The organism is Bradyrhizobium sp. Rc2d (assembly GCF_900099855.1).
Lineage (GTDB): Bacteria > Pseudomonadota > Alphaproteobacteria > Rhizobiales > Xanthobacteraceae > Bradyrhizobium.
In genome coordinates this window covers 1-50557 of the sequence record NZ_FNCU01000060.1, presented here as the reverse complement: position 1 = coordinate 50557, position 50557 = coordinate 1, and the positions used below count along the sequence as shown (strand labels likewise).

Here is a 50557-nt window from a genome sequence, read left to right as displayed (position 1 = left end):
CCGCGAGGGCGTCGAACCCTCTGGGTCACGTTGAAAGGTTTCAGATCACATTCTTCCTCCTTTCCAGGACTTGTCCTGACGCAAGCTGGGTGCACGGCAGGCGCAAGTTCTTTGAACTGGCACGGCTCAGCAGGGCGCCGATCGCGGCCAAGGCAGTCAAGCGCATCGATGTTCTGTTCGCCATCGAGCGCGAGATCAACGGTCTTACTGCGCAGGAGCGTTTGCGTGTGCGCCAGGAGCGCGGCGGCCCTCTCATCGTCGAGCTGGAGGCGTGGTTGCGCGAGCAGCGCGCCAAGCTCTCCAGGAACAACGACACGACCAAAGCGATCAATTACTGCCTCAGCCGCTGGGATGCATTTAGCCGCGTCCTTGATGACGGACGGCTTTGCATGTCGAACAATGCTGCTGAGCGTGAGCTACGGGCGTCGCGGTGGGGCGAAAAAATTGGACCTTTGCCGGGTCCGACGAGGGCGGCCGGCGTGCGGCCGCCATCTACAGCCTCATAGCCTCCGCCAAACTCAATGACATCGACCCGCAGGCTTGGCTTGCCGACGTGTTGGCGCGCCTACCGGATCATCCTGCCAAGCGCATTGACGAACTGCTGCCTTGGAATTGGCAGCCCCAAAGCGTCGCTCACGCCGCTTAAGCTTGATCAGCCTTCCACCAAAACGGCCCAGCCGGGGACTTCGCCGGATGCGTACAGATGGTCGTTGATCCACTCCTTTGTTTCTCGGGAACGCAGATTAGATTAATAAGCAGCATGGCGGGGCCGCTTGCTGCGTGTGCCCGCACAAGCCACGAATTTCCTCCGTCTGCGTAAGCTCAGCGTCGCTCGCGCACCGAGCCCTCCTGGGCGACGGAAGCCACAAGCGTGCCGTCTCGCCTAAAGATCAGCCCACGGGCGAGACCACGTCCGCTCTGCGCGCTTGGCGAATCCTTGGCGTAGAGCAGCCAATCGTCGGCACGGAAAGAACGATGAAACCACATCGCATGATCAAGACTTCCGGACAAGATGTGTCCATCAAACAGTGTGCGCCCGTAGCGTGTCATCACGGCATCCAGCAGCGACAAATCCGAGGCATAGGCTAGTGCGCATATGTGCAGCACTGGATCGTCGGGAAGCTTTTTCGCCGCCTTCATCCACATATGCAGCCTTCCGTTCTCGATTCTTTGGCCGACATATCTGCCGATCTCAACGGGACGAAGCTCGACCGGACGATCGGGTTCATAGTAGCAGCGGACAATTTCGGGCAGATCGGCATATAGGGGCAGCTTCGACAACCTTTCGGCTGCGAAATGTTCGGGCGCTAACACCGCAGGCATTTTATCCTGGTGTTCGAACGCCCCTTCCTCGCCCTTGTGGAAGGAGACCATGATCGAAAAAATTGCGCTACCGTGCTGCGTCGCCGTGACGCGCCGTGTCGAATAGCTTTTGCCATCGCGTAGGCGCTCGACCGTGTAGATCAAGGGTACCTGAGGATCCCCGGTGTGGAGGAAGTAGCAATGCAACGAATTCGGCAGCCTGGCTTCGACTGTGCGACATGCTGCAAATATCGCCTGACCAATGATTAGGCCGCCGAATACCCGTTGCTCGCCCACGTTTGGGCTCTTGCCGAGAAATAAGTCAACCCCGATCGATTCAAGGTCGAGAATAGCTGCAAGACCGATCCGACTTTTTTGCATTCAAGAACTCTTAGCGTGTCCAGCGTCGTCGCCGGAGCGGTACGATCATGGGCACCAGTTTCGGGGGCCTTCGAGAGATGAAGCATCCCTGCACCCCGCGTTTCGGAGTCCGGTATTCTGACTGCTTCTCCGCCGACAGCACACCGTACGAGCGACAATTCACATGACGGAACTTTCGACAGCCCCACCGCTTATGACGATCATTAAGGCTTGTGCAATCGGCGTGCCGCTCCGCGCATCCCGTGACGAGATGCACAATGAGGAAGTTCTTGTCGCGTCAACATTGGTAGCGCTGTGAGCGTTTGGTTTCGGACACGTCGTGAAGCAAACAGCTGAATGCGATTGGCTTACGTAAATACGATGCGAAACCCGATTGAGCTGCTTCCTAGACGCGCCCGTTGTCGCCGCAACGGCTCAAGGACGTCCTGATCTTCTAAAAGAAGCGGACGGCGGTTCAAGCCGACTTTAGCTCCATCTCGACCGGGCTGATATGGAAGATGGCTGATTGTCTGCGGTGATGATTAAGCCCTCGATGTACGTGAAGATGCCGCGCTCTGCATCGTTACGGATTGCATATTGGCGATGACGACCAGTTCGGTCTTCAGCCTGTGGAAGAAGCTTTCCACCGGGGCACTGCCGTAGCAGTCGGCTCTACGGCTCGTCTGAGGCCGGAAGCCCGCGGTCTGCAGCGTTTGGCGGTGAAGCTTGAAGTGTCTTGGATCCGCGCTCGGAGCGACCGACCGGGTCGACACCGGACTTTTGCCCCTTGATCGCCATCCTCAATGCGGCGAGCGGCAATTCGGCGCGCATATGCTGCGGATCTGCAAGCCTGCCCCACTTCTTTAGAGAGTTCAAAGCGCGCTTCGGCGTCGCCGCACGCGTCTGCCTCGCTCCGAGAACGGCGAAACGGCCCTCCGCGCTCTCTGGTGAAGCCCAAGCGGGCGATCAGCCGGGATGGTCCGCGCGTGAAGGCCGCAATTGGAGTGCTCCCCACATCTCAGGTTAGGCAAATTAGCGCTGCGCGGCGCATCCATGCGGACGTTCCCTCGGGCCTTTGCATGTCGGCAAGAACCGCTAAAAGCGCGGCAAACTGGCAGCCGTTTAGGTCCCAGGAACGGTCCGCCTCCTGCTCAGTGCAGCACTGTCAACCCATTCTTGACGACCGTAACCCGACGCTCTCGCACGCAAGCTTCGAATGAGATCGAATTACTGTCCTTCCAAAGATTGACGGTAACAACTTCTCCCGGGAACACCGGCGCCGAAAAGCGAGCGCGGTGACGACTAAAGGCAGACGGATCGTAGTCGGCATAGCTCTGCAGGACGGCTCTGCAGGTCAGCCCATACGTGCACATTCCGTGCAGAATGGGTCTTGGAAAACCGGCTCGACAGGCGAACTCCGGATCACTGTGCAAAGGGTTTCGGTCGCCAGAAAGACGATAGATCAGGGCTTGGTCAGGTCGGGTCGGGATATCGAGTGATCTATCTGGTGGTCGGCGGGGCACTTGGTGCGGCTCGGGCATCCCCTCCGATGGCCCGCCAAAGCCACCGTCCCCCCTCGCGAAGGTCGACGAAACGATTGTGACGATCTTGTCGCCGCCCCCCTCTCTGACCACCACCTCGTTCTGAATGATCGCACCTTTCTCCTTACCCTTGTCATAAATTCCCCTCACACGCGCGTCCGCCGTCACGTTCGCTGCGACGGGCATTGGCTTGTGAAACGTAATGTCGCGTTCGCCGTCAACCACCATGACGCGATTGAGGTCAATGACTCCGGGACGTGCGCCCCAAACGCAGACGGAAGCAAACGTCGGGATCACCTTTAATGGCTTCGAAGTTGCAAATGCTTCGTTGACAAATTGTAGCTCCTCCTCCTTCAAAGGATCTGAGCCCATGCCCACTCCAAGCGCATAGAGCATTACCTCCTTGTCAGTCCAGGAATAGCGAACTCCAGAGGTCCTTAAGTTCAGTGCAGCGGGATAGTCGATCGGCATCTGAGCCTTTCTACCGTTGAGACCATGGCGTGCGGCCGCTCGACTTCAATACGCTTCGTGGGGCGGCGGGCGTACCGCACTCGCTCCGAGTTCGTGCGCTGGAGCGCGTGCGGTAGACCTCATTGTTCCGGCAGATCGTCTAACCAGCAGGCGGCCGCGACCTGCGGTCGGGAAAAGATCTTACCGATCTTCTCGGGAACTTTGTTCTGGTGGTATCGCATATACACGCGGCCATCCTGTCCTAAGTCCAATATCTCTATTTTTCCTGTGTAATGGGACATGATGTATTTAAATGTCTTCTCGATCCCGCTCAGACGCTGGTTGACGCCGCGCGCAATCTCTATTCCCCGTCGCAGTGCGACCTGAAAATGGGATGCGCCCTTCACCGGCCTCGCTTGAAAGAGGTAGTAAGGACGTACTCCGATGTCGTGGCATTTGGCGAACGTCGCTGCCAAGATCTCGGGATCATCGTTGACTTTGGCGAGAAGCACGGACTGATTAAGGAATTGCACGCCCTGTGCTCGCAAAGCGCGAACTTGGTGCTCTGCGTCGCATGAGATCTCACCTACGTGATCGAAATGCGTGACGATGATTGGGGTTTTACCCGCCCTGTGGATGCGCTGGAATAACGCCGGTAGAGCGGAATCTTTAAACCGCCTTGGCTCGTAGGCGAGCATTTTTGTTCCAAATCTAATCGAATTCAAATGATTTATTGGCAGCAGGTGGTCAACGATCTTGTTCAGATTGGCGGTGCTAAGCACGAACGGGTCACCTCCGGAAAGGAGTACGTTCGTCATCTCAGGATGGCGCACAATGTACTGCGCGGCCTGATCGAAATCCGGTGCGATTTCATCGGAAGCTTTGCCCACTATACGCTTGCGAAAACAATAACGACAATATGAACCGCAGCGTTCTGTCACCAATAATAAGCCGGTCTGTGCGTACTTGTGCTGCAGTCCCGGCACGACCGTGTTGTCGTGCTCGCCGCTCGTATCCAAGGTGCCAGAGCTCTCGAACTCCTGGACTGAGGGCTCTACAATGTACTTCAGCTGTTCGTAGTAAGCACTTTTGGTGATCTGTTCGCGATAGTACTTTGTGACATGATAAGGCGTGATGTTGTTGACGCGCAGTTCACTCTCGCTAACGACGCGAGTTTCTTCAATGAACTTCAACACGTGTGCTCTGCAATCCAGCGGATTAGCTGTGATTTCCATTGCGCACCTCGTCTGCCCTTATCAGCGCGTTTGATTCAATGCGATCTTCCCCGTCTACATACAGCATCAACAGTGGATCGATACCTACCTATTGTGGTGAGGACTATCGGACTCGAGAGTTGAGAAAGGCGCACAGGTACTCGCCAGACGGCGGCGCGCCGAGGATAGCGGCGCGATGGCGAACCTAAGTCGGAGCCATGAGAGCGTGTTGAGATCGAATTGAAGCAAGGGATTCCCAAACAGGCGACGCGTGATTCATCCTCAAGGCAGGGAGGAGGGCTGGCGGGGATGGCGCATGGGGAGGCTCTTCCGATTTGGGTGATCAAGGCCGTGGTTGAGGCCGGTCTTACGCGGAACGAGGCGGCACGGATTTCCGGGTCGGGGTCGGGATCGCGAGCGCGATCCATTGGGTGAGGGGTTCGAGAAAATGCGCCGCACAGCAGTTTTGCCGACCGGGCGCGGAGCGACGTTCCGCGTTGAAGCGGCACTGGGATTGGCTCCTGGACGATCTGACGCTCGATGCGATCGCCGAGCGTCTGCTTCGCGCGCAACGGACGTAAGCCGACAAGTCGATGCTGACGCGGTTTTTCGCCGCCGAGGAGATCAGCTTCAAATAAAGCCGTGCAGGCCATCGAACAGGATCGCCCCGAAGTCGCTGAGCGCCGGGAAGCGTGGCGGCGTGAAGGACTTTGGTCGCCCTTGATTTTGATGAGACTTGACGACAACCGTGATGGCGCGTCGTTACGCCTGGGCCGATGTCAGCGCACGCGCGATCGGCGATGCGCCGAACGGCCATTGGAACACGACGACGTTCCTTGCGGGCCTCACCTGCGAGGGATGATTGCATCTTTCGTGCTCGACGGGCCGATCAACGCCGAGTGCTTCCTAGCCCATGTCGAGCAAATCCTCCTCCCCGTGCTGCGCGAGGGCGAGACGGTGATCCTCACAATGTGTCGAGCCAGGAGAACGAAGAGGCCGCGTGCCTTATCGCGGGCGCCGGCGCGCGCCTACTATTTCTGCCGCCCTACAGCCCCGATCTCAGTACGATTGAGATGGCATTCGCCATACTCAAAGAACTGTTGCGGCAAGCCCAAGCCAGAACCGCCGATGCCCCCTGGGATCTCATCGGACGCACCCTGAACATGGTTACTTCTGAAGAATGTGCCAACTACGTCCGTCATTGCGGATACAATCGCTTTGCTCGCGACAGGCTCCAGCGAACCGCGCAGCATGCCTAAGATGTGCGACAAGCGCGCCCACGCCTTTCTGTCCGTACAAACACGCGACCGCCGCCTCCTCAAAATCGAGCTGAGCGCCATCCCAATTGCGAAGGACACCCTTGAAAGGCCTTCATCGGAATCAGGACCTGGTGTGCCTGGGCCCACATTCATGAGTTATTTCAGTGAGCGAAGCCGCTTTAGGTTGAATAGCGCCTCGACCATCGCCAAGCTCGATCCGCTCCAGCTTTTCAATGCCCAGCACCGATAGGCAAGAGCCGGCTCGCATTGTACCCGGCTCTCACACGAGAATGGCACCGCCTGCTCGCGCCTTTTCAGCAAGTCTTATGGACAAGAAAAAGAAGCAGATTGCCCGCGCTGGTTAGCCGGTCCTGGCGGGATAAGCTCGAAGGCCCGGCTCCGCTCGACATTGCAGGGCGCAACTTAGTCTTGGACCGCCAATGTCTTACGAAAACTGGACGTGCGGACACTGCTAGGCAGCCTCAGCGGCCCGTGATTTCAGCCTCTTGATGTACGGTACGCCGGCGTCAATCGCAAGCTGGTCCGTGGCCCAATGAGGACTGCCGATTTTGTTGACGGGGTACGGCTCAGTCGCGCGATTGTCCCAGATTGCCACGTCGCCTGATTCCCAGTTCCAGCACAGCGTGTTCTGCGGGGCGGTGACATAGGATTGCAGCAGTTCGAACAGTCTTTGGCTGGGATAGCGCTGCAGGCCGACAAAGTTCTGGACGGAACGACCGAGCGAGAGCATGCGTTCGCCGGTCTCGGGATGAACACGAACAATCGGATGTGTCGTTTCGTAGATCGTTCCGGTGGATAAGCCGCACCAAGGCCTCTTGTTGGCTTCGGTGGCCCCCTCTGTCGCAGTGAGATCGGATGCGACGAAGCTTACAGCCCAGAGGTTATCTGCGAGCATCCGCAGGGAATCGGGAAGATCAAGATAAGCGGCCGCCCTGCTCGACCAAGCAATGTCGCCGCCAAAAGGCGGGATCGCTGCGCGCCGCAGCACCGAAATGGCTGTGCGGACGCGCTCATCGTTCATCGCGGGTTGAGATGACTGCAGGCGCGATCAGGCAGCTCCTGCCGGATCGTTAAACCGCCCATTGTGTCCGCCATTGTGGGATTCGGTATCAGCGAGCCGAGCCGGAGCACAAAACGCTGTTGCTGGGCATCATCGAGATGTCCCTGATCACGGAAGAAGATGACCTTATGCTCTAGCAGCAGCCGGTTGAACGCTACGATGACATCGTCAGGCAAATCATCCGACAGCGTAATGTTCTTGATTTCGGCACCAAGCCGGTCCGCATGCTTGACGATGTCTGCTCGCGGAATGACGTTATCAACAGCCATTGTTTCACTCATGACGGCGCCTTTCTCTGTGGATGTCTAAACAAGCTCCGTGGTGGTCGTGTCTGGCGACAAACGCGGCAAAACAATCTTGATGATACACACCCGAATTGTCTGAGGGTCGGTCACCACGCCGCTCAATGGCGACCAATTTTGATACACACCACCAGCATCTTAGAATCCGACTCCCTCTGCGTGTCGACACGGCTAGTGCCGTTCTCATCGATGGACACTCGCATATGAGGCCAGAAGATCGATTTGCAGCCTGATCAACAGTGCAGATCATAGACGCAACACATGTCCAGTCCATGAAACGAAACCAGCTTTCTTTTCGAGCTCGCGCAACGTTCTCCTCTCTCAGAACTCATGCCTGGAAAATCCTCGAACCACGACTGCGCCGCACCTCATTCAACCCGCACGACCTCGTCCGCACGATGAAGATTGGACTGGTTTGTGGCATGCGCTCGCGAAGCGGATAGCACCCACCGCATCGAAAGCTTTCTCTACTTTTAGATGTATATCGTCACTCCGACTATTTCAACGGGTTCACAATCATTTGTTTGCGACTTCGAGTTGTTCAATGCGAGGCTTGTTTGATCAGCTGATCTATTGATTTGCTGTCATCCTTGGGCTAGCGCCGCGCAAAACAAGAAGGCTGCAACTTCCGATACAGCTTAACAACGGACTCAATCCCTCGATTTTCTCGAAATTTGCACTCGGCACGAATGCAGGTGTCCCGGCGGTGAGCCGCAGTATAAGATCACAGAGGTACTGGAGTTCACACCTGCCGAACAGCAGATCAATATGAAGCTTCGAATTGCGAATAAAAAGCCCGCTAAGAAGCGCGCGGGGAAATGAACGCCCCCACTTTCAGAGTAGAGCCGAAGCCCAAGGGCGTCTATTGGAGGAGATCAGTGCATACCAGACCAACGACTTATACAATCAGCCGTGATGTCGAAGATGAGATCGTATACCTGCGTTGGCAGATGCAGCAATTCGATAAGCTAAGCCGCTACAACCCCAGGGTCCCGCCCATGTTGGCTGACCGCGTCAACGCGGGACATCGGTTCTTCAGTGACGAAGAACTGAGGGAGGCAATTGTAACCGACACGAACCCGGTAGCGCAATCCACAAGCTACACCAGGAATGGATTCAGAAGCCAAGGAACTATTCGGTGCCTTCTTTGCAAGAATGCAGCGACGTCCACCACAGTTTCTCAAAGTATACATCACAAAGTATGGCCCGGGCGGTTCGTATCATCCCAACGGTCTTCCGGGACATCAGGGGCGGTTCATATCAATCAAAGACCCGAAAATCGCGCGGTTACGCGTAACCTTCAATCAGGTGATTGTGCACGAGACGATTGAGCTACTTATTCACGATGAGGTTCAAAGGAGGCGGACACCACACGACGCGAAGGAGGCTATCATAGATAGGTTCTGCGGCTGCAACGAACTCGAGGCTGTCCATGGACCATATCCAAAAGCGGATTTGCCGCAGCGTTGCCCGGCGACTGGCAGACATACATCGATTGGCAGCCAGGTAAGGCACCGAATTGTGGAATGAGCGAACGGCGGGACGGCGACGATCGTTCTCTTTCGCTTATGCACCCGCCTCCCGGGAGGAGCTGGACGATTGCCTAGGAGCCTGAAACCTTGATACTGCGACGCACATTCCACACGCCCTCAAAATGAGCGGAGGCTCTGAACGCATCAGCTGAGATGCCTCCCGAAACGGCGCGCCCCTACACGACGTGCTATACTGTTCATATTATTAACTAGATCACGTTCGCGGGGATGAAGCGCGGAATTGCACGCGATGCCAATGACTTCGTGACTCCCGGATCAGGACCATTCCCGGCCTGACTTTCTGGGTTCTGACGAACCCCAGAAATCCTTCCGTCCGGCGCAGCCGTCCGACAGTCAGGCCGCTCCTAACGGTGCTCGAAGACATTGATGAATATGCCTAAGAGTAGAGGCCAGAAACAACCAACGCGATCCCTTTGCGAACCGTGGGTTTGCAGATACTGTACTTAGCTTGACCTTTCTGCTCGCGTCCAAGGATTCACAGATGTGGTTCGAGCGTGAAATGAAAGACGCGCGGGAGCTGGTGGAGCAGCGCGTCCGCAAGGTTCTGGGTACTCGTCTGATAACAATTTTCGCGGTGTTTGTTGCGCTCGCGAGCGCAGCCGCGCTGGCGCGCCCGACGGTGCAAGCCGCTGCTTCTTGGTTTGATCATTTGCGGTACTACAAACTAGCTCAGTCCGCCGCGTACATTGAGAGAGTTGGTACGAATGAATTCTTCTCGCACAAGCTAGAGAACCGATATTCAACGCCGGGAGATCCGCTGCATGGAGTTGTAACGTTTCAGCAAAAACTCACCTTTGACCGCGCCGCGTGTACGTTAACGATTCACACGAGACAACGGTCATCTCTCGTACACTTCGATGACAAAACGACAAAAAATGTCGAGGACTTGGTTCAAGACTATACTAGAGAGGAAGAGATTCATCTCGGTTCACTTGATGCCCTGGAAATCAGCATGGGAGTCAAAGTCGACAATGTGTTCACCGATATGGAGCGATTTAAGATGACGTCGGGGACGTGGCACGTCTTCGCCAGCAATCGGAGCGAGGACAGCGTTCATAGCAAAACAACAGGAGGAGGAACGAACGTCTTTCCGGGAGACGCGGTTAGTAATATCGCTACTTTTCACGTGATTTCATTTAAGCAAATATCGGAGTTTACCGATCGCTTTCTTTATCTGGATCATTGGTGCGGTAACTCAAAAAAAGTCGAGCCATACGTTGAGGAAGCGACAAGTCAATAGTCCTCACTGCTCCTAACATCCCGAACGGCAGGGCGAGAGCGACACGGTACGCTTGACACGCAGCTTTGACGTTTGGTCTGGTTTGTGGGCTCGGTGTGATTTGGCGTAGCCTCCCCTAAAGGATTGTGACGGCGTGCAGCGTGAGGATTGAGCATGAAAAAGAGCGACGTAACGTGTTCCGAGTGCGGCGCTGGCTTCCGCCGTCTTGAACTATGGTCAGAGCCTGGAGAAAAGGGTGAATACCGCTGCCCCGTCTGCCATAGCCCACTCGAGGTTTTCGACGGTAGCAAGCTGATCGCCTACCGCCTTACCATTGAGCCCTCGGTTAGAGCCATGCGCGATTGAGTCCGCTTCAGTTGACGGCTCTTGCCGGAGCGAAAAGATCAAGTCGAGGGAAACAGTGAACCCATCGCGACGAGTCAGGATTGGACTCGGCGGCGTGCCGTCGGGGAATTTTCACGCGTAACGAACACGCATTCAAGCCACCGCCCTCGATGCTCTCGCCTCAAAGCGACGCAACAGCTGCTCCACCTCAGCGGCCTGCTTGGCGCCGCTGAACAGGAATCCTTGCACCTCATCGCAACCCTCGTCGCGAAGCCGATCGAGCTGGTCGACCGTTTCCACCCCTTCCGCTACCGTGGTTATGTTGAGGCTCCGCCCGAGCCCCGAGATTGCGCGCACGATGGCGATGCAGTCGGAACGTTTCGTGAGATCCTTGATGAAAGAACGGTCGATCTTGATCTTGTCGAACGGGAAGCTGCGCAAATAGCTCAAGCTTGAATAGCCCGTGCCGAAGTCGTCCATGGAGATGGAGATTCCGAGCTGGCGCAGCTGATGGAGGATCGCGAGGTTGGCGTCGCTCTCCTCCAGAAAAACCGATTCGGTGATTTCGAGCTCGAGCCGATTGGGCGACAAGCCAGAACTAGCGAGCGCCGAAATGACCACCTGCACCAGATTACGGCTGCGGAATTGAACCGGTGACAGGTTGACTGCGAGCTTGATCTCCCGCGGCCATTTCGCTGCTTCGTTGCAGCCTTCGCGCAGCACCCATTCGCCGATCAAGGTGATCAGCCCGAGGTCTTCGGCCACTGGGATGAACTCGGCCGGCGAGATCATACCCTTCTCCGGATGGCGCCAACGCAGCAGCGCCTCGAAACCCGAGATCTTATCGCACGCTATATCGATGAGCGGTTGATAGTGCAGCTCGAACTCGCCATTGGCAAAAGCGCGACGCAAATCGAGCTCCATCTCCCTGCGCTTCTGTGCCTGGTGATCCATTTCCCGCTCGAAGAACCGGTGAACGCCGCGCCCGTCCTGTTTGGCGCGATAGAGCGCCATATCGGCATTCCGCATCAGCTCTTCACTGGTGGCGCCGTCGCCCGGCGACAGTGCAATGCCGATAGAAGCTCCGATCACCACCTCCTTGTCGTCGATCTCGTAAGGCGCGCTCAAGTTGCGGATCACTTCGGCAGCGAAGTCGGACACTTCGTTCGGCGAGGCGGCGGCCATGATAATTGCGAATTCGTCGCCGCCGAGCCGCGCGGCCAAGTTGTTGCCGGCTACCCGCGAGCGGAGCCGGTCAGCCACTTGCTTGAGCAGGCGGTCGCCTGTGGGATGGCCGAAGGAGTCGTTGACGTTCTTGAATCGATCGAGATCGATACACAGAACCGCAACGCGTTGGCCGGCTGCATAGCCGTATTCGAGTGCCTTCCCCAAGCGCTCCTGGTAGAGCGCGCGGTTGGCCAGGTCGGTCAATCCATCATGGTGCGCCATATGGGCGATGCGAGCCTCGGCCTCGCGCCGCTCGGTGATGTCGACGACCGCGACCAGATAGCCATCACGTTCCTCGATCGTGAGGCGTCGCGCGAAAGTAAGCACGCAAATTTGGCTGCCATCCGCTTTCAGATGGTACCGTTGGGGTTGGTGGGTCTCGCCGATATCCTGCAGCGCCTGGAGGTCGCCGCCTGATTCGTCCTTTGCCAGGATCTCGTGGACTTTCATCTTCAGGAAAGTCTCGCGGGCATAACCATAGTGCTCCACCGCTGCATCGTTGACGTTCAGAAAGGCCATGGTCTCGGGATCGAACACCCACATCGGCACCGGATTGCTGTCGAACAGCAGCCGGAACGAGGCGTCCCGCCGCTTCAAGGACGTGACATCGGAAATAATCAGGGAAAGGACATCGCCGAAGACCGTAATTCCCAAGCGCAGGCTGCGATCATCATTTTCGATCTCGAACTGGTCACCCTGGTCAGTCGTGACTGCAGCCCGCAATCGCCCCACGACCGCTTGCGAACAGAGCAGATGGGCTCCATTGCCCAGACGCTGCCACAGCAGGCTTGGTTCTGCCACGTTGAGGAGTCTCGCCGCTGCTTGATTATGGTGCACAACCTGAAAATCAACGGGTCGGCCCGTCGCATCGCGAACGGGCGAGAGCGAGATGACACCGTCATCGGTCGTGGAAACGATCGCATCGAGCAGATTGTATTCCGTGCCGCGCTCGTTGACGTAGGCGCCAACCAGCAAGCCGCCCCATCGTGAGAAGGTCGGCAGCGCCAGCACGTCATAGGTCCGCACCATGCCGTTGCTTATGCAATGAGCCGCCGCAAGATAGGGTCGGTTGTTTGCAATCGCATTCGAGGCTGCCTCGCTGAGGACGGTCGCGCAATCCGCGCGCAGCGCATCCATCGGAATGTCCCAGCGCTCATCGCCAAGCCACTTCTGCGCATGGCGACCGGTGCGCGAAACGACGAACGCGTCGCTATCACACTTCAGCAGCACCATGTGATCGGCGAGTTGCCCCAGGCTGCCCAGCAGCACATCTTCATAGCGGGGAAGATTTTCGCCGGGCTTGAGTGCAGCCTGCCACTTGCGCCGCAGAACCGGCACGTCCCCGAACATCCGCGCATTCAGTTCCACGGCTTGTTTCTTGGCACCCATCAGACGTCCCCGATATCCACGCTTCCTGCCCGGGCGGCATCAAATCCTGCCCGGATTAATTCGCTGTAAAGGACTGACGCGGGCTGCAGCGACCAGTCGATTCCGACAGCTTTAAATCAGTTAATGGTTAGCGCGCGTATGACTGACGGGCGATAAAAGTTGGATGCACGCGAGACTTTCGCGCGTCTCTTGGTAAGAGCAACATTGTCCTCACTCGTCTTGCGAAGCCTTCTGATTTGCTAAGGAAGATCGGTGGACAGCGCAATCGATGCGGCTGCGTATGCAGGAAATCCTCGGCAGGGCGGAGTTTCATCCGTGTGTGTCTGCAACGGCTGATGTTTGTCCGTTTCGTACCAATCATGATCTGCGGAACGGAGGAACAGGTGCTCTCGAGTTGAGGCGCTCTCAGCCGCTGGTATTGACCTCGCCTTTGGATGCGATCAACGCTGGTCCGTGCTCAGTGGCGCGCCCCCGATTGAAACCGGCCCTTCTGGTTTAAGCGGCGCGACGACCCTCTTGGCCGGCTTCGGAACGGTGTGGGCTGGCGCCGGAAGAGGAGTCAAAGGGAGAGACGCAGGAAGAATGCAGGAGAGTCAATTTTGGAGGTCAGTGCTGCGACTTCATCCGAATTCCGTTTTAGATCGGCCTGCTGCGCACCGATGTTCCGATTGAGCTCCGCGATCTCATCGTTTGCCTTCTGTTGCCCCGACTGAATCTCCGAAAGGACGGCCCTATCCTCTGGTGAAAAGCGAGCGACCTCACGGACAGCCGACGTGTCGGCGAGCTTTTCGATATTGGTCCAAAAATAGGCCGCCGCAGCGCACAGCCCGACGAAGACGGTCACCAGTGCAAAAACCCACGAAACGCGTTTTGGCGACCTGTGTAAGACGGGCGGCAAATCCGAAGCGGCCGCTTGATCAATCATATTCATCATCCCAGTCCGCATTCCATTTTCTCGTTGACGCGATCACAGACGATGGTCAAGAGCCGCGGCAAGTCCACGACCGTCGACAGCAGCGTTATCCGCAACGTTGTCCCCATCGTTTGGTGATCAGCTTCCCATGAGGTGCCGTTGATGAGCGGCGCGATGCGATCCGGCGTCGCATTGGAACCGCAGCGAGACTAGGCCAGGTTCACCCAGGGGTCGCGATCTCGCTCTGCTAAACATTGATGAATGGGGCATCCGGCAACGAAAGATCGAAAAGGTCGTCACGGAGACGATGATCCGCTTCCTCGAGATCTCCGTGCTCTGCAAGGGCGAGCTCTACATCGCGAGTGACAATGTGATCCAAGCTCATGCGTGAGGGTTAGATCGCGCGTCTGGTTCAAATCCCCGCACGGGCCGGAAATGCTTCCCGCTCGAAACGCTGGAACGCGCGAGTTCTGCTCAAGCGCGATCACGACCTGATCCCGGCGAGAAAGTCATCGGCTTCGGCTTTGAGGCGATGGCTGGTTTGGGTCAGAACATTGGCAGATGTCAGCACCTGCGAGGATGATGCGCCGGTTATGGACGCTTTCTGGGCAACCTTGCGGATGTTGCCCGCGACTGCTGTCGACATTGCGGCCGCACGCTGGATATTCACGGCAATATCTTTGGTTGCGGCGCCCTGCTGATCGATCGCAACGGCAATTGCCGACGCGATTTGTGAGATCTTGCTAATACTATTGCCGATGGTCGTGATGACGCTGACCGATTCCTGTGTCGCTGTTTGAATATCTGCAATCCGTTCGCCAATTTCGGAGGTAGCGTTCGCCGTCTGGGTTGCTAACGACTTCACCTCGTGCGCCACAACGGCAAAGCCGCGGCCGGCATTGCCCGCACGCGCGGCTTCGATTGTTGCGTTAAGCGCCAAGAGGTTGGTTTGCCTGGCGATCGCCGCGACCAACTCAACAACACGACCGACTTTTACTGCCGCAGCCGACAGGTCCTTCATGCGCCGGTCCGTTTCTTCGGCTTGGCGCACGGCTCCCTTTGCGATCTCTGCAGATTGCTCGACCTGCCGGCCGATCTCGGCTGCGGACGCCATCATCTCTTCCGTTGCAGCAGCAACTAGCTGAACATTGGCTGAGGCTTCCTCAGAGTCCGACGCGACGTTGTCAGAGATCTCCCGGGTAACGTGAGCGGCATCCGTCAGCCTGCTAGCGGAAGCCTCCAGCTCGGTTGAAGCGGACGACATCGTATCGATGACGCCGCTTACGGCGTGTTCAAACGTGAGGGCAAGCCCTCCAAGCTCCGCCTTGCGTCGTATCCCGGCCAAGCGATCCTGCTCCTGATTCGCTGCAAGCTCGGCTAGCGCCTTCTCCCTTGACCCGACCTTAAATGTTTCCATGGCCTGCGCCATATCGCCGATCTCGTCTGAACGGCCAAGGCCAGGCAGCGTGACGTCGAATTGCCCAGCCGCCAGTTGGCGCATTGCTGCGCTCATGCGAGTAATCAGCTTGGTCAGCCGCTGACCAATAAGCACGGCCACGAGGCCGATTGCGAGAGTGGCCAAACCAATTCCCCAGCCCAATATCGCTCTGAGGCGTGACGCATGCTCTTCGGCAGATGCAGCGCGGGCGTCCGCGGCTGCGATCGCCTTCAACAAGAGAGGACGATTCCGGCCGTAGATCTGAACGAGATCGTCAACCTGGTCATCCAGCGCCTGTTGCGATACAAGGAAGGCCACAAAGCTCGCTCGATAAGAATCAATAAGCTTCTTCAATTCGGCCTTGGCGTCCAGAGAAAACTCTGAGACAGCAAGCGCAGCCTCGAATTCGGCAACCCGCTTTTCCAGCTCATCGCCGTATTTCTCCTCGTGGCGCAACATAAAATCCTTTTCGTGCCGTCGCATCATCAACACCGTCAAGCGTGGCTCGTTGAAATGCGCAAGCCGACCTTCCGCTTGATGCACGGCCTCGCGGAGTTTACCTTGGAGTCCATCATTCTCTGTAAGCCCGAGCACACGCTGGGCGGAAACAACGTTGTTGAAACGAGTTGCGTAAAGGTTGATTCCGGCGCGAAGAAACGTCACGTCTTTCAGGAGATCGCCGTCCGGCAAGAGAGCGGCTTGCTTCTCGATCTGCTCGAAGTCCGCGAGCTCGTTCTTGATGCCTTGGACGTGTTGCGCGATCAGAGCTTCATCGTGCTTGCGCAGAAACTCCAGCGCAAGCTGTTGCGTTTCGAGAAAGGCTTCTGAAAGGGACGCCAAGTGAGCGCGAAGATTGACGCTCTCGGTTACCTCGTTCTGCCCCTTCGCAAGATAGTTCAGTCAGGCAATGGAAGTCGCGCCTGTGACAAGCACGCCCATTATTCCCAGCAACGCAATCTGGGTACGCAGGGTTGGCCGAAGCCGACGAAGAGCTGCTGATACGAGCTGTTTTGCGGTTCTAGGGGCGAGCATTAGATTTCCAATCAGTGCGTGCGCGAACAAACGTCACACGGATTTTGATCAGCGCTCAACAGCGGACTGGCGAAATTGCTGATCGTTCGCGAAACCCCTAGTTTCGATTGGTTACATAAGGCTGAACTCTACTGTCATCTGAATCTTACATGGGGCAGAGCGACGAGGAGATTGCGTCGACAACACCATCGAGCACTAGCGCCGGGCTCTCGTAGCACCACCTGCAAACGTACTAGCGTATCATCGTCTTCCAGCTCTGCGCTGCGAAGCAGGTGCCCGAGCGACGCAGAAATTCTGCATTTTCGGCTCAGGCCCGCAGGATTTGTCAAACGCCATCCGGAACTGCCCCCTTTGCGTCATGAAGAACTGCCCCCACCCTCGGGTTCATGATGTCGGTTGAAGGTCGGCTCCGCCGCTGACGGGACGGAGGGAGGCGGAGCCGACCGGAGGGCCGTCAGCGGCGGGCGCCTTGATGAGGCCGCTCTTTCGCTTGGCGCGGAGCCGGTAGCTGTCGCCGCGGATGGTCAGCACGTGGCTGTGGTGCAAGAGCCGGTCGAGGATCGCAGTGGCGACCACGGGATCGGCGAACACGGTGCCGCATTCGGCAACGCTGCGGTTCGACGTGATCAGCATGGCGCCGGTTTCGTAGCGGCGGCTGACCAACTGGAAGAACAGATGCGCCGCGTCGGGCTCCAGCGGCAGGTAGCCGAGTTCATCGATGATCAGCAGCTTTGGCTTCGCCAGCGCGAGCAGTTTCTCGTCCAGGCGCCGCTCGCCGTGCGCCTTGGCTAGGCCAGCGACCAGAGTCGTCGCCGTGGTGAACTGCACCGTGTAACCGGCCAGGATCGCCTCTCGCCCGAGCGCGATCGACAAGTCGTCTTGCCAACGCCCGGCGGGCCGAGCAGCAGCACGTTCTCGCCGTTGGCGATCCATCGTGACGCGGCCAGGTCGCGGATCTGCTTCGGATCGATCGACGGCTGCGCCTCGAAGTCGAAGCCCGCAAGCTCCTTCACGGCCGGGAAGTGTGCGAGTTTCAGCGCCATCTCGATGCGGCGATGATCCTTGCGCGCGATCTCGCGCTCGCACAGCAGGATCAGCGTCTCTCGCGCCGACAGGTTCGCGCGCGCCGCCTCGTCGAGCAGGTTGTCGAGCTGGTCGCGGATGCCGGAGAGCTGCAATCGCGCCAGCATGGCCTCGAGCCGATCGATTGGTGCTTCGGTAGCCTTCTTTGTGCGCGCCATCAGAAGCTCCCTCCGATCGCGGCTTCGTATTCGGCAAGAGGACGCAACAACGAGGGCATTGGAGACGACCCCGGCACCGTCGGTGTCGCGTTTGCCGGTCGGCAGACCGCGCCATCGCGACCGGCAACCCCGTCGAGGTGGGCGGAATCGACGATCCGCAGCCGGCGACCCTCCGATTGCTTGTGGACCGCAACTTCGCGCATGCCATGGCGGATGCGCACCTCGCCGGCCGCAACCGTCACCGCCACGCGCTCGCCGATCAGCCGCCACGGCACCGAGTAGCTGTTCGTGTCGATCTCGACGGCGCAATCGTTGCCGACGACGCGGGCCAGTTTGCGCAACGATCCGAACGACGGCTGCCCGCCGAGCGGCTTCAACCGGTGTGCCTCGTCACGCGCAAAGCGAGCGATCGGGGCCTCGCCGGTCGTGCCGTGGATACGCACGTTCGCCACCTCACGCTCCCACTCGGCGAGATGCGCCTCGAATGTAACCCAGCTCGCGAAGGAATGCCCCGCGATCGCGTTCTTCTTCACGTAGCCGACGCCATTCTCCGTCTTGCCCTTCGTGCGCGCCAGATATGGTGCGCAGGCGCGAGGACGGAAGCCCCAATGCTTCGCGAACGCGATGAGCTTGTCGTTAAACTGAACCGACCGGCTCACCGCGTCATGGCGCACCACGAGCGCGCGTGGATTGTCCATCAGCACTTCCTCCGGCACGCCGCCGAAGGTCGTAAATGCGCTCTCGAGCCCGGCGAACCAGTGCTCTTGCTTCTCGGCCCGGAACGCACGGACATGCAGCCGCCGCGAATGCCCAAGCGTCGCCACGAACACGAATGCTTTGATCTTCACCCCGCCGATCTCGACCAGACGCTCCCCGAAGTCGATCTGCAGCTGTCGGCCGGGCGGCGTCTCGAACCGCGTCGTCGCCAGCGCCTCGGCCTTCAGCGCCTGGCGATAGGGCTGCACGGCGCGTTGCAGCGTCCGCCGGCTGACTGCCACGCCTTGCTCGGCCAACAGGTCCTGGCGCACCACATCCGCATTGCCGCGATGCCGAATGAACCTCTCGCGCAGCCAATCCTCGAGGCCATCGAGCCGCTTCGGGCGATCAGGCGATTTGAACGGCTTCAGCCCGCCGGCCGCCACGTAGTCCTTCACCGTGTGATGGCTGCAGCCCAGCTGCCGGGCAATCCGCTTCAGACCCCACCCGCACGCCCTTAGGCGCAACATCTCCGCCACGTCATCCGGCGTCTTCATCACCTGCCCCCGTGGATCAATCCACGACGAGCCTTCCGTGATTCGTTCCTCGTTCATTCCCTCTCTCCTCGGCTATCCAAGGAGGGGGCAATTCCTCGTGACGCCGAGGGGGCAGTTTTCCATGGCGCGCGACAGGATTCGCGCAGAAAATATGAAGCATGGCACTCGATGGAGTTTGTAAGGCGGATAGCCGACCGCAACAATCGGTTCGAGGATTACGTCAGCGAACTTCGCTATTTCGATGAAGAGGCTAATGCGGCCATTTTGTCGCTCTATGGAGATCTGTCCCTCTATGTACATGCCGCGGTGCCGCAGTTTCAGAGCGCAATGATCCGTTCGGACAAAGGCGAAGATGCGGGCATGGAGAGTGTCGCGACACTTAACCGAAGATTGTCCTTGTCCCCACTGGAGTTCTGCTTCGGCACGAGCGATCCAGGCCGAGAAGTCCCGCCCCGATCGGAACGCATTGGCCTCGGCAACGCGCGACCCAGCGCTGGACCGACGTCGGCAGCGGTTAAGGTGCTCCCAAGCCGAGCGAGCCGGGCTCGCTCGGCTACGAGTTCAGCCATGTAACTAGAAGTCGCTCTTTGATCAGATCGATCTCACGCTGCTTTCACCAGCACGTCGGCCAGGCAATCCGGCTCGGCGATCATAACTGTGTGGCCAGACGTCGTGTTTTCGAGAACAGTCCAAGAATTATCGGACTTGCACTCCGCGGCCGCTTTGTCCAAGGCGGCTAATTGGAATTTGGGTAAGCGGATGTAGGTCTTCTTGGCGACCTTTTCGCGTGCGCCGGAGAGCTTCACTGGTTGGAGGAATGTGCCAATTGGTTGTGGAGTTACTTTCGACAGAACCCAAGCAACGTCTTTGGGATCGCTATAGGCATTCGGAGGGAGGGCTTTGGGAGCCGGACGGCTGATCGCACCCTCCTCTACCTGGAAGGGGACCAAGTCCCGAAATGACTGACCGTCGGCCGGCTTTATGGCGTCAACCCAGACGATAGATGACACGCGGTTTCCGATGCGTTCAAGCGCGCCCGAAGCGGGACACCCGGCATACGAAAGAGCAACGAGGCAAACGTTCGTTAGGTCCTCCCATTCGATAAGATTTGCAATGTCTGTGATGTGCGTGTCGAGATTTATGTCTTTGCTGAGGAGATGCGAGCGTTCTGCCAATCCCGTCAGAGTAAACGCATAGACTTTGGCCCTGCTTTTCGAGCCTTTCAGTGACGCGGTGCCAACACCATGCTCCGAAGAAGGCGACTCCAATAAGAACAAAAGTCTTTTGTACCGATTGAGCGCGTGCGCCGCTGAGCTTGATGAAGATACCGAGACGGCGGTTAGTCCGGCCGCGAGACCGCCGATCAAATTCCGGCGTGTGACGTCTGAGAAAGTCATGAAATCCTCCATGCGAAAAGGCAAAATACCAACGCGGCAATCTAACCGCAAAAATTTGGAAACATGAAAGGCCGGTCCCGCAGGCCTTCGACGGATCACATTCTCACGCCGAACTAAGCCGATGCTTGAGTGGGTTCGTGCGGCTCCGACCACTTCGCTAACAGTGCGGCGGCGCATCCTCATTGAATATCAGTCCTGATAGTGTATATTTGCGACATACAAGTCGTGATACACCGTTCCGATCGTCCCGGAGCTTCGGCACCCTTAGTCGGATGTCGATTTTGAGGAGGATGGAATGAATATTGAGCACGAGTCCGCTGCTCAAGTCCCCCCGATGCAGCGCGTGGGCGTATTTGCTGACGAGCAACATCCAAGCAGAGCTGTAAGCTTTCGGAATTTGTATCAATGTGCCTACTGCGAGACGTGCTGGAGCTCAGAAGATGCGGTCCCGGGTGAGCTTTCTGATTGCCCTGGCTGTGGACGGGAAACGTCAACATAGAGCTGGTCTCGATGGATTCATCGGCACGAAGCAGATCTTTAAGCCCCGCTCGCGCGGGGCTCTTTTTTGGCGAGGCGACAATGCCCAAGGAACGATCAGCGCCGAGGTCAGATTTAAACTGGCTCGTCCCCATGAGGAGCAGAATTCAGCAGCTTACACTCGACGTCTACAACTTCAGCAGCAGGCTCAACGACAAGGAGCGCGAAAGACTCTGGCCGGTCCTTGGATATCTCATTGGGATCGCTTTCTCTCTATGGCGAGCAGTCTTCCTTTCCGTACCCGAACGGAAGCTATCGGAATACAGAAGCACGCGCACGATATCCTCAGCATATTACTAGAAACAAATGCCGTTGGCTTTCCGCAGGACAAAGCGACGTTGCAATGGATGGCGGGTTACTACAATAACAATGCCATTCTCCGACTATCCGATATGTATTCGGATCCGGTTGCGCTTGCGGTAATAAAGGACGTCATGCCTGAGAATGTGCATGAAACGGTTATCGGATGGTATCGACCCGAGCGCCAGTCGGAATTCTCGAAACTTGCGCCGACAAAACAGTGGGAGCTTGCGTTCGAGGGATTCGAAATGACTTTCAGGTTGCTGAAGTGAGCTGCCCGCTGTGAGTGAGCCACGCCTGGTCTCATCGCACATGAGTTTTCTTTTGGCTTGGCTATTCACCCCGTCGCCTCGTCCACATGCTCCGATGAAGGCACAATTTCAAGGCTATGAGGAACTCGCGGCACCAGTATATTTGACTGCATATGCTACCCACCGGAGCGACGCGAAGAGTTGCAACGCATATACAAAGAGGGCTCGGGAGAAGAGATCACGACAGCAGAGGTGAGTGAAATGGCGCATCGCCTCCTCGCGCTCTATAGACTCCTCGCCCGGCCCTTGCCGAACGAGACCTGCAGCCACCTAGCCGCTGCGTTTGATATAATTCAATGATGAAGTTGGGCAGGAAAGTCGACAGTCGGTTTTGGTTTGGAGCGTCTCAGTTTTTTACTCTCATCATCGTGTTTTTACTTGCTCTCAGATCTAGTGGGAATCTCGCGATGGCCGCGGCATTGTCGCTCTTTTGCTGGTTAGGGGTTCTCGCGACATATGCATTGGGAACAGCTGTCAAGGAGAGACCGGACATAAAGCTTCGCGATCTGCTAAATGGCCTTTTCTGGCCATAACAGCTACGATGTCGGCCCCAAGAAGCTTCAGCCGCAAGGGCTGCGTCGGATTGTGTAAATCGGTCTGCCGCCACATCCCCAGCGCCAGCATGGCGGTATAATGAAGTGGTTTCTGAACCAAGGGTGCTGTGTAAGCCATAGCCCCATCCGTCTCAGGCCTTACGGAGTTTCTTCATAGATCAGAGGAAATACAACATCATCCCGAAAACTACGAAGGTATCCAGCGAGACTGAGATGTTTTCCTGCAAGACCATCCTCGATGTTCGATAGCCCACGAACAATTATGTAAAGGCCTCCGAAAAATTGAACGCCTAGCTTTGTCGTTTCATTTCCAACGTCATAGACAGCAAACAAGATAGCGAACGCTCCAAACAGAACCTCCGCGTGTCCATAAAGCTTCCTGCGTGCTCGCCGAAGCTTGAATGCCGCGAAAGCAAGTAAGAACGATACTAAGGATATGGCAATCGCATAGGGTATTTCTGCGCGAAAACGGACGACCCCCTCTTCAACGACCGCGATGCCGTACGTCAAGAATGGCGCGACATACCATGCGAATAAGCTAACAATTCCAACAACCGTCAGCCCGAAGAACAGAACCGTACGTGAGAAAGCGTGCCATTCAAAAACCTTGCCTTCCGGCTGATTGTTGAGGAACGCGAATGTGAATATTAGAAGAGTAACGGCGACACCGAAGGCCAGACCGCGGTGCGGTCCTCCCGGAGTGATCAATCCAATCTTGGCCATCGTCCATAACAAGAATTCCCAGCTTTGAGCGATTCCAACGAGCAGCCCGCTCACTAGCAGGATTATGCCTGCAATGATTGCCAGCGCCCCTCCAATCGTCAGCTGGGAGCTTTTGGTGATGTCGAGTCTAAAGCGCCGCGCCACAGCCCTTTCTCCACCTAGAGTAAACTTATCAAGAAGCTACACCCGCTTGCGCCTATAATCTTTGGCAACGCGACGGCTCGTCGGCGATGGCGCAACAGCGACTCCCGCCAAATGAATCACGGACGAGGACATTGGGTGGGGCACCGCTGATCGGCCCCCCGTGACGCGCCCCTAGACACCTCCCTCGAAACACTCCTTTATGCTGTGTCAGCACCTCCGCTCGGGGGATAAAAACGCGGAATTGCAAGCTAAGCCAATGCTTTGGCGACTTCCCAGTTGGCACCATTTTCGGCCTGACTTTCTGGGTTCTAACGAACCCCAGAAACCCTTTCGTCATATGCCTAAGAGTAGAATCAGAAACAAAAAGAGATTTCTCATTTCGCACGCGGCGGTCGCGCCAGGTATGGACCACCTTGTGCCGCAGCTCAGTAAGAGTCGAGCTTAGCGAGAAAGGCCTTAAGTTCGTCCTTCTTGCTTCGAAAGTCCGTCTGCAACACTGACAGGGCGTGCTTCGCCCGCTCGAAGTCGCACCACTTCGCGATCGCGGCATCAGACGTGAATCGTCTTCGTTTAGAGAATCTGGTGAAACTATCTCTGAATTTGTAGAGGTCCTCAACTTCTGCTCTGAATCGAGCTACGATTGTCTTGATGTCGATCGGAACGTTTTTGTCGAACGTAAAAAGTTCGCTGCATTCAACAACAGCCTTCCGAATTTCTGCGAGGCTCTGGAATCCCATTTGCCAGAGCTCGTAATGCGGCTCGACCGTCAGAACGCGGCTACCTTCGCAGGAGTTGATGAAGGCACGAAGCGCCTCGCGAAGTTGTCCAATGCGCGAAATATGCGGGCTGCGCCGTCGCAATAGGAACGCCATGTATACGTTTAGGATTAGACTGCAGGGACACTACGATATCCTTGATGTACGACATGGCATCCTCCCGCCGACAACTGCGTCCCGCCGCTATCGACGCTGCCTCCCAAGCGACTGCCATTCCAACTCGCAAACTCAAGGTAGCAGGATGGCCCACATCAAATCAACTCGCCCTAAACGTGCTGCACTGGACAGGAATGCTGACCGATGCCTCATTCGCTTGATGAACTCGGCTTTATCGGGCGAGATCACCCCTGATCTTCTGGCCCTGAAGGTCCTTAAGCGACTTCAGCTCCTTGCGCGACCAGATCACCTGCTCCGAAACACGTACTCGCCGACACGACGATGCCGCGCTTGGCTGGCGCTCAGCGCCTCGGCGCGACGCATTATCGGGCAGTATCTGGTCAACCTGGTCGACGATGCCGGCTATCTAGCGCCGGATCTCGGAGAGGCTGCCGAGCGCCTCGGCGCTTCGCAGGCGGATGTTCGGCGGTGCTCAAAGAGCTGCAGAAGTTCGATCTCCCTAACGTCTTCGCGCGGAATCTCAGTGAGTGTCTGGTGATTCAGCTTCGTGAACTCAACCGGCACGCCCCCCTGATGCAGGCGCTGGTGGACTCTCGAGCTGCTTGCCAAATGTAACATTTAGTTTCTGCGCGCAACTGTGCGGTGTCGGCGATGACAACATCACGGACATGATCAGCAGATCCGCAGACTCGATCCGGAGCCGGCTTTGAAGTTCGGCACATCGCGGACGCAATATCGCACCGGATGTATATGTGGGGCCAAGACCAGAAGGCGGTTGGCATTTCGAGCTCAACAGCGACGCGTTGCCGCGCGTGCTGGTGGATGAAATCACTGCAAGGAACTGTCGAAGACGATCGGCAACCATGTCGAGATGACCTACTTCGGTGATCGTCTGCGGTAAATGAAACCAGCCAAGGATTTGTGAAGGCTAGATGCTCTGAGCTGCTCACGCGCCTCGATTCAGTTTCGAACGGCTGGCGAGATCAGAGGCGCACCATCGAAACGTTCCCGCGACCATCGAGGCAGCAGCGATGTCAGCTTTCATCCTGATTTCCGCGCGGCGGAGCGAGACCCGTATGGGTACACTGGAAAGCATGCCGGCGCATGGTCCGTCTGCTTGCGCTGACGCACGAGCGTGGCCGCGGGATCCCAACTCGCCGGTCAGCTCGCCGCCGATCTGAACGTCGGCGAACTGACCGATTTCGGACGGCGGCGCGCACACTTTGTGACCGCTCCTGCCCCTTGTCGCGGCTCACGGCCCAGCTTGCCCGGTCTGCGATCCGTGCCCCCTCATCGGCAGCATAGCGTCCAGCGCCTGATCGATATCATTGCAGATGACCGTTTTGCCGCCATCGCGCGCGATGGACGATTGCGCGATACGCCGCATGAACTCCTTGATGAAGGCGGCGCTGACGCCCTCGCTCTGTCGCACGGCTTCAGCGACAACGGCCTCGGTGAGTGGCAGGCGTTTGCCATAGAGCCGCACCAGCTTGTCGCGGCCATTAGCATCAGGTAAAGGCACCTCGATGACCTGGTCGATCCGGCCAGGCCGCGCCGCGATCGCGCCCTCGAGCTCTTCCAATCGGTTGGTGGTAAGTAAGAACAGGATATCGGCGTCCTCCTTCAGCCCATCCATCTCATTGAGCAGCCTGTTGAGCAGCAATTCTTCGCGCGCGTCTCGCATCTCATTGCGGTCGCGCGCGATCAGATCGACGTCCTCGATCACCACCAATACCGGCTGCAACAGCCGCGCGAGATTCATATATTCACCGAGCGCACCGACCTCCGCGGCTGTCATTATTAGAGTGGTCTGATCAGCCAGGTTAGTTGCGAGGTATCGGATCGTGTGGGTCTTGCCGGTGCCGGGCGGGCCATAAAGCAAGATGCCCTTGCGTGTCGATTGGCCGAGCCGGCGCAGCGCATCGCGCATTCCGACAAAGCTCAATACATTTCCATCGAGCAGTTTGAGCACCTTTTCGGGCAGGATCACGTCCGCGCGGTCTACCCGCGGCCAACGATGCACCGTAACGCCGCGCGAACGGCCGCTGTAATTCGGATCGCTCTCGAGGGACAGGATCTTGCCACGGTACGATCCGGCGGATTGTACCGCTCTCTCCAGTTCAACGAAGCAGTGCTGCGCGAAAGACTCGCCGGCCCCGCCGGCGGGCACCGCGACCTCAATGTGCATCATCTCCTCTGGGTCGGTCCCGCATTGTTGCACTGGCTCGCGATAATAGTACAGCACGACAGCGTAACGAAACTCGTTCGCCTCGGATAGCCACAGCCCATTGTGCAGGCATTTGACTGGGGTCGCCTCGCCGATGTCGATCTCGTGGTATTGTGGCGACGCCAGCAAGACGGCATCGTCTCCGGCGCGCCGGAGCTCCGCGAATGACAGCTTCTCCAAAACCCATCGCTGATGCAGGCCAAAGAAGCGGACCGGCGAAGCGAACAGCTTGTCGATTGCGATCTGGATGTCCGCGCGCATGTGGCCGGGAAATCGCCGCACCATAGTCACGAGGCTGTTCGGCGGGATATCGGCGAAATGCCAGGCAACCGCGTCACGGGCCAATTCGAAGTGGATTTCGGACGGATCTGGCGCCTCGGTTTCGCCAGCAGGCTCGGAGGTGATTTGCAACGTATGTCCTTCAGCTCGGATTCGTTCCTGCGCCGCATCGAAGAGCGCCTTTGCAACTGACGGTGGGAAGGGGCCGCACGCGGCCTTGTCCTGCCGTTCGATCAACATGGAAAGGGCGTAGGCATCGCGCTGATGTCTGCCGAACACCTCCCGGAATAGATCCACCACGAAACCGCGCGGCGTCTTACCGCCATCTTGAAAAACCAGCTGTACAGACTCGGGCACAGTGTAAACTTGATGATCCATCCAAAGCTCCTAGTATGAGTGAAACGGTTTGTCGTTGGCCTTACTTCGCTTGATGCGCTCCGTTCCTCGTACGGTTGTTTCGATGAACTTGCGCTTTGCCGTCCAGGCGCCATTTAGCCGCATGGAGTGGGGAGAACTCATCGGCGGCTCACGGTGAGCCCCATCAAGGCCGGCGTCGATTGGGCCGAATGGCGCAATCGACTGAGATAGCCGAGTAAGGACACGCAGGCCCCAGCGGACCAAACGCACAATCGCGTCGTGGACCCGGGCGACGGCATGTTTGGGCTTTGTCAGTATCCTCACAATTGTGCTCTCTCCTACAGTCCTTACGCGCCCGTGTTGGTGTAATTGGCGAATGCTGTCACTGTTTGTCATTAAGCCTCTCTCGTTTCCGGATCTTCAGCAAATTGCATGCCGGTCGCGAAAACGACTCTCAAACTGTTCTTTGCAGGAGAATCGGCACCTGCCCAGGAGCATGACCTTCGCTTCTTGAAGCTCGCGAGTTGCCAGATTAGCGAGCGGAAATTCACGCGCATCGCGGTTCTGCCGACGGCACTAGCCACACTCTGGCCGGACTTTTCGCAACCGACATCCCCCCTTTTGGACAAGCGCTAGCGATAGGCCCCGCCGCGCCAGGATACGGCCGCACTGCCGCGAACAACCGCACCAACGATCACCACGATGTCCGCTGACTTGGGCTGCGCCTCATCACTGCTGATGTGGTGGATAATGGGCGGCATGGGGCCTCGGCAATCAAGAAGAGCTAGCGGTATCGGCGACGCGGCGCCGCATAATGCACCGACAGCTGCGGCATTTTGGTTCTTTGTGCCGAACATCGCCGGCATTCGGGAGTGCGCTGAAGAGGCACGGCCACCCTCGAGGCGTTTGCGCTGCAATGCGAGACTGCTTGCGCCGGTGGGACGAGAATCGTCAAGCGACATCCGGATTTAAGGCGCCATTGCGCACTAAAGATGTTGCCGGACGACTTGCCTGTCGTGTCTGGGGCGGAGCTGCCGAATCAGTTCGGTGGCGGCTATGGCAGGAAAGATCAGCACGCGCGCAAAGCGCGAGATCACATCAGCGCTGGCGGAGCGTTATCGGGGGAGCGGGCAGCTCGAGAAGGAACGGATTTCAGACGAGTTTTGCGCCGTTACGGAACGGCATCGTCAGCACGCGATCTGAGCACTGTCGGGTTCGGCGGTGCCGCGGCGATGGGGCCGGAGCTACGGAGCTTTCATTCACGTTGCACTAATTGTGCTGTCGGACGCCTCTGACCGGCTCTGCAGTAAGCGGCTCGTCGCGATGATGCCGTTCTTGCTTCCGGGTCTCGACCTGCTGTTCAACACCCCCCTCGTCTCGCATTAAGGCGTCCTTCTTGATGTGGAAGAAGTGACGTGTCGGACGATCAACGTCCGCCTCTTGCCATATTAAGCGTGTCAGGATCGACTGCTTTGAACTTCGCTGACGGATTCCAAACAACGCCCTTCCTCGGCTCTCGCGGTCGCCAGGCGCGGTTACGACGCGCCGCGTCGTCTCGGATTGATCCCAGTCAATGCAGTGCGCGCGCCGCAGCACGTCAATGAAGAAATAGACCTTTGCGGGATGCATACTTTCGGGCGCCATCACCTTAAGTGGAAAGAACGCGACGCTCCGCGGTGTCAAGTCCTCCAGCGCCGCACGCCGCAATCCGAAACAAAGAAAAAGCAGCTGGTTAGCCTGCAGATGTCGGGAAACGCGAAAGCGTCATCAGCTGTTCGGTTCGCAGCCATGGGATCCTGTTGAAGTGCAACGCCCTCAATATGCTTATCTATGAGTTGGTGCGAAGGACTTGGTACATCCCCCACTCATGTTCCGTTACATCCAAGAGGTAAACCATTCCGCTCTCTGCTTTGAGCTTCTACGCGGCGTCTTCCGATCTGCCCGCGAACCGAAGGTGCCCATGACCCACCGTCATCCGCGCTTCACACGAACGCTGACCCGGCCAAAATCGTCCCGGCGTTGAACGCGGATATCACTTGTGAGATTCGATCGAGCTAATTAGTTTTTGGTCCTCGCATCCAGCACCGGCTCAGCGGCTCGATCGAAGCCGCGTTCCAGTTAGGCGGTGTCTGCCAAAGAATGTTGCGAACGAAGAAGTCCACGAGCTTTAGTTTGCAGTAATTGCCTGGCACTCCGTGGTTTGCGTTCGGCACCACAAGCATGTCGAAGAATTTTCCTGCGTCGATAAGACGGTCGGCAAGCTGGAAGGTGGATGACGGATCGACGTTTTCATCCAGTTCGCCGACAATCAGCAACAGCTTACCTTGTAATCGGTGCGCGTTGTCGACGGCGGAGGATTGTGAATATTCGATGCCGACCGGCCAGCCCATCCACTGCTCATTCCACCAGATCTTGTCCATTCGGTTGTCATAGCAACCACAATTAGCGACCCCAACCTTGTAGAACTCAGAATGGAAGAGAAGTGCGCTCACCGCATTCTGACCACCGGCGGACGCACCAAAAATGCCAAGGTTTGAAATATCGTACCACGGATAGTTTGCGCTCGCCGCCTTGTGCCACAGGATTCGATCGGGAAGGCCACCGTCCTTCAGATTTTTCCAGGCGACGTCGTGGAACGCTCGCGAGCGGTTGTTCGTCCCCATTCCATCGATCTGTACAACGACGAATCCAAGTTGCGCGAGCGGCTCGGCCGAGGCTGAGAATGACTTCGGAACGAATGAACCGTGAGGGCCAGCATATATTCTCTCCACGACCGGATATCGCTTGGCTTGATCGAAATTAATGGGAAGGTGAATGACACCCCAAATATCAGTCTCGCCATCTCTCCCCTTCGCATGAAAGCTGAGCGGCGGCGTCCAGCCAGCAGCCACGAGCTCCGAAATGTCGGCGCTTTCGACCTGCATGAGCTTCGAATTGTCACTGGTTCGGTATAAGACCAAGCTCGGCGGAAGGTCGATTCGTGAACACAGGTCTACAAAGTAGCGGCCATCTGGCGAGAACTCGATGTGATGATTTGCCGCTTCCGGCGTGAGCGCAGTCAGGCCCGTCCCGTCAAAGTCGATTCGGTAGCCATGGATGAAGTAAGGATCTTCGCTTGCGTTCATTCCGCTCGCGCCAAACCAGATCTGGCGCCTCACCGGATCGACAAAATAGACCGTGCGGACCACCCACTTGCCTCTGGTGATCTGATTTTTAAGCTCGCCGTTTCGGCCATCGAATACGTAGAGATGCTCGTGTCCGTCGCGCTCGGACGCCCAGATAATCTCCTTCCCGTCCGCGACGTTATACTGAAAGATTTTGCCAGTGCACTCCTGGTCCATGTTCAGCGGCTGATAGTCGATGAAGGTCTTGCTGCACTCATCGATCAGCGAGCGGACTTCTCCGGTGGCTGCTACCACTTCTAGAAGGCGATAGAGCTGATGACCTCGTTGATTATACTTAAAAGTGAAACCTCGACTGTCCTCCCACCACTCGATCGGCGAAAGTTCGTAAGGATTTCGGAATAGATTGTTGTCGAGTTGGATCTCGCGTCGGCTGCCGATCTCAAAGAGCACCGGATGTGACACTGTCAACAGGTCGCCAGGTTTAGGATACGTCATCGTCCGGCGCCTCGGATGAAGCTGGTCGGTCGGCGACGATTCGACGAAATGAATCTTACGCTCGTATCCGGGGCGGAACCGGTATCCCGCAAGATAGCGCGAGTTCGGAGACCAACTCAGCGTCGACAACCCGTAGTAGTTGCTCTCGGATCCGTCCCAGGTCAAGGGCATGTCCTGCGAGCTATCCTTGCTGCACAGGAATAGATTGTGCCTATTGATATAGGCCAGCCATTTACCATCAGGAGATGCGCTTTTTTCATTCGGATCATTTTCTACCGGAGGGCTGCCATAGGGGTTCTCCTCATGGACTTTGGAGGAAGCGTTCTGGGTTAGACAAGTGTAGCTCACAAGATCGCAGCTCCACCTGGTGCTATCGATCTAGAAGCTGATCTCGCGACCATCGTTAGCCAGGTCAAAGCGACGGAATGGCAGATTGTCAGCGTCGTAATGCCTCTGCGTTGCTCGGGTCAGGGCGGCAGCCAGCTTATCATGATCAAAGGCCAGCTGTTTTGCGCCCTTGACAACGTTCACGAGGATGAATTGGCGCCGGCCCCTTACCGTTCGGCAATAAGCAAAGGCCTCACCATCTGACATCCAGAACGGCACGTCCGCGACATTGACCGTGAGCTGAGCATAGTAGCCGTTTATCGAGAGCGCTCGTTCGTAATCCGCTACCTGCAGGATCTCATGTCCCAGTGTGTCTTTCCGGCGGTTCACAGCTTCCTCCTCCTCTGAGCTAACGGGGCGATCGTTAAGGTGCCCCGTATACGAAAGGAGCAATAAGGCTCGCTGATAGGGTGCGGCTAAGTCGTGGGCCGAAAGACCCAGTGCCCTTTCGGTTCAATCCCCCTTGAGCTCCATTCCAAGTCCTCCCTGCAGAAATGATGCCATCGAAGCTGCAGACGTTATTGCGTTGTTATCTGGTCCCCTTGGCGGTTAGAGCACAAGAAGAGTAACGCGAACACGAATGTGCAAAATCAAACACAGAATCGAGTTCGGCAGTAGCGGCAGGTCGAGCGAACAACGTTAGGCAGCGGTCATCTTTTGAAGCCGTGACTCTCGAGAAATATCAACCTGCTTCGGACGCGAGTGCGAGGGCATACAAGCACACGCGACCTTGCCTAGTTGCGCCACAGCACGCGGTTTCAAGCGGCATGTAAGGTTGCCATATCCTCCGAGCCGGCGCGGATGTCCGCTGCGGTCGCGTGGACATTTGTTCGAAGGACATCCAACGTGTTTGATGCAATCTTGGCTGAATTGCTTCAATCCTGTCATGGAGCGCTACTCTTGTCGCGGGCTACGCTTAGTGAGCAGCGATTTCCACCAGAGTGCTATGGACCGACCCAGGAACATATCGTCCTGCACTCCGGCGCTGGGCCCCGCCTTTGGAGGCCGTTTCAGGATTCGCCATGTGGCCCTCGCGGCCGCGGGCGCGGGGATGCCGATTCATGGCCGACCCACATTCAGTGCCCGTTGGCACAGCGGACAAACGCGCGCCCAGCAAGGCAATGCGCAAACTCGTGCGCGCCCTTGCCCGCGCCGCAGCGATAGCCGCGCAGAACAGCAGAACCGTCAAACCCAGTGCAGGCGATGATGATGAGAGCGGCGATCCACACAATGTTTAGTGACAAGGAAAAGCAGACCGCCAAGTCGATCGAGGATCAGGTCGCGCTGTGCCGCGCATTCTGCAAGCGTGAGGGTCACATCGTCGTTGAGCTACTCCGATCACGGCATTTCCGGCCCCTCGACCATCAACCGCATGGGCTTTCAGCGCCTGATGCCGAATGCCAGGAGCCGGAAGTTCGATGTGATCGATTCGAAGTCTCTCGACCGCATCTCACGCGACCTCAAAGACCTGGGCGGCTTTCACAACGAACCAGGTCTGCCGGCGTCCAGTTGATCGCTGCCCAGGACAACATCGATCGCTCGGTTTGCTCGACGAGTATGGGCCTGATCGGCAATAGCGGCACATAATCGCGACTCCAAATACAACCGCAGCGTGGGCATCATTCCGTCATTCTCCCGAAGTCGGGGAATGCGCGAGCACAGTGACACGCTCTTCGCAACCGTTCACGCCTAGGGCGTCGAGATCAATCCACGAGCTGTTGCAACTATCCAGCGGTTGCCCCAACGCACGATAGAATCGATTCGCCCGATGCCGGGGACCACGTCGCCCCGTGCTGCCATTCGAATCCCATCGGGCCCTTCGAGCACCGCCGTTCCGCCGCGAACCTCAAGGACTGTCCAACCCCCAATTGTCGTTGGTCTTGTCTCGGGAACCGACAGGAGCGGCCCCGCAGGCTCAAGCGAGCCGGTCACAGACATGTCCGTCTCCACAGCAGAGGAAGCTTGATTCGAAGCTTCCGCCGATTGCGCCGCACTCGACGCTTTGGCGAGAGGCTTCGGAGCAAGGCTCGCGCTGACTGTGGAGGGCTGACCTAAACCAGGCGGTCCTCGCGAGCCTGATGCTGATGCTATCTTTCGGGCGCTTTCGGCCTTACCGCCTGACTTTGTGTCAGGCATCCGGCGCGAAGCCGTATCTATCTGAGCAATTGGGTTGAGAGCCGAGATAGTTGCAGGAAGGTACAAAGCCCCAGCCCATCCCAACCCGAAGCCCCCAGCCAATGCGGCCACGACGAGCCAAATGGTGCGATTTGGATGGCCGCTTGGCTCTAATAGCGCCAGGATCTCATCTCGATTGGAGGTCAAGAAATCTGATTGGTCGAGAGTGACGGGCCACGTCGCGACCTCGCCACTGCCTTGATCCGCGACCGTCTCGATCCTTTCCAAGGTATTGGCATGATGCAGTTGCATGCTCGGGCCCCTTGTGGTCCCCAATGATCATGCCGGGAACTAAACCAACTCTTAACAGCCGATGTCCCTCAGCACGAATAAGACAGCGCTGGATCGCGCAAGAAACCAAAAAGGCGTGATGCCTGGCGGTCGCCGGGAGCTCAAGGCCAAGCCGGCCGGACTGTGTTTGCAACCATGAGCTGCTGGACCTCCCTTGCATTGGTGCGATGCGCGGCGGAGCCTCCGAGGGATCGACCCCTAGGTTTCATAGTGCACAGTGGCGCTGAGATCATCGATGTTTCCCTGGCGGACCTATCGAGCCTCATGTCGCCATCGCGAAAGCGTACACGCGATTGGCATGTGCTAAGCGGAGGAGCAGTTAAGGCGAGGCCCGGTTTGCCTAGGCGCCCGGGCCTCATAGTCCGCCCCCTGGCCCTCCGCGGCGGAGGAGAGGGAGAGTGGCCGGCGGTCCGATGGGCAAGGCGGGGCATGCGCTACGCGGTTGTCATGATGCACGCAACTGGTCGCAATGGGGCGCGGGTATAATTTGTAATGTTCGATGCGATCCTTCAAACCTCAAGGGGCCGCCACGCGATAAGAGCGGCCCTAAGTAGCGTCGTGCGACTAAGGGCAGAAGGGAACTACCACGCCTGAGAGATCGCAGCGCGCGAGAGTGCCGCGGTACTAAGCCTGCAGCTTTAATCTTTCGAAACGAAATCAACCCGAAAGACAAAGCGAAAGCAACGCGCACTGAACAACGATTTAGGACGTTTGCGTGGCCCCTGTTAATGCCACCGTCATTTATGGGTTGTATGTTCCTACCCTGGATTGCATATTTTTCCCGTTGTCGACCGCCTATTGCTTTCAACAATCATGGTTTGGGCAGTAATGAGTAATCGAGCTCGGGTTTACAATTATTCGACTATTCTGGGCGAACGGGTTGAGGAACTGGTCGCACTATTTCGAGAACTGCAGGCCCTCCGGCGTCGCCTACGAGCCGCTCAGGCGAGAAGGATTGCCAGGACTAGCCGTATCCCCAAGGCCAGCCGTAGAAGGAGAGTTCTTCGGCGGAGCTAGCTATCGCAAGCTCGTATAGCCGTTCAATGCGATGATCGAACTTGCCACTTCGGCTTTTTGGAACGCTCGCATCAGATCGCTTTTACCGACGCCTCATTTTTCACTGCCTGCGCAGCACCGAAGCATTGGAGCAACAGTCTCCCAGCACTTTGCACCAGTGCACGATTCTTAATTTGCGTCGTGCCCGCGATTCAGGCCTGCTCTCTGTACGAAGCAGACAGAATGTATGGGGGACGGCGAGAATGATCGTACGGGCGGGGGCCATTGTTGCCTTGTTGCTGATCCCGCTGGGATCCGAAGCGTTCGCTTCGCGTCACCACAGGCCCACAGGGCGCATCTCTCGCAGCGAGGTCAGATACTACGTCGCGAAATATTCGGCACCAGTGGCCGAGATGTACGCTCGTAACCATGGCGCTACCGACGCACAGATCGAGCGGGCGCGCCGTTGCTTAGCCCCAAACGAGACTGCCGAAACCGAGCGACCACGCGCTTATACTGATTGAACTGATGATCGCCGCCCGCTCCGCCTCAATGGAGGAGCACTACTCGCCGTCTCCGCGAAAGCTACGTCTGTTGTCCGCCCAACTCGGACCCTGAGGCTGCTTTAAGCGCTTAATGAACGTCTCGGTCTAACTCTCGCAACAGTCGATGAAGGAAGTCGCTCGCGTGGTTATATTGTGCGCCGCCGTCCAGGATCTGATGAGCGAGTGGTGACACTATGTTGCCAACAGCCTCAGGGCTAATCAGCTCGGTTCGTGATGACCACAACTCCAACAGCCCGTCCGGGATGTGTTCGCTCGATCCAAATAGTTTGAGGAGTCGGCCTTCGGCGATACCGTTATGATCATGGTGGGCCTTGGCCGCATAAAAGGCGAACAACCCACGAAAGGCCTCACGGGAAACGGAAGGCTTAGCCATCGCAATGTCCCCCACAGAATGTTTCAAATGAATTTGCGAAATCTGGAACTGAACCGAGGCTATTCCCTCGAAGTCCTAACACGAAGAAGATTCTACAGCAGACCGGGAAAAAACGGCAAGCTCTTAATCATGGTAGATGCGGCTCACGCCGGATGGCTTTTGACGTATCGCAACCCGGCTGTATTCATTTTTCATAAAGTGGCGTGTAGCCGAACAACCGGCCGCTCAGGTCGCTGAGACTATGGGCCCGGGCGTCCAGGCAAACCGGGCCTGCTCTTCAAAAGTCTCCGATAAGTCAGAGAGCCCAGCGCAAACCCCGAGCTTGAAGTTGCCTGGCCGATGACATTACCGCCTGGACGAGGTTGTCGCCTTCGAACGTTAGACAGCTACCCTTTGCTAGGACAGAAAGTAGACGCACGGCGTCGAGCCGCAAAATTCCTCGAAACACATATGGTAATGGAGGTCTGGAGCGGAGCTCGCCGCATCGCAAGATTGACGGCCGGTACGCCTGGGGAAAAGAATCATGCATCCACGCCCGATCAACGGCGTAGCGCCTGAAAAACTGAAGATAACATTGCGCGCGAGCAGCTTGGCCCACGCGGCGTTCCTGGAGCTCCCGACACAGCTCGTATGGTCCCGCAAATTCGAGAAGAACACGCCCAAGCATATCGCCCCGATCATACCGCCTTGAAGCGGAACGGCCGCTTGGGCTCATCGCCAAGCGGCTCTGGAGCGTAGCCGGCTGCAGTCTGCCAGCGCACTCTCTCATCTCCGGGACTCACAAGATCAATTCCCCGGCCGCGGCATACAACAGCCGAAGCCGTCCGCGGCGCACCTCCGAAATCCTTCATGCTCTCTTCGCGGATAGTTCTTCGCGTAGGACCCTTCTCAGTCGGGGGCGCCCACCTAGAATTTCATCGTCGTACGCAGACCGAAGACTACCGCGTTCTTGAGCGCTTTGCCCCGCATCGGCCCCGCCGGATCCGTCGCGCCGCCGCCGGGGTGGATGACATATTGGAAGTTGGGCTGGAGCGTCCAGCCGTCCCTTAGCTGGTACTGATACACGGCCGTTAACAGTCCTTCGAAGCTGCGTACCGGCCAAGCCGGACCGACAAGTGCGCGATAGTCGGCGTCGAGCGCCTGGGCGCGTTTCGAGACGTGCGCATAGCCGGCCGCGACGCCGAACTTGTCGTCCGGCCGTTTGTCGCTCAGGCCGATGAATTCGAGCCCGGCGTCGGCGTAGAGATCGATCAGGTTGCGGTCGGCGGGAGCGCCGGAGACGCGAGCGAATACGCCAATTCCCCGGTCATCGTTCTTGGGCACGCGATAGATCTGCTGCTCGAAGACTGCCCATCCGCCGACGTCGCCCGCCAACATGAGCGGAGCGCCGCTGCTGATCGGTGCCGCAAGCGAAACGCCGTTGCTGGCGAGTTGAAGATCGGAGAATGGCCCGAAGTGACGCCATCCGCCGAACTTGATCTGGCCCGCCAGATTGGGATCGCCCTTCTTGTTGTTCCAGGCGTACTGGATCTGGCCGAGCAGGAGAGGTGGATCGTTGATCCGGAAGTTGACGCCATATCGGTTACGTTGTTGCGGGTCGCCCGGGCCTGGACCTGCCTGATTGCCGTCGAAGATGCCTCCGAGGACGGATAGCTGATCCGTGATGTTGAGCAGCAGCCGGGTACCCATTGCCGCTAACGGCGGCGACGGGCCGCCGCTGGGCAGGTCGAGCGATGTGATCGCCGGCCACCCCATCGAGGCGTTGGTGAAGACGTCGGTGTATTTCGTGTTGAAGAACTCGCTGTCGGCGGCGAGCTGCCCGAACTTCAGAGAGATCTTTTTGTTGCCCCACTGCTTTTCGAAATAGGCTTCGTATAGGCGCGTCGACGGCAACGCTTCGATGCCGCTGACGACGAAGAGGTTATCGAGATAGTTGCGCGACAGTCCCTCGCCGTGAATCTGGAACATGTTGGCGTGGAAGGTCAGCTTGTCGATGCCGGCGAGCTTCTGCAAGTCGACATCGACCGCGAGGTTCAGCCGGCCTTCGTAGATCGCTCCCTGCTTCAGTCCGCCGGAGACGTTTCCGAGCGTCTCGCCGATGTATGTCGCGGCGAACTTGATCCCATATTTTTTTTGGAAGGGGTTCGGCAGAAGCCCAAGGGTCTTCTCCTCGACCGTGCTCTCGCCGGTGTCCGGATCGGCAGGCTTGTCTTCGTCAGTCTTCTTGTCCTCCTGCGCGAAAACATGCGTCCCCGCGAGTAGTCCCGCGGCAAGGATTGCCAGCGCCAGGCATCTAACGGACATGTTCAATTGAACTGCATACGGAGGACTCCACGATACGACGCATTGGCGCATGGTCGGACGGCAAACTCAAGAGCGTACCGTGGCCTGTTCCGGAACCCGACATGCGATGGTCGTGGGCAAGCATGCAATGTCAGAATCCGAACCGACTGGACGCGACTGACTCCTGTCTAATTCGTTCGTTGCTGAGAACCGAACTATATTATCGATCAGCCCGGCGCAAATGCCGGGCTTATTCGTTGCGCTCGTCTCGCGGGGCACAGCTCGCAGGAATGAGCAGCGCCGGCGACACAGTCATACCAGCGTCTGGATCATACCAGGGGTTTCGACCACGGTGACGCGGACGGCGCGCCGCTGCACAGCTTCAACCAGCGAGCGGAAGTCTCCATCACCCGAGAACAGCACCATCTGGTCCATGTGCTCCGCGAGCTCCATAGCATCGACTGCAAGCTCGATGTTCATGTCACCCTTGACCTTGCGACCGGACGCCTCGATGTATTCCTTCGTCGCCTTGGTAACGACCGTGTAGCCGTTGTAGTCCAGCCAGTCGACCAGCGGCCGGACCGAGGAGTAATCCTGATCCTCCATCATGGACGTGTAGTAGAACGCTCGGAGCAGCGTCCCGCGAGTTTGAAATTCGCTGAGCAGCCGCTTGTAATCGATGTCGAAGTTGAGGGTCTTGGCTGTGGCATAGAGATTGGCTCCGTCGATTCGAGGCCGCCCTTCTCGTCCTTCGTCGCCTTATCTCATTTCCCTATGGATTCTTGGGAAATACTCTCGAAATCAGCGAGTAGGATAGCTTATAGTCGCGCGATACGCGTACAAGGGGGCTTCTCGGTGAACGACAGTTCGGTGGAAAGAGCCAGATGGCTCCGCGATTTGCTGCGCTTTTTGCCTCTGCGCAGCCAATTCGTGCTCTCCGGCAATACGCGGGACCTTCAGATCCACGAGCTCGGTCCGGGCGAGTTGACCGCAGCGCCGCTATCGAGGGTCCTGCCGGACGTTTTGAAGGCAGCTGGTTATGGGCGGATCGCATGGTTCGATCTTCTGAACGGATTTCGGGACGTCGAGCCGGCCGACGGAAGCTACCTCACTCAACTGGGTCTAGTGCCGACTGCTGGCACAGCGGCCGGCGGGATCGATCTGTTGTCGACGACGCTCGAACGGCACGTCATGGCTGAAGGCCAGCCCTCCGCCCTTATCGTCGACTTTGCCTCAAGACTGATCGCGCGAAACGACGCCTTATCACCTGCCGAGCACCAGCTTTTCTCCCGGGCGCTGATCCTGTCTCATGCGGCGCGGGCGCGTCCGGCGGGCGACAAGCGGCTGCCCTTCTTCAATACGGTCGTGTGGATCGTCGACAAGGAGGGTGATCTGCCCGATTGGTTCCTGATCGGAAACCCGAAGATCAGACACGTGCCCATTGGGCGACCGGATCATCTTGCGAGAAGGAGCATGATCCGCTCCCTTGTCCGAAGTCTACCCGGCGCGCAGAACGCGGACCAATCTGACCTAGAAAAGTGTACTCAAGCATTCGTGGACGAGACTGAAGGCCTTCTGTTGCTCGACGTCAGCGCGGTCGCGCAGCTCGCCCGCAGCGAAGGCGTGCAGTTCGATCGGATCGGGGATGCCGTCCGGCGCTTCAAAGTGGGCGTGACTGAGGATCCCTGGCGCAAGATCAGTCGCGACAAGATCACTTCGGGTGAAGAGTTCGTCAGACGCCGCGTCAAGGGACAGTCTCACGCAGTCACTCATATGCTCGATATCGTCAAGCGCGCGGTGACGGGGATCGGACAATCGCCGCGCGGCGGCCGGCCAAGAGGTGTCGTCTTTCTTGCCGGGCCGACCGGTGTCGGCAAGACGGAACTCGCCAAGACCATCACCAGCCTGCTTTTCGGCGATGAATCTGCGTATATCCGCTTCGACATGTCGGAGTTCAGTGCCGAGCACTCGGACCAGCGGCTGATCGGGGCACCGCCCGGCTATATCGGGTATGACGTCGGAGGCGAGCTTACGAACGCGATCCGTGAGAAGCCGTTCAGCGTCGTCCTGTTCGACGAGATCGAAAAGGCCCATCCGAGGATTCTCGACAAATTCCTGCAGGTCCTCGACGACGGCGTCCTCACCTCGGGACGAGGCGATCGTGTCTATTTCTCCGAAGCCTTCATTGTCTTCACCTCAAATTTAGGCATCTACGTACCGGGGCCATCTGGTGAGAGAATTGCCAACGTCACGCCCGAAGAGACCTTCGACGGCGTGCGGAGAAAGGTCCGAAGCGAGATCGAAAAGCACTTCAAACAGGTCCTGAACCGGCCCGAGATATTGAACCGGATCGGAGAGAACGTCATCGTCTTCGATTTCATCCGGCCCGAGGTTGCAAACGAGATATTCGATCAGATGGTCGACAACCTGCTCAGGGACGTCAGCTCGCTCGGCTATGGCGTGACTTTGACCGGAGCTGCCCGCGAGGTCCTTCGCGGCCTGTGCCTTTCTGATCTTTCAAACGGCGGCCGCGGCATCCGCAATCAGGTTGAATCTCACCTCATCAACCCGCTGTCGCGCAGTCTCTTCGATCGCGGAGCGGAAGCCGGACACAGATACAGGATTGAACAGATTCGACCTGGACCATCGACCACGATCGATCTCGTGAGCGAGCAGTCCCGATGAGGATGGTCAATCTGTCGCGCATCCATTTCCCGGTCACAACGTTGGGGCCTGGCCGAAGGATCGGGATCTGGTTTCAAGGCTGTTCGATCCGCTGCCCGGGATGCATCTCCATGGACACCTGGGCGCACGGACGAGGAACGACGACCGTAGAGAAAGTCGTCGAGGCAGTCTCGCCATGGCTTTCGACCGCCGATGGGATCACGATTTCGGGTGGCGAGCCCTTCGATCAACGCGAGGCTTTGTTCGATCTTCTGGCGCGGCTTAGAACTCGAACGAAGGCGGACATCCTGGTCTTTACCGGCCACCCGTGGACCGCGATCTGCGAAGCGCTAGCCACATCGCCATCTCTGATCGACGCGGTCGTTTCCGGGCCGTTCGATATCGATGAAAAGCAAACCCTCGCGCTTCGTGGCAGCGACAATCAGGAGCTACACCTCATGACGCCCCTGGGCCGCGCTCGGTTCGCGAGTTTCGACCGGCCGATGGACGAAAGAGACCGCACCTTCGACGTCATGTTCGACGATAATGGCGACGTCTGGCTTGCGGGCATTCCGGCTCGTGGCGACTTCCGGCGCCTTCGACATATGCTCGAAGGCGGCGGAGCGACGCTGGGAATTTCGGAAGATACACATATTCCCTCTGTTTAGAATTTTGCTGATGATCAGACTTTGCCCGAACTGTAATACCGAACGCCCCGTCAGCGAGATCTTTTGCGAAGGCACGTTGAACGGCCAAACCTGCGGCTGGGACTTGTCGGCCGTCGATATAACGCTGGCGGGATCGGCGAGACCAAGGCGAAATCCAGCTGTAATTCCTCTTTCGAGCGCCCCGACCTGCCGAAACGGTCATCAGGGCTCTCCTGGCGACCTGATCTGCAGCCTATGCGGCGAGCCGATCATCGAGGGGGACGAGGCGCCCTCACCGACCGAGCCCATTCCGACGCCACAGCCCGCGCCAGCGCCCGGCCACGAAACGGTCGTGGACGGTTGGCATCTGCAGGATCGGATCGCCTCGTCCAGCACAGTTCGCGAGCGCTTCGTCGCCACGCGCGCCTCAGACGGACAGCGAGGAATACTCACGCTTTACGCTATAGGCTCGGAACCGGACCAAGCGATCTACGATTTGCTCTTAAAGCTTCCTCGAGATCACGTCCCGGAATTCTTCGCAATCGGTCGCTGGCAGGACCGCTCCTACGAGGTCGCGGAGGAATTCAAGGGCGGCACTCTGGCGGATTTTGCCGTCGATCCAGCCGATCCGGCGTCTGTTGCAACGTTAGTCGGCGAGCTCGCCAAGGCCGTTCACGCTCTCACCGAAGCCGGATTGCGACACAGGGATCTGCGCCCCTCCGTGGTCTTCGTGCGGTCAAAAGAGCCACTTGACCTCGTCATCGGGGGCTTCGGCTCGGCACGGCTCTCCGAATTCGACCTCGATATCGTGTCTCCGCTTGAAACCACTCGCTATATGGCGCCCGAGGCGATCGCCGGCGGCGTCGCCCCCGCTTCCGACTGGTGGAGCATGGGGATGATCTTGTTGGAGAAGATCACCCAAGGCGCGTGCTTCGAAGGCATCAATGAGCAGGCCTTTCTGATCCACATTCTCACCAACGGCGTACACCTCCCCGAAAGTTTGGATGAGCGGATCAACACGTTGCTGCGCGGCCTGCTGGCGCGTGACAGGCGTCAGCGCTGGCAGTGGAAGGAAGTTCAGGCCTGGCTACGCGGAGAAAGTGTTTCAGCGCCAGCGGCCGATACAGCGGGCGACACAGAGGGCCGAAGCTCGATTTCGCTGGGCGGCAAACAATATCGATCTGCAAACATGTTCGCATTGGCAGCCGCGGAAGCTGCGAACTGGGACCAAGCCAAAGCGCTTGTCCTCAGAGGGGCCGTTGCAAGCTGGACTTCGGAGGCCGGCTTCGAAGCGGCTGTTGCGGCAGGTCTTCGGCAAATTCTGCGGACTGAAGACCTTCAGGAGGATTTGAAGCTCTCCATCTCACTTAAAACCCTCAATCCGTCGATGCCTCTGATCGTCAGAGGCAATATCGTCACACCGGGTTGGCTGCTCGACCACCCGAGCGACGGTTACAGTCTGATCACAGGTCCTGCACCCGACCTGCTGCGGAAGATTGATCCGGACGATTGGCTCTGGCGCCTGAAGGTCCGCTCGGACACGGTTCGTAAGCGACTGGACCAACTCGAAATCGCGGTCGACGAGGATGCTCTGCGCGTTCACCTGCTGTCGACCTCTATGGCCCGCCTGGCCGCGCTCTGGGAAGAACGGCGAAAGCTTTTCCCCGATACCGACCATGCCGGCGTAGCAGCGCTCACTGAGCGCCGCATTTCGGCGGAAGAAGACCTCGTCATCCTGCTCAGCGCGACCTCGAACCAGTTCCGCTCGGTCGCCGAGGTCATCGAAGAAGCAGAAAAGGAAGCGTCGACGGCCGGGCTCGGCAACTTTTCGGCAGAGGAGGCGACAACGCTCCTCGGCCGCCCACGTCGCGAGATCTACCAGGCGATTGACGAGCGCATTCAAAACTTCGCCAGATGCGGCATCAAGGACGTCGACGAGTGGGCGGACCAGTTTCGCCTGGACAGACGGATGCCCTTAGGGCGCGCGCTCGCCCTTCTTTGTGTGCCCGCCGAGACGTGGAGAGCGCTTCCGAAGCAAGGCTATGTGTCGACGATCTTGGACTTCTTCGCCAAGCGGATTTCAGGCGGCGTGTTGCGCGGGCCGCTGACGCGCATGCTGATCGGCAAATCGGCCAGGATCGATCTCACCGAGCTCGACACGTCCAGAGTGCCGGCAGCTGAGATTCTCGACCAACTGCTTGGTCGTACGAACCGGACCGTGAACGTCGATCCGGCGGCTTTCGCCGATGACGACGGGATTGAGCGAAGGTTGCGCTCTTTGCACTCCCATGCATTGCTCTACAGGCGCGATACCGGCATTGATGGCCTGTTCATGGGATTTCCGTTCCTGATCATGCGCGATCATCGGCCGAACGCGAGACCGCGGATTGCGCCGGTCTTGCTGTGGCCGGTGCGCGTCAATCCGGAGGTCGGAAACCGCGGTCATGTCGCTTTAGGTTATGGGCGCGAGAGAAATCCCGATACCGAGATCGAGCATGTTCTCGTCAATCCCGCTCTCGAAGGAATGGTCGGCATTCCCGAGGCAAGACGTTGGCAGGAAGCGGCCAACGAGCTCCTGACCCATGCAAGCTTGTCCGTCCAGGCGGTGATGGACGCCTTCAGCCGATTGGCCAAGCCTATCGGCAGCGAATTGACTGCTCTTCCCGGAAAGGACGTCGAAGTCGGCGCGCAAGAACGGCAGCTGGTGCCAGCAGCCGTGCTGTTCCATCTGGCCTTCATGGGCCAGGCGGTGATGAAGGATCTCGAGACCCTCCGCGGCTTGCCGCCGACGGCCACGGCACTGGAGGCCGCGCTGCGCCTGAACGAACAGCAGGCGGCGCCTTCGGCATCCCCACCGCTGAAAGAGGCCGACCGGTACTTTACTGCGGATAGTGATCCCTCGCAGGAGGCGGCCGTCCTCGAAGCACGTCAGGCGCCGGGACTGGTCATCGAAGGACCTCCCGGAACCGGCAAGAGCCAGACCATCGTCAACATGGTCGCGGACGCCATCGGCACGGGAAAATCGCTCCTCGTGATCTGCCAGAAGCAAGCCGCTCTCGAGGTGGTCCGCAAGCGCTTGGATAAGGAACGCCTGACGGATCGCTTCGTCATGATCACCGATGCCCACCGCGACCGTGAGCCGATCGTCGGCGCAATCCGTTCGCAGGTCCAGGCTTTGCACAACCTGTCTCCCGGAGGGTCTCCGGCCTGGAAGCGAGAGCGCGATCGCCTCGCGGCTCGCATCGAGACGCTCGAGACGGAGCTGGACCGTCGCCAGGTTGCACTTCATTCCGTGGATGATCGAACCGGATTGTCCTATCGAACGCTGCTCGGCGAACTGCTCGAGATCGAAGAAGGCAGCCCGAAACCTATTGACGCCCCTGAACTCCGCCCTTTGCTGGCAGATCTACATCCCGCGGACGTGGCGAGGATCGAGGAGAATTGCGGCCCGCTTGCGAAATTCTGGCTTCCGTCGAAATTTGAAGACAATCCTCTGTCCGCCCTCAAGCCGTTCAATCCCGATCGAGGAACCGCGGCCGCGCTGACCTTGCACCTACAGGCATTTTTGCAAGCCGACGCGCGGCGGGAGCAGACCGACGCTGAGACGGCGAATTGTCTGAAGATATCGGATGCGGCGGAATTTCGGTCCTGGCGCGTCGAAGCGGATGAGCTCCGCTCGATCAGCGATTCGGTCTGCGCAAATCTCGCTCGATTGCGGCCGCTGTTTCGGAACGTCGAGGATGGCACATCGGAAGCTGCGCGCATTCTTGAGGGCCTATCAGCGATTAAAGAAATCTTCTCATCGCTCAACGGCCCGTCCTACAAACCGAACTTTTGCTCCAAGCTCATCGCCTTCAATGAGGAAGAGCTCTGCTCTGCCGGGGAACTCGCGGGCCAAGTTCGCTTGCCGGCAAGCGCCCTACAATGGCTCAACCCGCTCCATTGGCTGCGAACGCGCCGTGTACGCCAGCTCCTTGCGTCATTGCAGCTCCCGCAAGATAACGACGCCATCAGCTCGTTGTACTATGCGGTCGAGCTCGAATTGGCCATACGCCGGCCAAGGCACGAACTCGAGCAATATTTCACGATCCTGTTCGGCCGTGCCCCCAATCTGGATCTGTCGCCCGGTCAGCTCGCCGATTTCGCCGAGCGCCTCGGCTCCTTCCTCAATGGTCTGGGAGGCCACAATTCGCTCATCGATCGGTGCCCGGAACGGCTTGAGCTCGAGAGAGCGCTCTCGGCCGGAACGACCGAGGAGCTCGGCACGTTTTTTGAGCGGGCTGAACTCGCGCTCAGAAGGCATGACACGCGGGAGGAGAGCCGCGCCGCATTGGACCGGCTGAGGACCTATTTCGACGAACTGTGGCTCGGATCGAGACGCTCGGCGATCGAGAATGGTCGCTCCAATGCGAGCGCCATTGACCAGATCGCGCAGGCTCTGCCGATGCTGAGCAGCTACCAGGAATATCGACTTCGCTCTTCGCGCCTGGACGACAAGGAGCGCGCCATCTTCGCAACACTCAGGTCCAGGGAGTCCGAACTTTCGGAACTGGCTTCCGAAGACCTCGACGCCTGCATTCGCGCCACTATAGGCCGCGAGGCCCGTTTGGCGTGGAAGGCCGATATGGAGGGTGCGAATTCTGACGTCTTGTTCGACGCCGACGAGCTAGATGCGAAGGTAAAATCGCTCGCGGAAGCCGACGCACAGATCCGGCAGTACAACCGGGATCTTCTCGTCCAAGGTATCGATGCAGCAAAAGTGCGTCCGACCAGCGAGTGGGACGCGATCACCAGGCTGCGTGGCCCAAGAGCGCTAAGATTGCGCGAATTCATCGATCGCGCCGCTCCGCTCGGTCTTTTCGCACTCCGGCCGGTCTGGCTCATGACGCCAGATGTCGCAAGCCGCGTGCTGCAACCTCGCGCGGGACTCTTCGATACCGTCATCTTTGACGAGGCTTCGCAGATGCCCGTTGAGTATGCGCTGCCCTCCCTGTTCCGCAGCAGGCTCGTCGTCGTCAGCGGCGACGAAAAGCAGATGCCGCCGACCTCCTTCTTCGCCAGCAAGGTCGAGAACGACGAAGCGGCAATATTCGACGGTGAAGAACCAGAAGAAGGAGCCAGCGAGGAGGAACGCGAAGCCTTCGCGGAGACGTGGAATCGCAGAGAGATCAAGGATTGTCCCGACCTCCTCCAACTCGCCCGCTCCGTGCTTCGGACCCGTACTCTGCAGGTGCACTATCGTTCGAAATATCGAGAGCTGATATCATTCTCGAACGCATCGTTCTACGCCAACGGCCTTAGCGTGCCCGTTCGCCATCCCGTAGAGACAATCCGCAGGCTCAAGCCGATCGAAGTCGTGCGCTCGGACGGCACTTACAAGGCCCAGACGAACCAAAAGGAAGCCAGCGATGTCGTACAATACCTATCGCAGCTCTGGGAGGATTCATCGCCACCGTCGGTCGGTGTCGTCACATTCAACCGCAAGCAGGCCGACGCCATAGAAGATGCTTTGGAAGATCGCGCCGAAAACGATGCAGCGTTCCGAGAGGCATTGATGCGCGAGCGCGAACGTATCGAACATGGCGAGGACATGGGCTTTTTCGTCAAGAATGTGGAGAACGTGCAAGGCGATGAACGTGACATCATCGTCTTCTCCACGACATTCGGCCGCAACGAACACAGCGTTTTCCGCAAGAGCTTCGGCGCGCTAGGCCACGCCGGCGGCGAGCGCCGCCTGAATGTCGCGGTAACACGTGCGAGAGAAAAGGTGGTGATCGTTACATCCATGCCGATATCGGAGATATCGGACCTGTTGACGAGGCGGAGTGGTCCCAGGGTGCCGCGCGACTATCTGCAAGGCTACCTCGAATATGCCAGGACGGTATCCGATGGTCTTGCAGACTCCGGAAAGACGCTCCTGGACCGGATGGTAACCGAACCACGTCCGCACCACGAAGCTGGACATCATGAGGACGACGGCTTCACCAGGTCCGTCGAAGCCTTTCTGGAAGCGAATGGCTATAAGCCCACTCGCGCTCGCGATGGCGGCGCATTCAGCCTTGATTTTGCCGTGACCGATCCCCGGACCGGCCTATACGCGATAGGCGTGGAATGCGATGCGCCGCGACACCAATTGCTTCAAAGAGCTCGTGCTCGCGAGATCTGGCGTCCCAATGTGTTGGGAAGAGCCGTTCCTTATGTCCATAGAGTTTCGTCGTATGCTTGGACTCATGCTGGAGACGCTGAACGCCTCCGGCTCAAGAACGCTGTCGAGCACGCGCTCCGTGGGAGAGGATTGCAATGAGCGGACCCAAAGCATTCAGGATCGTTACCCGAGCCGAGATCATCGCCATCTGCCACCGCAACCTGGCGCGGCTTGACGCCGCGATCGAAAGCTGGACGTCCGCCGGCAAGCGCAACGGAACGATTGAGCAGAAGGACATCGACAAAGTCATAGTCCGGCGAGATGAGCTTCGTCGCCTGCTCGACGCCGATCGTTTCGTCGAACTCCAGAAACAGGTTGCCGCCGAGATCGCCTTCCTTCAGGCGGATTCCGAGCGCCGGGTCGAAAGAACTGCCGAAATGGCGGCCCGTTCGAACCGCGAATTAAGGCGCTCGAAAGCCGCGGCCGAGGCACTGCTACAGAGGCTACAAGCCCTGAAAGTCGAAATTCCCACCGACATTCGAAGCGAGCTCAGTGGTTCGGCCGGATCTTCCGATCGCCTGGAAGCGGCGATGGCAAAGGCGCTGCTGCTGCTTTCTTCTCAGGCGGCACAGGAAACCGCGACAGACCGGCAACGCGAGCTTGCCACTCGCCTGGGCGCCGGCGAACGCCGCGGCACGCTGCAGGAATGGATTGCCGGGCAAGTTCAGGAGATGGAGGATCCCGCCTTGGGACGCGTCGATACTCTTCTCGGCGAGTTGCGCGGGCTTGGCATCGATTCCTCCCCATTCTCGGACCGTGTCGCACTGCTGGAAGCAGAGCCGCTCGTTCGAAGATCGCTTGTCGCGGACAGTCTTCTGCTCGACCTGGCCGCGGCCGTGAAGGATGGCCGCGCCAGCGCGCGACTAGCGGACGAGCTTCGGGCGCGACGCGCCGAGCTTTCCGTGATGAAGTCAGCGGAGGCTAACTCGCTGCTGACCGAAATCGAGGAGACCCTCGCCTCGCCGGCGCCCGGCAACCGGCAAGAGCTCGTCAAACGCGCCGACGTTCTCATCGAGGAAGAATTCAAGGCGATGGCCGCGGCGGAGCGCAGGCGCGCGGTGCTCGAAGGTCTTGCCAGCCTGGGATACGAAGTATCGGAGGGAATGGCGACCGCCTGGGTCCAGAACGGCCAGATTGTCCTGCGTAAGGCGGCGAATCCTGGCTACGGAGTAGAGCTCTTGGGCGGATCGAGATCGGATCTCCTCCAGGTGCGCGCCGTAGGTATCGGCAGCTCGGCCGAAGCTCGCGATGCGAAACGTGACCACGACATCGAAACGATCTGGTGCGGCGAGTTCGATCGCCTGAAGGCGTTGGTCGCTAAAGCAGGCGGGCACTTTGCAATGGAATTCGCAAGGCCCGCCGGCCAATTTCCTCTCAAGATCGTGTCAGTTCCGGATGTAAGCCACGAAGCGGAAGTTGTTGAAAGTTCATATCGAGCACTATCAATCAACACGCCCAATTAGCAATTTGCAAGAACCCAGCTACTAACCTAACAGAGATCATCTCGCAGATGTCCGCGAAGATCACACAGCCCGAAGTATTTCTTTCGCGCAGTCGAGAGCTGTTGCGGCAACTCCTTTATGGTCGTCCCTTATAATCAGACTGTCTATTGCCCCGCGCACAAATTCAGGATTTAGCCTATCGATCTGAGCGATGGTTTCGATCACGTTCTGTCGATATGGGTTCAGCTCGCGGATCAGTTCGGCGGAATGATCGACGCTCGCTGCAGCGATATCAAAGATATCTCGCGGTTTGATACTCGCTCCACGAAAGATGATCTTTGGCGATGATTTCCGGAATCTTTTCTAGAAGGACGTTCATACCTTCAATTTCTCTCTCAATCGTTGGGTTAGCGGTCTTGTGACCAGCAACGATGAAATCGATCTCGCCAACAGCTTCGAACGCCAATTTGAGAAAGCGATTGCTGTCACTCTTGTATTCGCTTGGGCGTATCTCGAAGTTGAAGTCCTGTTTGTGCGGATCCCAAAACGGCAGCGATTGCGGATCACAAAGAAAGATGTCCACGTCGTGGCTTTCGCGATGTGCAATTTGCAGCATCATCGCGGTGCCCCCGCCGAACGTCCAATGGGTCTATGACGGTTCCTTGCGAGTTAACTTGGCCAATTAGATCGCGCGCTATCCGAAATAGCTTCGCCCAATCCGACCTGGTCTTCTCGGTTATCACGCTGCAATCGGGTAATGCTCACCCGAATAGCTGGAAAACGCTTTTGCAGAAGCAACGAGCTCCGCATCGCTGATGCCGAACTGATGTGCGAATTCTTTCTGCGAATACGTGTCAACTTCACCGAAGAAAGCCGACATGTGTCCCGGCATTGTTTTAGCGGCAGCTGGATTCTTAAGGCAAAAGACGAGCGCCTGCGCGTCCAGCTGCTTGCTGTGAGGCGCGTTGATAGCGGCGAGAACTAGCGTCGAGATCGTCATTTGCGTCCCTTTTGTCCCGAGCGCAGGCAATCGAATTCCACTGAAGGTGGTGGAATGTCCAACGAAGTCAACCCAGCGAAATAGCTGATCATTTAAGCACGGTACCTTTATTACCGTATCGCGAAGCGTGTGCAAACCCGGTCCTGACGTTGGCCGCCTGAGGAAGCGAGGGCGTCGCCGGATCCAGCGCCCTGCTCCACGTGGTGCACATCCGATCCGTACGCCAACCACTTCGCCGGCTTGCGGATCTCACTGTCGGACCTCGTGATCGAGGCCAAGCTCGGATCCGCACGGCCGGCCGTTTTGCTCGGCCAGTTCCTTGGTCGTCAGGTGCGGCCGCGGCCCACGGGGCAGGCCCCTCCAGGTACGTAAGAATGCGCAAGCCACCTGGCTCCACGTCACCCCAGTGAAGGAACGGCACCTTTGTCCGCACGGTCACCAGAACGTTCGACAGGAGCTCGATGGGCCGCGCGGGGAAATACAGGTGTACACGACAAGGCTGCCGTTCTGGATCTCGTGGGCTTGCGTGCCGATTCCGAGGTGATGGTGCGCACCGTACCGACTTGATGGCGCGCAGCGTTCCGAAATGATCGCGCGCAGCATTCCGAGCATTGTCCGCGCAGCATTCCGATTTGATTGCGCGCAATTTCGGATGGTGTGAGGCCCGATCGTTGAGCCATTTCTCCGGCTGGAAGCAGCTGGGAGGATTGGATGCCGACGAGGAGGGTTATCATGCGCCAGGTGCGCGAGATTGTGAGGTTGAGCCTTGAGGCTGGGCTCTCGACGCGCGTGGTTGGCGAGCGCGTCGGCATCGGGCCGACGACGGTACGTGACACACTGAAGCGGTTTGGGCGCGCGGGTCTGGTATGGCCGGTCCCGGAAGCGATAAGCGACGCCGAGCTGGAGCAACTGCTGTACGGGGTGCCCGGCGTGAAGCCGGGTCGCCGCAAGGTGGCAGAGCCTGACTGGTCCGTTATTGCCCGCGAGCTCAAGCGCAAGCATGTGACCTTGCAGGTGCTGTGGGACGAGTACATTGCAGAGCATCCGGACGGGTACCGGTACAGCCG

At 58.2% G+C, this 50557-nt stretch carries 30 protein-coding genes and 5 pseudogenes; 13 read left to right on the top strand and 22 right to left on the bottom strand.

All coding sequences use genetic code 11. The annotated features are described in order from the left end of the window. Window positions 1–80: 80 nt before the first annotated feature. Window positions 81–646 (top strand): annotated as a pseudogene (tnpC, locus tag BLV07_RS40455) (IS66 family transposase); the annotation flags it as partial. 176 nt (window positions 647–822) lie between these two features. On the opposite strand, the gene BLV07_RS40450 reads toward tnpC, so the two are convergent. The 3 genes from BLV07_RS40450 to BLV07_RS40440 form a co-directional block, all read right to left on the bottom strand. Continuing rightward, a complete protein-coding gene (locus BLV07_RS40450; RefSeq protein WP_091897708.1) occupies window positions 823–1683 on the bottom strand; it encodes an acyl-CoA thioesterase in 861 nt (286 codons plus the stop codon). A gap of 1130 nt (window positions 1684–2813) precedes the next feature. Then, on the bottom strand, window positions 2814–3674 hold the full coding sequence (locus BLV07_RS40445) for a MaoC/PaaZ C-terminal domain-containing protein (RefSeq protein ID WP_091897705.1): 861 nt from the start codon (window positions 3672–3674) through the stop codon (window positions 2814–2816). Window positions 3675–3793: 119 nt separating this feature from the next. Next, on the bottom strand, window positions 3794–4888 hold the full coding sequence (locus tag BLV07_RS40440; protein WP_091897702.1) for a KamA family radical SAM protein: 1095 nt from the start codon (window positions 4886–4888) through the stop codon (window positions 3794–3796). A gap of 878 nt (window positions 4889–5766) precedes the next feature. On the opposite strand from BLV07_RS40440, the gene BLV07_RS50510 reads away from it, so the two are divergent. Next, window positions 5767–6126, top strand: a complete 360-nt coding sequence (locus BLV07_RS50510) for a transposase (protein ID WP_502690288.1) — start codon at window positions 5767–5769, stop codon at window positions 6124–6126. A gap of 472 nt (window positions 6127–6598) precedes the next feature. On the opposite strand, the gene BLV07_RS49935 is transcribed toward BLV07_RS50510, so the two are convergent. Both BLV07_RS49935 and BLV07_RS49930 read right to left on the bottom strand, forming a co-directional pair. Next, on the bottom strand, window positions 6599–7168 hold the full coding sequence (locus BLV07_RS49935) for a TauD/TfdA dioxygenase family protein (RefSeq protein WP_283806585.1): 570 nt from the start codon (window positions 7166–7168) through the stop codon (window positions 6599–6601). Beyond that, window positions 7165–7476 (bottom strand): TauD/TfdA dioxygenase family protein, encoded by a 312-nt coding sequence (locus tag BLV07_RS49930; protein ID WP_283806584.1) that lies wholly within the window; start codon window positions 7474–7476, stop codon window positions 7165–7167. Before BLV07_RS49930 ends, BLV07_RS49935 begins: the two co-directional genes overlap by 4 nt. A gap of 2067 nt (window positions 7477–9543) precedes the next feature. On the opposite strand from BLV07_RS49930, the gene BLV07_RS40420 reads away from it, so the two are divergent. After that, the gene (locus BLV07_RS40420) at window positions 9544–10302 is read left to right on the top strand and encodes a hypothetical protein (RefSeq protein ID WP_143035668.1); all 759 of its coding nucleotides are present in this window, start codon (window positions 9544–9546) and stop codon (window positions 10300–10302) included. A 477-nt stretch (window positions 10303–10779) separates the two neighbouring features. Here BLV07_RS40420 and BLV07_RS40410 read toward each other — a convergent pair whose 3' ends face one another. From BLV07_RS40410 to BLV07_RS40400, 3 genes are all read right to left on the bottom strand, one after another. After that, window positions 10780–13242 carry a putative bifunctional diguanylate cyclase/phosphodiesterase gene (locus tag BLV07_RS40410; protein WP_091897686.1) on the bottom strand — a complete coding sequence of 821 codons (2463 nt, stop codon included), beginning with the start codon at window positions 13240–13242 and terminating at the stop codon, window positions 10780–10782. A gap of 559 nt (window positions 13243–13801) precedes the next feature. Beyond that, complete coding sequence (locus BLV07_RS40405; protein WP_244551387.1) at window positions 13802–14167, bottom strand: hypothetical protein; 366 nt, start codon at window positions 14165–14167, stop codon at window positions 13802–13804. Window positions 14168–14639: 472 nt separating this feature from the next. Beyond that, entirely contained in the window at window positions 14640–16085 is a 1446-nt protein-coding gene (locus BLV07_RS40400) for a methyl-accepting chemotaxis protein (RefSeq protein WP_244551389.1), read from the bottom strand. Window positions 16086–16106: 21 nt separating this feature from the next. Here BLV07_RS40400 and BLV07_RS40395 point away from each other — a divergent pair, with 21 nt between their 5' ends. Continuing rightward, complete coding sequence (locus BLV07_RS40395) at window positions 16107–16421, top strand: hypothetical protein (RefSeq protein WP_091897681.1); 315 nt, start codon at window positions 16107–16109, stop codon at window positions 16419–16421. Window positions 16422–17009: 588 nt separating this feature from the next. Here the strand turns inward: BLV07_RS40395 and istB are convergent. The 3 genes and pseudogenes from istB to BLV07_RS40375 form a co-directional block, all read right to left on the bottom strand. Beyond that, window positions 17010–17815 (bottom strand): annotated as a pseudogene (istB, locus tag BLV07_RS40390) (IS21-like element helper ATPase IstB). Between the two features lie 50 nt (window positions 17816–17865). Beyond that, the gene (gene istA / locus BLV07_RS40385; protein ID WP_091897677.1) at window positions 17866–19176 is read right to left on the bottom strand and encodes an IS21 family transposase; all 1311 of its coding nucleotides are present in this window, start codon (window positions 19174–19176) and stop codon (window positions 17866–17868) included. A gap of 545 nt (window positions 19177–19721) precedes the next feature. Beyond that, on the bottom strand, window positions 19722–20516 hold the full coding sequence (locus BLV07_RS40375; RefSeq protein ID WP_244551386.1) for an alpha/beta fold hydrolase: 795 nt from the start codon (window positions 20514–20516) through the stop codon (window positions 19722–19724). 452 nt (window positions 20517–20968) lie between these two features. On the opposite strand from BLV07_RS40375, the gene BLV07_RS47020 reads away from it, so the two are divergent. Then, window positions 20969–21625, top strand: a complete 657-nt coding sequence (locus tag BLV07_RS47020) for a hypothetical protein (protein WP_143035667.1) — start codon at window positions 20969–20971, stop codon at window positions 21623–21625. Window positions 21626–22138: 513 nt separating this feature from the next. Here the strand turns inward: BLV07_RS47020 and BLV07_RS47015 are convergent. From BLV07_RS47015 to BLV07_RS40355, 3 genes are all read right to left on the bottom strand, one after another. Next, window positions 22139–22336 (bottom strand): hypothetical protein, encoded by a 198-nt coding sequence (locus BLV07_RS47015; protein WP_143035666.1) that lies wholly within the window; start codon window positions 22334–22336, stop codon window positions 22139–22141. A 20-nt stretch (window positions 22337–22356) separates the two neighbouring features. After that, window positions 22357–23085 (bottom strand): hypothetical protein, encoded by a 729-nt coding sequence (locus tag BLV07_RS40360; protein WP_091897664.1) that lies wholly within the window; start codon window positions 23083–23085, stop codon window positions 22357–22359. A 425-nt stretch (window positions 23086–23510) separates the two neighbouring features. Continuing rightward, a complete protein-coding gene (locus BLV07_RS40355; RefSeq protein WP_091897662.1) occupies window positions 23511–23957 on the bottom strand; it encodes a hypothetical protein in 447 nt (148 codons plus the stop codon). Window positions 23958–24312: 355 nt separating this feature from the next. Between BLV07_RS40355 and BLV07_RS49390 the strand changes: the two are divergent. Next, window positions 24313–24876: pseudogene (locus BLV07_RS49390) on the top strand (RNA polymerase factor sigma-54); the annotation flags it as partial. A 354-nt stretch (window positions 24877–25230) separates the two neighbouring features. Here BLV07_RS49390 and BLV07_RS40345 read toward each other — a convergent pair. Further along, window positions 25231–26862 (bottom strand): ATP-dependent Clp protease adaptor ClpS, encoded by a 1632-nt coding sequence (locus BLV07_RS40345; protein ID WP_244551385.1) that lies wholly within the window; start codon window positions 26860–26862, stop codon window positions 25231–25233. A gap of 1035 nt (window positions 26863–27897) precedes the next feature. On the opposite strand from BLV07_RS40345, the gene BLV07_RS48110 reads away from it, so the two are divergent. Next, window positions 27898–28044: a hypothetical protein gene (locus tag BLV07_RS48110; RefSeq protein WP_176946083.1), complete on the top strand. Its 147-nt coding sequence runs from the start codon at window positions 27898–27900 to the stop codon at window positions 28042–28044. A gap of 66 nt (window positions 28045–28110) precedes the next feature. Here the strand turns inward: BLV07_RS48110 and BLV07_RS50505 are convergent, their stop codons facing one another. Further along, on the bottom strand, window positions 28111–28548 hold the full coding sequence (locus BLV07_RS50505) for an imm11 family protein (protein WP_091897656.1): 438 nt from the start codon (window positions 28546–28548) through the stop codon (window positions 28111–28113). Between the two features lie 347 nt (window positions 28549–28895). Next, window positions 28896–31178 (bottom strand): annotated as a pseudogene (locus BLV07_RS40330) (S9 family peptidase). 907 nt (window positions 31179–32085) lie between these two features. Between BLV07_RS40330 and BLV07_RS49385 the strand changes: the two are divergent. Continuing rightward, complete coding sequence (locus BLV07_RS49385) at window positions 32086–32361, top strand: recombinase family protein (protein WP_502690287.1); 276 nt, start codon at window positions 32086–32088, stop codon at window positions 32359–32361. 2582 nt (window positions 32362–34943) lie between these two features. On the opposite strand, the gene BLV07_RS40315 is transcribed toward BLV07_RS49385, so the two are convergent. The 3 genes and pseudogenes from BLV07_RS40315 to BLV07_RS40305 all read right to left on the bottom strand — a co-directional run. Further along, window positions 34944–35249, bottom strand: a complete 306-nt coding sequence (locus tag BLV07_RS40315) for a hypothetical protein (protein WP_091897650.1) — start codon at window positions 35247–35249, stop codon at window positions 34944–34946. Window positions 35250–36155: 906 nt separating this feature from the next. Next, window positions 36156–37553 (bottom strand): carbohydrate porin, encoded by a 1398-nt coding sequence (locus tag BLV07_RS40310; protein ID WP_091897647.1) that lies wholly within the window; start codon window positions 37551–37553, stop codon window positions 36156–36158. A 318-nt stretch (window positions 37554–37871) separates the two neighbouring features. Further along, window positions 37872–38261: pseudogene (locus BLV07_RS40305) on the bottom strand (LabA-like NYN domain-containing protein); the annotation flags it as partial. 126 nt (window positions 38262–38387) lie between these two features. On the opposite strand from BLV07_RS40305, the gene BLV07_RS40300 reads away from it, so the two are divergent. Genes BLV07_RS40300 through BLV07_RS40285 form a run of 4 tightly spaced genes read left to right on the top strand, consistent with a single transcriptional unit; the run spans window position 38388 to window position 48511 of the window. Continuing rightward, window positions 38388–40217 (top strand): AAA family ATPase, encoded by a 1830-nt coding sequence (locus tag BLV07_RS40300; protein ID WP_091897642.1) that lies wholly within the window; start codon window positions 38388–38390, stop codon window positions 40215–40217. Beyond that, complete coding sequence (locus BLV07_RS40295) at window positions 40214–40864, top strand: 4Fe-4S single cluster domain-containing protein (RefSeq protein ID WP_091897639.1); 651 nt, start codon at window positions 40214–40216, stop codon at window positions 40862–40864. The genes BLV07_RS40300 and BLV07_RS40295 overlap by 4 nt, the downstream gene beginning before the upstream one ends. A gap of 10 nt (window positions 40865–40874) precedes the next feature. Further along, a complete protein-coding gene (locus BLV07_RS40290) occupies window positions 40875–47147 on the top strand; it encodes an AAA domain-containing protein (protein ID WP_176946082.1) in 6273 nt (2090 codons plus the stop codon). After that, window positions 47144–48511, top strand: coding sequence for a hypothetical protein (locus BLV07_RS40285; RefSeq protein WP_091897633.1), 1368 nt, complete (start codon window positions 47144–47146; stop codon window positions 48509–48511). The genes BLV07_RS40290 and BLV07_RS40285 overlap by 4 nt, the downstream gene beginning before the upstream one ends. Before the next feature lie 271 nt (window positions 48512–48782). Here the strand turns inward: BLV07_RS40285 and BLV07_RS49375 are convergent, their stop codons facing one another. Next, entirely contained in the window at window positions 48783–49109 is a 327-nt protein-coding gene (locus BLV07_RS49375; RefSeq protein WP_244551383.1) for a hypothetical protein, read from the bottom strand. A gap of 120 nt (window positions 49110–49229) precedes the next feature. Further along, a complete protein-coding gene (locus BLV07_RS40275; RefSeq protein ID WP_091897630.1) occupies window positions 49230–49490 on the bottom strand; it encodes a hypothetical protein in 261 nt (86 codons plus the stop codon). A gap of 732 nt (window positions 49491–50222) precedes the next feature. Between BLV07_RS40275 and BLV07_RS40270 the strand changes: the two genes are divergently transcribed. Then, a partial coding sequence (locus BLV07_RS40270; RefSeq protein WP_143035665.1) for a helix-turn-helix domain-containing protein occupies window positions 50223–50557 on the top strand: 335 nt, incomplete at its 3' end.

Excerpts from the sequence above, each read along its gene's own strand:
- BLV07_RS40450 (WP_091897708.1), bottom strand. The coding sequence starts at position 1,683 with ATGCAAAAAAGTCGGATCGGTCTTGCAGCTATTCTCGACCTTGAATCG.
- BLV07_RS40445 (WP_091897705.1), bottom strand. The coding sequence starts at position 3,674 with ATGCCGATCGACTATCCCGCTGCACTGAACTTAAGGACCTCTGGAGTT.
- BLV07_RS40440 (WP_091897702.1), bottom strand. The coding sequence starts at position 4,888 with ATGGAAATCACAGCTAATCCGCTGGATTGCAGAGCACACGTGTTGAAG.
- BLV07_RS49935 (WP_283806585.1), bottom strand. The coding sequence starts at position 7,168 with ATGAACGATGAGCGCGTCCGCACAGCCATTTCGGTGCTGCGGCGCGCA.
- BLV07_RS49930 (WP_283806584.1), bottom strand. The coding sequence starts at position 7,476 with ATGGCTGTTGATAACGTCATTCCGCGAGCAGACATCGTCAAGCATGCG.
- BLV07_RS40420 (WP_143035668.1), top strand. The coding sequence starts at position 9,544 with ATGTGGTTCGAGCGTGAAATGAAAGACGCGCGGGAGCTGGTGGAGCAG.
- BLV07_RS40410 (WP_091897686.1), bottom strand. The coding sequence starts at position 13,242 with ATGGGTGCCAAGAAACAAGCCGTGGAACTGAATGCGCGGATGTTCGGG.
- BLV07_RS40405 (WP_244551387.1), bottom strand. The coding sequence starts at position 14,167 with ATGATTGATCAAGCGGCCGCTTCGGATTTGCCGCCCGTCTTACACAGG.
- BLV07_RS40395 (WP_091897681.1), top strand. The coding sequence starts at position 16,107 with ATGCGCAAGCCGACCTTCCGCTTGATGCACGGCCTCGCGGAGTTTACC.
- istA (WP_091897677.1), bottom strand. The coding sequence starts at position 19,176 with ATGAACGAGGAACGAATCACGGAAGGCTCGTCGTGGATTGATCCACGG.
- BLV07_RS40375 (WP_244551386.1), bottom strand. The coding sequence starts at position 20,516 with ATGACTTTCTCAGACGTCACACGCCGGAATTTGATCGGCGGTCTCGCG.
- BLV07_RS47015 (WP_143035666.1), bottom strand. The coding sequence starts at position 22,336 with ATGGCTTACACAGCACCCTTGGTTCAGAAACCACTTCATTATACCGCC.
- BLV07_RS40355 (WP_091897662.1), bottom strand. The coding sequence starts at position 23,957 with ATGGCGTTCCTATTGCGACGGCGCAGCCCGCATATTTCGCGCATTGGA.
- BLV07_RS40345 (WP_244551385.1), bottom strand. The coding sequence starts at position 26,862 with ATGGATCATCAAGTTTACACTGTGCCCGAGTCTGTACAGCTGGTTTTT.
- BLV07_RS48110 (WP_176946083.1), top strand. The coding sequence starts at position 27,898 with ATGGCAGGAAAGATCAGCACGCGCGCAAAGCGCGAGATCACATCAGCG.
- BLV07_RS40315 (WP_091897650.1), bottom strand. The coding sequence starts at position 35,249 with ATGGCTAAGCCTTCCGTTTCCCGTGAGGCCTTTCGTGGGTTGTTCGCC.
- BLV07_RS40310 (WP_091897647.1), bottom strand. The coding sequence starts at position 37,553 with ATGTCCGTTAGATGCCTGGCGCTGGCAATCCTTGCCGCGGGACTACTC.
- BLV07_RS40295 (WP_091897639.1), top strand. The coding sequence starts at position 40,214 with ATGAGGATGGTCAATCTGTCGCGCATCCATTTCCCGGTCACAACGTTG.
- BLV07_RS40290 (WP_176946082.1), top strand. The coding sequence starts at position 40,875 with ATGATCAGACTTTGCCCGAACTGTAATACCGAACGCCCCGTCAGCGAG.
- BLV07_RS40285 (WP_091897633.1), top strand. The coding sequence starts at position 47,144 with ATGAGCGGACCCAAAGCATTCAGGATCGTTACCCGAGCCGAGATCATC.
- BLV07_RS49375 (WP_244551383.1), bottom strand. The coding sequence starts at position 49,109 with ATGATGCTGCAAATTGCACATCGCGAAAGCCACGACGTGGACATCTTT.
- BLV07_RS40275 (WP_091897630.1), bottom strand. The coding sequence starts at position 49,490 with ATGACGATCTCGACGCTAGTTCTCGCCGCTATCAACGCGCCTCACAGC.